Annotated in this window: 27 protein-coding genes and 1 pseudogene; 19 read left to right on the top strand and 9 right to left on the bottom strand. The window is 72.1% G+C overall.

Features of this window, described 5'->3' with window-relative positions; all coding sequences use genetic code 11:
- Positions 1 to 697 precede the first annotated feature (697 nt).
- From VKA29_RS31285 to VKA29_RS31275, 4 genes and pseudogenes are all read left to right on the top strand, one after another.
- Positions 698 to 1,294 carry a hypothetical protein gene (locus VKA29_RS31285; RefSeq protein WP_324789376.1) on the top strand — a complete coding sequence of 199 codons (597 nt, stop codon included), beginning with the start codon at positions 698 to 700 and terminating at the stop codon, positions 1,292 to 1,294.
- A 188-nt stretch (positions 1,295 to 1,482) separates the two neighbouring features.
- A complete protein-coding gene (locus VKA29_RS31280) occupies positions 1,483 to 2,007 on the top strand; it encodes a DUF1877 domain-containing protein (protein WP_324789375.1) in 525 nt (174 codons plus the stop codon).
- Between the two features lie 131 nt (positions 2,008 to 2,138).
- Positions 2,139 to 2,318 (top strand): annotated as a pseudogene (locus VKA29_RS37080) (hypothetical protein); the annotation flags it as partial.
- A gap of 68 nt (positions 2,319 to 2,386) precedes the next feature.
- Positions 2,387 to 2,614, top strand: coding sequence for a hypothetical protein (locus VKA29_RS31275; protein ID WP_324789374.1), 228 nt, complete (start codon positions 2,387 to 2,389; stop codon positions 2,612 to 2,614).
- Between the two features lie 259 nt (positions 2,615 to 2,873).
- Here the strand turns inward: VKA29_RS31275 and VKA29_RS31270 are convergent, their stop codons facing one another.
- Together VKA29_RS31270 and VKA29_RS31265 are read right to left on the bottom strand one after the other, a co-directional pair.
- Positions 2,874 to 3,350 carry an SRPBCC family protein gene (locus VKA29_RS31270; protein ID WP_324789373.1) on the bottom strand — a complete coding sequence of 159 codons (477 nt, stop codon included), beginning with the start codon at positions 3,348 to 3,350 and terminating at the stop codon, positions 2,874 to 2,876.
- Between the two features lie 61 nt (positions 3,351 to 3,411).
- A complete protein-coding gene (locus tag VKA29_RS31265) occupies positions 3,412 to 4,845 on the bottom strand; it encodes an aldehyde dehydrogenase family protein (RefSeq protein ID WP_324789372.1) in 1,434 nt (477 codons plus the stop codon).
- A 94-nt stretch (positions 4,846 to 4,939) separates the two neighbouring features.
- Between VKA29_RS31265 and VKA29_RS31260 the strand changes: the two genes are divergently transcribed.
- Together VKA29_RS31260 and VKA29_RS31255 are read left to right on the top strand one after the other, a co-directional pair.
- Entirely contained in the window at positions 4,940 to 5,590 is a 651-nt protein-coding gene (locus VKA29_RS31260) for a TetR/AcrR family transcriptional regulator (protein ID WP_324789371.1), read from the top strand.
- 256 nt (positions 5,591 to 5,846) lie between these two features.
- The gene (locus tag VKA29_RS31255; RefSeq protein ID WP_324789370.1) at positions 5,847 to 6,251 is read left to right on the top strand and encodes a gas vesicle structural protein GvpA; all 405 of its coding nucleotides are present in this window, start codon (positions 5,847 to 5,849) and stop codon (positions 6,249 to 6,251) included.
- A gap of 815 nt (positions 6,252 to 7,066) precedes the next feature.
- On the opposite strand, the gene VKA29_RS31250 is transcribed toward VKA29_RS31255, so the two are convergent.
- Positions 7,067 to 8,140 (bottom strand): MupA/Atu3671 family FMN-dependent luciferase-like monooxygenase, encoded by a 1,074-nt coding sequence (locus tag VKA29_RS31250; RefSeq protein ID WP_324789369.1) that lies wholly within the window; start codon positions 8,138 to 8,140, stop codon positions 7,067 to 7,069.
- 838 nt (positions 8,141 to 8,978) lie between these two features.
- Between VKA29_RS31250 and VKA29_RS31245 the strand changes: the two genes are divergently transcribed.
- The 9 genes from VKA29_RS31245 (at position 8,979) to VKA29_RS31205 (ending at position 34,072) form a co-directional block, all read left to right on the top strand.
- Positions 8,979 to 10,226, top strand: a complete 1,248-nt coding sequence (locus tag VKA29_RS31245; protein ID WP_324789368.1) for a Zn-dependent hydrolase — start codon at positions 8,979 to 8,981, stop codon at positions 10,224 to 10,226.
- 98 nt (positions 10,227 to 10,324) lie between these two features.
- Positions 10,325 to 10,537, top strand: a complete 213-nt coding sequence (locus tag VKA29_RS31240) for an MbtH family protein (protein ID WP_324789367.1) — start codon at positions 10,325 to 10,327, stop codon at positions 10,535 to 10,537.
- 43 nt (positions 10,538 to 10,580) lie between these two features.
- A complete protein-coding gene (locus VKA29_RS31235; RefSeq protein WP_324789366.1) occupies positions 10,581 to 11,606 on the top strand; it encodes a pyridoxal-phosphate dependent enzyme in 1,026 nt (341 codons plus the stop codon).
- Positions 11,607 to 11,653: 47 nt separating this feature from the next.
- Positions 11,654 to 22,462, top strand: coding sequence for a non-ribosomal peptide synthetase (locus tag VKA29_RS31230; protein WP_324789365.1), 10,809 nt, complete (start codon positions 11,654 to 11,656; stop codon positions 22,460 to 22,462).
- Positions 22,462 to 29,544 (top strand): non-ribosomal peptide synthetase, encoded by a 7,083-nt coding sequence (locus VKA29_RS31225; RefSeq protein WP_324789364.1) that lies wholly within the window; start codon positions 22,462 to 22,464, stop codon positions 29,542 to 29,544. Before VKA29_RS31230 ends, VKA29_RS31225 begins: the two co-directional genes overlap by 1 nt.
- Positions 29,537 to 30,925, top strand: a complete 1,389-nt coding sequence (locus VKA29_RS31220) for an MFS transporter (protein WP_324789382.1) — start codon at positions 29,537 to 29,539, stop codon at positions 30,923 to 30,925. Before VKA29_RS31225 ends, VKA29_RS31220 begins: the two co-directional genes overlap by 8 nt.
- A gap of 49 nt (positions 30,926 to 30,974) precedes the next feature.
- Positions 30,975 to 31,238 (top strand): phosphopantetheine-binding protein, encoded by a 264-nt coding sequence (locus tag VKA29_RS31215; protein ID WP_324789363.1) that lies wholly within the window; start codon positions 30,975 to 30,977, stop codon positions 31,236 to 31,238.
- Between the two features lie 54 nt (positions 31,239 to 31,292).
- The gene (locus tag VKA29_RS31210; RefSeq protein ID WP_324789362.1) at positions 31,293 to 32,591 is read left to right on the top strand and encodes an ATP-grasp domain-containing protein; all 1,299 of its coding nucleotides are present in this window, start codon (positions 31,293 to 31,295) and stop codon (positions 32,589 to 32,591) included.
- Positions 32,588 to 34,072: an amino acid adenylation domain-containing protein gene (locus tag VKA29_RS31205; protein ID WP_324789361.1), complete on the top strand. Its 1,485-nt coding sequence runs from the start codon at positions 32,588 to 32,590 to the stop codon at positions 34,070 to 34,072. Before VKA29_RS31210 ends, VKA29_RS31205 begins: the two co-directional genes overlap by 4 nt.
- Positions 34,073 to 34,493: 421 nt before the next feature.
- Here VKA29_RS31205 and VKA29_RS31200 read toward each other — a convergent pair whose 3' ends face one another.
- Positions 34,494 to 35,066, bottom strand: a complete 573-nt coding sequence (locus VKA29_RS31200) for a peptidoglycan-binding domain-containing protein (protein WP_324789360.1) — start codon at positions 35,064 to 35,066, stop codon at positions 34,494 to 34,496.
- 821 nt (positions 35,067 to 35,887) lie between these two features.
- Between VKA29_RS31200 and VKA29_RS31195 the strand changes: the two genes are divergently transcribed.
- Positions 35,888 to 38,212 carry a chitinase C-terminal domain-containing protein gene (locus VKA29_RS31195; RefSeq protein ID WP_324789359.1) on the top strand — a complete coding sequence of 775 codons (2,325 nt, stop codon included), beginning with the start codon at positions 35,888 to 35,890 and terminating at the stop codon, positions 38,210 to 38,212.
- A gap of 334 nt (positions 38,213 to 38,546) precedes the next feature.
- Here the strand turns inward: VKA29_RS31195 and VKA29_RS31190 are convergent, their stop codons facing one another.
- The gene (locus VKA29_RS31190) at positions 38,547 to 40,154 is read right to left on the bottom strand and encodes an MFS transporter (RefSeq protein ID WP_324789358.1); all 1,608 of its coding nucleotides are present in this window, start codon (positions 40,152 to 40,154) and stop codon (positions 38,547 to 38,549) included.
- 33 nt (positions 40,155 to 40,187) lie between these two features.
- Here VKA29_RS31190 and VKA29_RS31185 point away from each other — a divergent pair, with 33 nt between their 5' ends.
- A complete protein-coding gene (locus VKA29_RS31185) occupies positions 40,188 to 40,829 on the top strand; it encodes a TetR family transcriptional regulator (protein WP_324789381.1) in 642 nt (213 codons plus the stop codon).
- A gap of 39 nt (positions 40,830 to 40,868) precedes the next feature.
- Here the strand turns inward: VKA29_RS31185 and VKA29_RS31180 are convergent, their stop codons facing one another.
- From VKA29_RS31180 to VKA29_RS31170, 3 genes are read right to left on the bottom strand one after another with little or no spacing between them, the layout of a single operon-like run.
- Entirely contained in the window at positions 40,869 to 42,728 is a 1,860-nt protein-coding gene (locus VKA29_RS31180) for a CocE/NonD family hydrolase (protein ID WP_324789357.1), read from the bottom strand.
- Complete coding sequence (locus VKA29_RS31175; RefSeq protein ID WP_324789356.1) at positions 42,718 to 43,164, bottom strand: ester cyclase; 447 nt, start codon at positions 43,162 to 43,164, stop codon at positions 42,718 to 42,720. Before VKA29_RS31175 ends, VKA29_RS31180 begins: the two co-directional genes overlap by 11 nt.
- Before the next feature lie 16 nt (positions 43,165 to 43,180).
- Entirely contained in the window at positions 43,181 to 44,551 is a 1,371-nt protein-coding gene (locus VKA29_RS31170; RefSeq protein ID WP_324789380.1) for a flavin-containing monooxygenase, read from the bottom strand.
- Between the two features lie 450 nt (positions 44,552 to 45,001).
- On the opposite strand from VKA29_RS31170, the gene VKA29_RS31165 reads away from it, so the two are divergent.
- A complete protein-coding gene (locus tag VKA29_RS31165; RefSeq protein WP_324789355.1) occupies positions 45,002 to 45,661 on the top strand; it encodes a hypothetical protein in 660 nt (219 codons plus the stop codon).
- A gap of 175 nt (positions 45,662 to 45,836) precedes the next feature.
- On the opposite strand, the gene VKA29_RS31160 is transcribed toward VKA29_RS31165, so the two are convergent.
- Positions 45,837 to 46,112 carry a hypothetical protein gene (locus VKA29_RS31160; protein WP_324789354.1) on the bottom strand — a complete coding sequence of 92 codons (276 nt, stop codon included), beginning with the start codon at positions 46,110 to 46,112 and terminating at the stop codon, positions 45,837 to 45,839.
- A gap of 46 nt (positions 46,113 to 46,158) precedes the next feature.
- On the opposite strand from VKA29_RS31160, the gene VKA29_RS31155 reads away from it, so the two are divergent.
- Positions 46,159 to 46,479: hypothetical protein (locus VKA29_RS31155; protein WP_420718606.1), on the top strand; the 321-nt coding region annotated here is incomplete at its 3' end.

Genomic DNA, 46,479 nt, shown 5'->3' with positions numbered 1-46,479 from the left:
ACGATCCCGTTGAGCACCGTGCGGTCGTCCAACCGTTTCCTGCCCCGCAGCGACTCGGGCAGCAGCGGCCGGACGAACTCCCACTCGGCATCCGACAGTTCATGGCGACGTATCACCCGACCATGATCCCCGACCAAAGATCATTTGACGACAGACCCTAGCCCAGCCTTCGCCGACCCCCGGATCCCCTCTTTCCCGGTACCGCCCGGCGCGAGCATGTCCGGGGTCAGGTGGCCGGCCAGGTCGTGGGCGTAGTCGCTCTCGCCCCTTGGAGGCTGGGCCGAAGACCGCTGTGATCAGGCCGCTGGTACCTGTTTCGCACAGGGTCATGAGCATCAGCCGGGGGTAGTCGGTCGGGCCGTAGCGGCGTTCGGTGCGGCCCGACCCAGGACCGGTCGCGCTCGTGGTCGGGGACGGTCAGGCTTCCGTCGAACGCATCCGGGACAGGAGCGGCTGCGCGACGTGGGGGTACGGGCCGGAACAAATGCCGGGCGTCTGCCACGTCGTGCGGTGCCGGACAATCGGCATCCGGATGATGTTCACGGGCCCGTGACGCTGCGGCCCACCCCGGCAGGCGCTCGGCCGGGCGGGAGGGGCGGTCATCCGATGACGGGCTTCGACGGCCCCGGCTACCGGCTCGCCGCCATCGGACGTGAGCAGGGCGACGCAGCCTGACGACGTGGTCGACAATCGCCCCATGGATGTCACCGAGCTGCTCCAATCGGCTTCCCTCCTGGTCCCGGAAGAGGCCGCCACCGAAAACGACATCACGGTGCGAGACGTCTGGGACCATCTTGCCCATGACGAATGGCAGATCGCTCTGAGCCTGCTGGAGGAGCTCGGGGACGGATCTCCACTGCCCTTGACGTTCTGGGAGCAGCTTGCCGAGGCGGCTGAGGAGCTCCGCCTCGAACGGAGTGCCGCTTGGTGCCACTGGCGGTGTTCTGAGATCCGAAACGGAATGGTCCGGGCGGACCTGACGCTCCGTCCGGCCTCGGAAGCGCGACGCAGGACACCAATCGCCGGTCACGGTGTTCTGCGGCCCATGTGGGACATCGGGAACCTCTCACCCACCGGGGGTGCTGCGGTGAGCATTGCCGGGCTCTGGGTCGAGGACATGCCCTTTCTGGAGCCCGGCGGCCGCGCCACTGTCCGCCTCGTTCCCCTCACCCCTTCTCACTGGAAGCACGTCGGAACCGGCCGACGAATCAGCATGCACGAGAACCGGACCGTGGCCGGTACCGCAGTCGTGCTGGAGATTCAGCTCCCTGCTACCGCCGTGCCCACGAGATGACGCCGGCTGTCCCATGCCTCTCACCGGTGCAGAAATCTCCGTCCTTCGTGGAGCGCCCACGGGAGTACGCCGACACCAGCCATCAGCTGATCATGAACCGGCTCAGCTGTCGCCCGAACAAGCGGCCCAGGACTACGCCGACAAGACCAAGTGGGAAAACTGGTGGACGTCGTCGGGATACTGCCGTCATGGCCGTCACTCAGCAACTCGCCCGCGTCCCGGCGGAGTATCTCGCCTCCTGCCGCCAGTCAGCCGACGCATCGAAGGATGGAGATCCTCGCTGGGATCCCCCGTTGGCGGATGTCCTGGACCTGGACTGGGCGCCGTTCCTGCTCGAACGGGTCTGCCGGCTGGGAGGTCTCGATGACGTCCATCGGTGTGCTCTCCGGCAGGCTCTCGACGGCGACACTGCCATCGACCTCGCCTTCCTCAACATCCATCCGCATGCCATCGGCCCCTTCGGGCCGGCCCCCACGGCCCTCTCGGCGGCTCAAGTGGCTCGCACTGCGGAACTGCTCGGGCAGATCGACTTCCCGGCCCTTCTGGCCGCCCTGCCGCCGGACGAAGCAGAGGCCGTCTCCTTGGTCGGCAACGGCGCCGACAGAATCGTCGGTGGCCCGAAGAAGTACGTACTGAGGCACTTCACCGCCCTGCGCGGGTTCTACCGTGCCGCGTCCCAGCGCCAGCTTCTCGTCGTGCTCTGGTGGGACTGACACGGACCGCCTGCCGTCGGCTCGCGTGAGCAATTGGGCAATTGGGCAATCGCAGACCGGGGCCTGCAGCGCCGCCGGTGCCTGCGGTGTCCCGGTCGACGACCGGTCGTCGGGACTGACTCGGCAAGGTCCGCGCCGAGCAGACCATGAGGGGCCTCGACGCCTCCCGTCACCGCCGCGTCCAGGGTTCGGGTCACCCGCAGAGGGAGCGACTGCTGGAGCTGTTCCCGTCGCTGCGTGGTGAGTCGGCACGTTGCCGCGGGGCAGAGACAGAAATTGTGATCCACCTGGGAACCAGTGGTCGAGCATGAGCATCTGGTCAGTAGACGGGAGTACCAGGACGTCCCGCTCATCTGGCCTTGGAGGAAGGGGATCGGCTGTGGCACGCAAGCCGGTTCGGGCAGCCATCGGAGACGTCTGGATCACCTGCCAGGTCTGCGGCGGCGATCTGTTCCGAGAACGACAAGTGCTGTTGAACAGCGCCGGGCTCGAGTTCATGAAGGTAGCGTGGGCCGACGAGGCGGCGACGGGGCTGATCTGCTGGCAGTGCGGGTACGTGCACCTCTTCGTGAACAAGGACATCAAGCTCTACCGCCGCGACAAATGAGCCGGACGTGCCTGCCGGACCCGGCGACCGGGCGCTGATCATGCAGCGAGTTGCTGCGCGCATACGTCTGGTATCCCAGGATGCGCAAGCCGTGGGTTCTGGCTCAGCTTCTGCGACGCGGGCACGCTGAGCAATCGATCGGGGTGACAGTCCCGGCTCGTCAGGCTCTCCGGGCCACGAGTGGACCGGTGTTGGCGATCGAGTTGGCGGAAGCCGTCCCGCGTGTCGATCCAGCGGCTCCGCGAGTTTCTGTTCGCCCTCAGGTCTCGACCGCGCGCTTGATCGCCGCGAGGGTCCGCTCCATGCCGGTTTCGAGTTCGTCGGCGTGCGCCACCTCGCCGCCCAGGGCGAAGCGGGCGAAGAGCCGGCCGAGCGGGGTCAGCCTGGCGGGGACGGGACGGCGGTGGACGAGCCGGGTGCCGTCGGAGACGCGTTCGAGTTCGAAGGTCCACCGGACCCCGCTGGTCCTGGTGTCCCAGGACAGGCACCTGCCCGGCGCCACCTCCACGACGACGTTGCGCGTCGGCCAGATCACGGCCTTGCGGCGGTTGACCCCCAAGTACCACTGCCCGGCCCGCAGCCCGCCCGGCTTCAGCGGCAGCATCGCCTGGAGTTCGGGGCTGCGCCGGGGCCAGAGGCGGACGTCCGCCAGCGCCCGCCACACCGCCTCCGGCGACGCGGCGATCCGGATTTCGGCGCGCAGTTCCCGGTCGGCTGTCGGCTCGTCGGATGTCATCCTGCTCTCCCGCTTCGTGCTTGTCCTGTCGGGTTTCTTCGTGTGGATCCGCCCGGACGGTTCATCCGCGGCGCATGAGTCGCTGGACGATGCGCGGCCCGTACCCGCCGAAGGGCGGCTGGGCCAGGCGCAGGGTGTCCGGCCGCAGCGGCATGCGGAGCACGGGTTTCTCGTGGGAGAAACTGCGCCACGAATACGTGCCGTGATAGGCGCCCATGCCACTGGAGCCGACGCCGCCGAAGGGCAGCCCGGCCGCGGCGACGTGGACGAGGGCGGCGTTGTGGACGACGGCGCCCGAGGAGGTGTTCCGCTCGAACAGGCGCCGGGTGCGCGGTGAGGAGGAGAAGACGTAGAGCGCGAGCGGCTTGTCCCAGCCGTTGATCACCGTGACGGCCTCTTCCGCGGAGGCGACCGGGACGATCGGGAGGATGGGGCCGAAGATCTCCTCGCGCAGCACGGACACGGCCGCGTCGGGGCCGATGAGGGGGCGGCCGGCGGTGCCCGGCAGGGTGACCACCGTCGGCGCGAGGTAGCGGTCGCCGCGGTCGTGCGTTCCGCCGACGCGGACGTCCAGGCCGTCCAGGTAGCCCACGAGCCGGTCGAACTGGCGCTCGTCGACGATGCGGCCGTAGTCGGGGCTGGTGCGGGGGTCGGCGCCCCACATCTCCTCGATCGCGGTCCCGAGCGCGTCCACGAGCGCCGGGACCCGGTCCGGGGTGGTCATCACGTAGTCCGGGGCCACGCAGGTCTGCCCCGCGTTGGTGAACTTCGCCCATGCCAGGCGGCGGGCCGCGGTCCTGAGGCCGGCGTCGTCGTCGAACCAGACGGGCGACTTGCCGCCCAGCTCCAGCGTCACGGGCGTCAGGTGCTCGGCGGCGGCGCGCATGACGATGCGTCCGACCGTGCCGCTGCCGGTGAACACGATGTGGTCGAAGCGCCGTGCCAGCAGCTCGGTGGTCTCCGGTACGCCGCCCTCCACGACGCCCACCGCGCCGTCCGGGAAGTACCGCGGCACCAGCCGGGCGACCAGCGCCGAGGTTGCGGGCGCGAGCTCGCTGGGCTTCAGCACGGCCGTGTTCCCCGCGGCCAGCACGCCGACCAGCGGGTTCAGCAGAAGCTGCACCGGGTAGTTCCACGGCGCGATCACGAGCACGACACCGAGCGGCTCGGGCACCAGCTGCGCCCGGCCGGGCAGCAGCGCCGTCGGCACCGGACCCCGTTTGGGCCGCGCCCAGCGGCGCAGGTGCCGCAGGGCATGGTTGATCTCGCCGACGACGACGCCGGTCTCGGTCAGCCGGGCTTCGTCGGGACTCTTGCGGAGGTCGGCCGCCAGAGCCTGCTCGAAGGCGGACTCGTTCTCGGTGATCAATCTGCGCAGCGCGTGCAGGCGGCGAGTGCGGGCGGCCGCCGAGGAGGTCGCCCCGGAGTCGAAGAGGCTCCGGGCGGCCGCGACGGTCTCGGGAATCGGCCTGCGCGTCAGGGTGGAAGCGGTCACGGCAGCACAGTAGCCCATTTTCGAAACGGAAGCTTTTCGTTTCGGACTATAGGGGTCCTGCGAAGAGTACGGAGGAACGCGAGAGAATCCAGGCATGACTGGTACGACCGAGGACGCCACCACGCCGCGAAGGGGTCGGCGCAACGACCCGCGCTTGGACACGGCATTGATCAACGCTGCCGTCGAAGTCCTCAACGAGACGGGCTACGCCGCCTTCACCACCACGGCGGTCGCCCGGCGGGCCGGGGCGTCGACCGCCTCCCTCTACCGCCGTTGGCCCTCCAAACAGGCCCTCGCCGGAGCGGTCGCGCGGCACATCGCACTCAACGAACTCAGCGGCATCGACACCGGCTCCCTGGAGGGAGACGTACGCGAACTCCTTGCCCGCAAGCAGCGCATCCTCGACTCCGGCGCCGGTCCGGCCCTGCTCTCCCTCATGGGCCAGGCGGCCCACGACCCGGCCCTGCGCCGGATCCTCCACGAGGACGTCTACCTGGCCGCCCGCGAACGCCTGGAGGCGCTGATCGCCCTGGCCGCCCGCCGTGGCGAGCTCGATGCGGACATCGACAGCGGCCGGATCAGCGTCCTCGCCCTCGTCCTCGTCGGCACCGCCCTCGCCCGCTCGGTCTTCCTGCCGGTGCACGAGGCCACCACCGAACCGGCCGGCGACACCTCCGCCGATCTCGCCGAAACGGAACTACAGCTGCTGCTGGGTGCCCTGCGCGGGAGCGGCGACAACCCGTGAGGGCACAGCTCGCGCAGAGCCACGGCTCGACGAGACGCATGCCCGGTGTCCGCATCCGTGTCCCACGGGCGGCTTCGTCGAAAGCCGTGTTTGGCCTCGTCGGTGGGGGCTACCCCTCACGCGGAACCTCGACCGCAGCCGCCGAGGCCACGGTGACCAGCGGGAACACCGCGCAGCGCCCCCGTTCGGAACTGGACTGCGGGCGTGGCGGGGCAACGCGCGTGCGGAATACACATACGGCAAGGGGCTGGTCGTGATGACCATGACGACACAGCAGGGCGGCGGCGGAGGTTCCAGTGGCCTCTACGACGTACTGGAGCTCATTCTCGACCGGGGGCTGGTGATCGACGCGTTCGTGCGCGTCTCCCTGGTAGGCATCGAGATACTCAAGATCGACATACGGATCGTGGTGGCCAGCGTCGACACGTATCTGCGCTTCGCCGAGGCGTGCAACCGCCTCGACCTGGAGGCAGGCCCGCGCAAGCCGGCCGGCCTGACCGAACTCACCGGGAAGCTCACCGAATCCGGCGCCCGCGGCAAGACCAAGGGAGCGCTGTCCGGAGCCGCCGAGACGATCTCCGAGGCCTTCCAGCAAGCCCGTGACGAGGGGCGTCAGAGGCAGGGGGCGCGGCCCGCGCGCCGGAGGCAGGGAGAGCTCTGAGTACCCGCCTCGGCGGATTCACGGCGCCGCCGGACCAGGGCGCCGGCCGGGGCCCGTCGATTTGCCCTGGTGCCGCTCACCGCCCCGGCGACGGCGCCTCTCGGGCCGGCCTGTGCCCGGGGCCGCGCCGACGGCTCGCCGCCCGGGACACGGCAGCACCGTCCGGCACGCCGCCGTCCCGGAACGCCGCATGACCGCCCGCGTCGGGCAGCGCCCTGCAACTGGGCCCGCAGGGTATGCGTCGAAGACGCGGGAGCCGAGCAGACGGCGGGCGTGCACCAGGACCCTCGCGGCGGCGGTGACCACGTAGCGGGTGCGCGGCCCGGCGCCGACGGCGGCCCGGCGGCTGGCCTCGGCGACGCCCTCGGGCGGCGCCGAGAGGTGGGCCGACCGGCAGGAGCGGGCCATCTGCTGGTCGACGGCCGCATGGAGGGCGGCGTTGGTTGTCGCCGGCGAGATCGAAGCCTCGAAGGAGCCGCCGCCCCGACAGGCCGGTGCCTGGAGCCGCCACCGTCGCTGGGGGCGCGGCCGAATCGGCAGTCCAGCCTGAGCAGTGGTGGTCCCGTTGCGGTAGCTGAGGCGGTCGGGCATGGAACGAAGATGTGCTCGGCGGCCTGTACAGGGAGGTGTTCGTCGCGGTGTGGCCACCGCGGAGGCGCTGAGCGGGGCGGACCTCGGCCCACTCCACGTCCCTCATGTCGTCCGGGACAGCGCCGCGCCCGCCGTCCCGGGCAGCCGGACCGAACCTGTGCGGATGACAGCCGCACCCAGGAGGGACCGCGGTGGACGCATTCGGTCTGCCACGACGCACTCAGTCACTCGACCGGGCCTTGGGCGGTCAGCCCGGCCAGGGTGACCAGCGGGTCGATCCCTTCGACGATCTGGCGCCCCGTCAGCCCGAAGTCGATCAGGCAGGCCACCTCGTCCACGCCCGCCCGCTCCAGCCGTTCCACCATCGGCAGGCAGCCGGCGGGTGAGCCGATCAGCGAGCCGTGGCGCAAATAGCGCTCGTAGGTCATGTCGAGCAGCTCTTCCAGGACGTCAGCGGGGATCTCCTCCTCGGGCATGCGCAAGCCGCCGCTGATGGTGCCGCCGCCGACCGCCGACTTGCGTTCCAGGACGACGGCCGAGCGCAGGTACTCGCGGAACGGGACACGTGCCCGCCGTTCGGCCTCGTCGGCGTCGTCGTGCAGGTGGGTGTGGAGCATCAGCGAGACGATGCCGTCCTCCGGACGGTGCCCGTTGTCGGCCCGGGCGCGGCGGTAGGAGGCGATCTTCTCCGCCAGCTGGTCGATGTCCTGGCCGATCAGGTGGCTGAGCAGGTGAGCGCCGGCCGCACCGGCGTTGACGAAGGTCTGCGGATTCCCCGAGGAGGTGACCCACACCGGCAACTGCTCCTGCACCGGACGCGGATACAGCCTGACCGCGGTCATGCGTCCGCTGCCGTTGACCAGTTTGACCGAATCGCCCGCCCACAACCTCCTCACGGTGTCGATCTGTTCACGCATCACCTCGTGCCGGGACTCGTAGCGGTCGGGGTACAGGACGAAGTCGTTGGTGTTCCAACCGGAGCCGAACGACACCGCCACCCGCCCGCCGGACAGGTTGTCGACGGCCGACCACTCCTCCGCGATCCGCACGGTCTGGTGCAACGGCGAGATGAGGCTGCCGGCCCGCAACTGGATCCGCCGGGTGACCGTGGCGAGCGCGGCGCTGGTGAGGGCCGGATTGGGGAAGACCCCGCCGAACTCGTCGAAGTGGCGCTCCGGAGTCCACACGGCGGCCAGGCCGCCCTCGTCCGCCCGCTTCGCCGCCTCGACCATGGTGCGGTAGGTCTCCTGTGCGCCGCCCGCGGACGACGCGGCAAAGAACATTATGCCGAAGCGCATGTGCTTGACTCCCTCGGAGAACGGGCTGAAAGGCCGTGCTCGAACGACGTGCTCGCGTGCGCTCTCGAAGATGCGACGTTCCCGTGCGGTGTTCCCGACTTGCCGTTCGCGGGAGCCGACGGTTCTTCCACAGAAATGCGGAACCGGTAGAAGGGAATCAGGGGCACCGAGCGGCAGAACGCTAGTCACCCCTCCCTAACCGTGTCAATAAGTCGTCCTGCCGTTCCTTGATGGCCGAGGAATTGGGACTGCGGGGCGGGCCCTGGGACGGCAGGTCACGGGAGTCGAACCTTTCGGACGGATTCCGCCTCCGGAGCGGCCGGGGTACCCCATGTGAGGGACACGAGCAGATCAGCGCCCTGGTTGTCGCAGGTCGCGGACGTTGCCCGGTCGAAGGGTGACAGTGCGCCTGAGCACGGCCGGACGGTGGAGAAGCTGAGGTGAATGGGCCTGCCGGGGTCGCCTGGGGTGGCGCAAGAGAATTGGCCGGTTATGGCTGTGGCTGATCTCGGCCGGATGGGCCACCCTGGGTTGGTGTCGCCGAGCGTGTCCGGCTTGGCCACGAATCGCCTAAGTCGCTCCGGCGGAGAGGTCACACATACCTCCGGGTAATGCACAGCGGCAGCACACGAGGTGCTGTATCACGGTTCCGCCAGTGGATATGCAATGCCCGTCGGCAACACGGTCGCTCTTCCTGGGAATCCGACCGGCCGTTTCCGTCGAAAACCAGCTGCTCGCGCCATGGTTTGCCATTCACCGGAGCTTCGAAGTGGATCCCTCTGTCGAGGCACGTCCGTCGTTGAGGTTGGGAGAACAGACTTTGCGACCGTCGAACGCGATGCCAGCCGGCCTGGCCGGGCACGCCGGCCTGCGGGCCGACGGCGTCAGGATGCTGGCGACGCTGCACGGGCTGGACGACTGCGGGGCGGATCCCCGCGGAGGTGTCACCCGGCTCGGCTTCACACCCGAGGAGGACGCCGCCCGGGACTACCTGCGCCGGGTCGCGGCCGAGTACGGGCTGACCAGCGAGATCGACCAGGCCGGCAACCTCGTCATCCGGCGCGCCCACGTGAGTGACCGCCCTGCCCTCGTCATGGGCTCGCACCTCGACACGGTCCCGCGTGGCGGCACCCTCGACGGCACCTACGGCGTGATCGCCGCACTCGAGGTGCTGCGGGTGCTGACCGAACACCAGGTGCCCCTCGCCTACGAACCGATGGTCGTCGCGTTCGCCAATGAGGAAGGCGCCCACGTCCCGGTCCCTTTCTGGGGTTCGCTGGCGGTCGCCGGACGGCTGCCCGACCCGACGGGCGTCGTCGACCGGAACGGAGTGCCGCTGAGTGAGGCGCTGGCCCGGGCCGGCGGCAGCATCGACGCCGTCGACCGGGCCGCCTGGGCACCCGGCTCCGTCGCCGCCTATCTGGAGATCCACATAGAGCAGGGCCCCGTGCTCGAGGCAGCCGGCGTGCCGATCGGCGTGGTCGACGCCATCGTCGGCCGCACGATCGTCGAGTTCGAGGTGACCGGACGCCAGATGCACGCGGGGACGACGCCGATGAACCAGCGCTGGGACGCGCTGGTGGTGGCGGCCCGCCTGGTGCTCGCGATCGAGGCCGTCGCCAAGGACGACAAGCTGTGCGCCGCGGGAACCGTGGGCATCCTCGACGCGCTGCCGGGCCAGACCAACGTCATCCCCGGCCTCGTCAGGATGTCGGCCGAGATCCGCGACGGCGACATGGACCGGCTGCGCAAGGCCGAAGCGGCGATCCTCGCCGAAGCGCAGCGCCTCGCCGGCGTGCACGGTGTCGAGATCGAGTCGCGCGTCACCATGCGTTCCGAGGCGGTGAGCACCGCCGAACCGCTGCGCGAGGCGATCCGGCGCGCCGCGGGACACCTGGGGCTGGCATACCTGCCCATGTACAGCGGAGCCGGCCACGACGCGCAGATCGTGGCCGCCGTCGCGCCCATCGCCGTGATCTTCGTGCCGAGCGTCGGCGGCGTCAGCCACGCCCCCGACGAGTACACGGCCCCCGAGGACCTGGTCACCGGAGCCAACGTACTCCTGCACACGGCCCTTCGCGTGTGACCTTCCCCCTTGTCCGGCGGGCGCATCGTGCTGCCCGCCGCCGCCCGGTCGGCACGTCGTCCGGACCGCATGCCTCTCACCACGAACGGGGTTCCGCCATGCCTGAAACCAGCGCACTTCCCTACCAGGTCGTCGTCAACGAGGAGGAGCAGTACTCCATTTGGCGTGTCGGCAAGCCGGTGCCCGAAGGCTGGCGCGCCGAGGGCACCAGCGGCACGAAAGAGGAGTGCCTGGCGCACATCGACAAGGTGTGGACCGACATGCGCCCGCTGAGTCTGCGCCGCCACATGGAACAGGCGGGACAGGCCTGATGAGCGTCCCGGCCCGGCCGCACCGACCCGGCCGGAGGCACAGATGACCTTCGAGACGACCACCCCGATGCCGGCGGTGCCCTCGACGGCCCCCGGGCCGCTCGGCGCGCCCGCCGACCGGGAGGTGCCGGAAGAGTTCGCCGCCGCCTGCCGGGCGGCGCCCTGGCGGCTGGCCGGGACGGCCCGCGTCACGCCGGTCACCGTCGACACCCGCAGCGGGGTTCGGCTCAAGTGCGAGAACCTCCAGCTCACCGGGTCGTTCAAACTCCGCGGCGCCTTCAACGCGCTGTCCGGCCTCGGCGTGACCGATGTCGTGGTCGGGTCCTCGGGCAACCACGGCATCGCGGTCGCCTGGGCGGCACGACGCCTCGGCGTCACGGCGACCGTGGTGATGACGCGCACCTCCAGCAGCCACAAGCGGGAGGCGGTACGGGCCCTCGGAGCGCGCGTCGTGCTCTGCGACGGCGGCAACGAGGCCCGGCGCGCGCGCGTCGGCGAGATCGCCGAGGAGACCGGCGCCATGGTGGTGTCCTCGTTCGATCATCCGCTGGTCGTCGCCGGACAGGCCTCGGTCGGTTTCGAGATCCTCGACCAGGTTCCGGATGCCACCACCGTCGTGGTGCCGGTCGGCGGCGGCGGGTTGCTCGCCGGCGTCGCGACCGCCGTCGCCCTCAGCGGACGTCCGATCCGGGTCCTCGGAGTCGAACCCGCCGGGGCCGACGACACCGCGCGATCCCTGGCGCTGGGGCGGCGCGTCTCGATAGCGCCCCCGACGACGATCTGCGACGGCGTGCACGCCCAGACGCCGGGTGAGTTCACCTTCCCGCTGTTGCAGCGGTTCGTCGAGGGGATCGTCGTGGTCGACGACGCCGCCGTGCTGCACGCCCTGCGGGACCTGGGCGCGCAGGGCATGACGGTGGAGCCCACCGGAGCGCTGGCGCTGGCCGGCGCCCGCACCCTGCCGTCGTCCGGCGGAGTCGTCGCCGTCGTCAGCGGCGGCAACATCCGCCCGGAGGAATTCCGCCGACTGACCGGGGTCACCCCGGCCCGGCCGGTTCCCACGCCCTGAGCCTCCCGGCCACCGCACTCCCCAAGAATCCCACCGGTGGAGGAAGCATGCCTGCTCAGCAGCGGATCGCACCGCTGTCCTTCGCGCAGCAACGACTCTGGTTCCTCGACCGGCTGGAACCCGGCAGTCCCGAGTACACCGTGGCGCTGGCCTGGCGCCTGACCGGCGACCTGCGCGCCGAGGCGCTGCGGGACGCCCTGGCGACGGTCGTGGCCCGGCACGCCGTGCTGCGCACCCGTTTCGAGGTCACCGACGACGTGCCGCACCAGGTCGTCCTGGACGAGGTCCCGGTCGAGCTGCCGGTCGTCCCCGTGGACGGTTTCCGGACCGCCGAAGCGGCGCTCGGCACGCTGGCGGAGCGGCCGTTCGACCTCGCCACCGCGCCGCTGTGGCGGGCTGTGCTGCTGCGCACGGGCCCGCGGGAACACGTATTCGGGCTGACCGTGCACCACAGTGTCTTCGACGCCGAGTCCGTTCGGAATCTGGTGGCCGAGATCGGTGCCTGCTACGACGCCGCGGTGGCCGGGACCCGGCCCGTGCTGCCGGAACTGACCCGCAGCTATGCCGCCTACGCCGAGGAGCAGCGGGCGGGGCTCGGCGGCGCGATGCTGGAGGCGGACCTCGCGTACTGGCGGGACGTGCTGACCGGTGTACCGCCGCTGGACCTGCCCACCGACCGGCCCCGGCAGGCCGGCGCCGCCGCCGACGGCGCGGCGGTCGAGTTCACCGTGGCGGCCGACGTGACGGCGCGGCTGCGCACCATGGCCCATGCGCGCCGGGCCACGCTGTTCATGGTCCTGACCGCCTGCGTGCAGCTGCTGCTGGGTCGCTGCGCCGGCCAGGACGACGTGGCGATCGGCACCCCGATCGCGCACCGCGACGACCCGGACCTCGAACCGCTGATCGGCTTCTTCGTCAACACCCTCGTGCTGCGTGGCGACCTGTCGGGCGATCCGACGTTCGAGGAGCTGCTGGAGCGGGTCCGCGACCGCGTGCTGGACGCCTGGGACCACGCCGACCTGCCCTTCGAGCGGCTCGTCGAGGAACTGCACCCCGAACGCGATCTCACCCGCAGCCCGCTCTTCCAGGTGATGCTCGTCCTCAACACGGCCGGCGGCGACCCGGTGCTGAGCGGCCTTGACGTCGAGGAGATCCCTGTCGGCATCACCCGCTCGAAGTTCGACCTGACCTTCGCGCTGGTCGACGGCCTGACGCTGGACGGCGAACTGCGCTACAACACCGGGCTGTTCGACGCCGACCGGATGGAACGCATGGCCGGCCACCTGCTCACGCTGCTCGCTGCGGTGGCCGAGCGCCCGCAGGCCCCGCTGTCCGAGCTGCCGCTGCTCACCGACGCCGAGTACCGGCAGACCGTCGAGGAGTGGAACGACACCGGCGCCCCGCGGCCCGCCGGTCCCGCCCTGCACCGGCTCGTCGAAGAGCAGGCGCACGAGGCGCCGGACCGGCCCGCGGTGGTGGACGCGGACGGCACCACCTGGACCTACGGTGAGCTGAACGGGCGGGCCAACCGGCTGGCGCACCGCCTCATCGGGCTGGGGACCGGCCCGGAGGACCTGGTCGCCCTGTGCCTGCCGCGCTCGGCCGACTCCGTGGTCGCCCGGCTGGCCGTGCTGAAGACCGGTGCCGCCTACCTGGCACTCGACACGGCGGCGCCCGCCGACCGGCTGCGCCTGCTCCTCGACGACGCCGGGCCCGTCCTCGTGCTGGCCCGCCGCGACACGGCCGACGTGCTCCCGGGCAGCGCGGGACGTCCGGTGCTGCTGATCGACGCGGCCTCCACCGACACATCGCCGGACGTCGATCCGGACGTTCGGGTGCGCCCGGACGGCGCCGCGTACGTCACGTACACCTCCGGCTCCACCGGCCGGCCCAAGGGCGTCGTCACCACCCACGGCAACGCCGTCTCCCACCTGCAATTCCTGCGCGAGGAGTACGGACTCGGCCCGCGGGACTCGGCACTCGCCCTGGCCGGCGACGGCTTCGACGCCTCGGTCCGGGAGGTCTTCGGCGCCCTCGGCTCCGGCGCCCGCCTGGTCATGGCGGCTCCCGACGCCGCCCGTGACCCGGCAGGGGTCGTCGCCGCCGTAGTCGGAGGGGACGTCACCGTACTGCTCAGCGTGGTGCCGTCGCTGCTGTACGAACTCGCCGACGTCCCGGTGCGGCCGGGCTCACTGGACGGACTGCGGCTGGTGCTGTGCAGCGGTGAACGACTGCGCGCCGACCGGATCGCCCACTGCCCCTGGCTGCACGACCGCGTCGTCAACCAGTTCGGCCCCACCGAGACCACCATGACCACCACCCGCACCCGCGCCCCCCGGCACGACGACTGGACCTATCCCGTCGGCCGCCCCATCACCGGCAGCCGCGTCTACGTCCTCGACCCACACCTCAGCCCCTGCCCCATCGGCGTGCCCGGCGAACTGTTCATCGGCGGCACCGGCATCGCACGCGGCTACCTCGGACAGCCCGCCCTCACCGCCGAACGCTTCCTCCCCGACCCCTTCACCCCCGGACGCCTCTACCGCACCGGCGACATCTGCCGCTGGACCGCGGACGGCCGACTCGAACACCTCGGACGCACCGACCACCAGATCAAGATCCGCGGCATGCGCATCGAACCCGGCGAGATCGAAACCCGGCTGCGCGAGACCGAGGGGGTCTCGGACGCGGTCGTGGTCGCACGGACCGACGCGCAGGGTGACCCGAGCCTGATCGGCTACGCCGTGGCCGAGCGGTCCGCGCTTCCGGCCGTCCGCGCGCGACTGCGGGCCGTGCTGCCCGCCCACCTGGTGCCCGCCGCCATCGTGGCGCTGGACGCGCTGCCGCTGACACCGAACGGCAAGGTGGACCGGCGTGCGCTGCCGGATCCGGGCGCGTCCCGCGCCGGCCTCGCGCCTGAATTCGTCGCCCCGCGCGACGCCGTGGAGCGTGCCGTGGCCGCGGTCTGGTGCGAGGTGCTGGGCCTGGAACTGGTAGGTGTCCACGACGACTTCTTCGATCTGGGCGGCCATTCGCTGCTGGCGACACGGGTGGTGTCCCGCATGGGCCGGGAGACCGGCGCCGAGGTTCCGTTGCGGGCCCTGTTCGAGACGCCGACGATCGCCGCGCTCGCGGCCCGCGTCAAGCGGGCCGGGCAGGGAGCGCGGGTGGCGGCACCGATGGGCCGGGCCGATCGCGGCGGTCCGCTGCCGCTGTCCTTCGCTCAGCAGCGTCTTTGGTTCCTCGACCAGTTGGAGCCCGACGGCACCGAGTACGTCATCCCGGTCGCCTGGCGGCTGACCGGCGCTCTGGACACCGCCGCGCTGCGGTCCGCGCTCGCCTGGGTGGTCGCCCGCCACGAGGTGCTGCGGACCGCGTTCCGCGTCGAGGACGACGAGCCGGTGCAAACGGTCCTCCCGTCCGTTCCCGTGGACCTGCCGGTGCTGCCCTACGACGCCGTGGCGCTGCGGTCCATGGCCGGCGAGCCGTTCGACCTCGGTCGCGCGCCCCTGTGGCGGGCCGCGCTCTTCCGCGAGGACCCGCAGGACCACGTCCTGCTTCTCGTGCTGCACCACTGTGTGGCGGATGCCTGGTCGGTCGGGGTGCTGGTGGATGAGCTCGGCCTCGCCTACCGTGCCGCTCTCACCGGCACCGTCCCGGACCTGCCGGACCTCGCGGTGCAGTACGCCGACTACGCCGCCTGGCAACGCGGCTGGCTGACCGGCGACGTACTGGAAACCCAACTCGCTTATTGGCGCGACACCCTGGCGGACCTGGAACCGCTGGAACTGCCGACCGACCGCCCCCGGACAGCCGTCCGGTCCACAACGGGCGCCGGTGTCGATCTCACGGTGCCACGCAAGGACGTCGACCGGCTCGAAGAACTGGCCCGCCGGCACGGAGTCACCCTGTTCATGGTGGTGCTGGCCTGCTTCCAGGCACTGCTGGCCCGCCACTCGGGACAGGACGACATCGCGGTGGGCACCCCCATCGCCGGACGCAACCGAGCCGAGACCGAACCCCTCATCGGCTTCTTCGTCAACACCCTCGTCCTGCGCACCGACCTCTCCGGCGACCCGACCTTCACCGAACTCCTCACCCGCGTACGCGACGTCACCCTCGACGCCTACGAACACCAGGACCTGCCCTTCGAACGCCTCGTCGAAGAACTCCGCCCCGAACGCGACCTCGCCCGCACCCCCCTCTTCCAGACCATGCTCTCCCTCGACACCACCCAGCAAGCCACCTGGGACCTCCCCCACATCCACACCGAGGACCACCCCCTGTCCGTCAGCACCGCCAAGTTCGACCTCACCGCCGCGTTCACCGACACCCCCGACGGCCTCCACGGCACCCTCCGCTACAGCACCGCCCTCTTCGACACCGACCGCATGCGGCGTTTCAGTGCCCAACTGCGCACCCTGTTCGCCACCGTCACGGCCGAGGACCGGCTGTCGGACCTGCGGCTGCTGCCCGACGCGGAACTCGAACTCGTCACGCGTACCTGGAACGAGACGGCGGTGCCCACCGACGACCGCCCGGTCCACGACCTGGTCGCGGCGCGCGCCGCGATCGCACCCGACGCGGTCGCGGTCACCGACGGCAGCACGACGCTGACGTTCGGCCAGGTCGAGGAACGCGCCTCACGACTGGCCCGCGCCCTGCGCGCCTGCGGCGTCGGCCCCGACGACGTGGTGGGGCTGTGCATGCCGCGCTGCGCCGAGGCGGTGGTGGCGATGCTCGCCGTGCTCAAGGCGAGCGGCGCCTACCTCCCCCTGGATCCCGACCACCCCGCCGACCGCACCGCGTTCATGCTGGAGGAGACCTCGGCCCAGGTGGTGCTGACCCACGGCGCCCGCGGTGCCGCGGTGCCCGGTGACTACCGGGGCCGCGTGATGGACGTCGACGCCGGTCTCTCCCCGCCTCCCGATGCCGGCCGGCCCGACCGCGGCCCGCGGGTGCACCCGGCGGGGCTCGCGTACGTCATCTACACCTCCGGTTCCACCGGCCGGCCCAAGGGCGTGCAGATCACGCACGGCGGTCTCGCCAACTACCTTCGCTGGGCCTGTGCCACGTACGGGCCCGGGGGCGCGGGCGGCGCGGTGCTGCACTCGCCGCTCGTCTTCGACATGTCCGTCACCAGCGTCTTCGTGCCGCTGCTGACCGGGCAGCCGGTGCACGTCCTCCCGCGGGAGGCGGGGCCCGCCGACCTGGTGGGTGCCTGCGAGGGCACCGGGGCCGGGCTCCTCAAACTGACCCCCGCGCACATCACGCTGCTCGGCGGAACCGGCGAAGGCCGCGCCCGGACTTCGCCGACCACACTCGTCCTCGGCGGCGAGGATCTTCCGGTCGCGCTCGCCAACCGCGCGTTCGCCGCCTTCCCGTCGGCCACCCGGCTCGTGAACGAGTACGGCCCGACCGAGACCGTCGTCGGCTGCGCGGCGCACACCCTGCACGGCCCGGCGCCCGACACCGGCGGCGGCGTCCCGATCGGGCGTCCCATAGCCAACACCCGGCTGTACGTGCTCGACCGGGACATGGGCCCCTGCCCGGTCGGAGTGCCCGGCGAGCTGTACGTCGGGGGTGCCGGGCTCGCCCGTGGCTACCTCGGCCGGCCGGGCCTGACCGCGGAGCGGTTCGTGCCCGACCCGTTCGGTGGTGGGCGCCTGTACCGCACCGGCGACGTCTGCCGGTGGACCGCGGGCGGGGAACTGGAGTACCTGGGCCGCGCCGACGACCAGGTCAAGATCCGCGGTTTCCGGATCGAGCCGGGAGAGATCGAGGCCCGCCTCCTCGCCCTGGACCAGGTGCGCGAGGCCGTCGTCCTGGCCCGCGAGGACACCCCCGGCAACCGCCGGCTCCTCGCCTACCTCGTCACCGACGGCGAGGGGCCCGGCGTGCCGAGGCTGCGGGCCTGGCTCGCCGCCGCGATGCCCGCCTACATGATCCCCGCCGCGTTCGTGGTGCTGCCGGAGCTGCCGCTGACCGCCGGCGGCAAGGTGGACCGGTCGGCGTTGCCCGTCCCGGACTCGGCCCGGCCGGAACTGGCCACCGCGTTCGTCGCACCCCGCACACACACCGAGCAGGACATCGCCGCGGTGTGGACGCAGGTCCTCGGCGTGGACCAGGTCGGCGTGCACGACGACTTCTTCGCCCTGGGCGGTCACTCCCTGCTGGCCACCCGGGTGGTGTCCCGGCTGGCCAGGGACCGCGGCGTCCGCGTACCGCTGCGGGCCGTCTTCGAAGCACCCACCGTCGCCGGACTGGCAGCCCGGATCGACGCCGCGCCCGACGCCACCGGACGGCTCCCGGTCATCGGACCGGCGGATCGGTCCGAGCCGCTGCCGCTGTCCTTCGGCCAGCAACGCCTGTGGTTCCTGGACCAGCTCGCCCCCGGAAGCGCCGAGTACGTCGTCCCCATGGCATGGCGCCTGCGCGGGCCCGTGAACGCCGAAGCGCTGCGGTCGGCTCTGGCAGCGGTCGTCGACCGCCACGAAGTGCTGCGCTCAGCGGTGTCCGTGACCGACGGTCAGGCCCGGCTGCGGATCGAGGATTCCGTACCCGTGGACCTGCCGGTCGTCGACGCCGGCGACCGGCTCGACGACATCGTCGGCGAACTGGTCCGCCGCCCCGTCGGTCTCTCCCACCCGCCCCTGTGGCATGCCGCCCTGGTCCGCGTGTCGGCGACCGACCACGTCCTCGTCCTGGTCTTCCACCACTGTGTGGCGGATGCCTGGTCGGTCGGGGTGCTGGTGGATGAGCTCGGCCTCGCCTACCGTGCCGCTCTCACCGGCACCGTCCCGGACCTGCCGGACCTCGCGGTGCAGTACGCCGACTACGCCGCCTGGCAGCGCGGCTGGCTGACCGGCGACGTACTGGAAACCCAACTCGCTTATTGGCGCGACACCCTGGCGGACCTGGAACCGCTGGAACTGCCGACCGACCGCCCCCGGACAGCCGTCCGGTCCACAACGGGCGCCGGTGTCGATCTCACGGTGCCGCGCAAGGACGTCGACCGGCTCGAAGAACTGGCCCGCCGGCACGGAGTCACCCTGTTCATGGTGGTACTGGCCTGCTTCCAGGCACTGCTGGCCCGCCACTCGGGACAGGACGACATCGCGGTGGGCACCCCCATCGCCGGACGCAACCGAGCCGAGACCGAACCCCTCATCGGCTTCTTCGTCAACACCCTCGTCCTGCGCACCGACCTCTCCGGCGACCCGACCTTCACCGAACTCCTCACCCGCGTACGCGACGTCACCCTCGACGCCTACGAACACCAGGACCTGCCCTTCGAACGCCTCGTCGAAGAATTCCGCCCCGAACGCGACCTCGCCCGCACCCCCCTCTTCCAGACCATGCTCTCCCTCGACACCACCCGGCAAGCCACCTGGGACCTCCCCCACATCCACACCGAGGACCACCCCCTGTCCGTCAGCACCGCCAAGTTCGACCTCACCGCCGCGTTCACCGACACCCCCGACGGCCTCCACGGCACCCTCCGCTACAGCACCGCCCTCTTCAACACCGGCCGCATGCGACGTATGGCCGGGCACCTCGTCAATCTGCTGACCTCGGTGGCCGCGTCCCCCGGCAGCCGGCTGTCGGACCTGCCGATGCTGTCCTCGGCCGAACTCGGCCTGGTCACCGGCGCCGCCGGCCGCGCTGCGGTGACCGCCGCGGCGCCGGTCACGACGCTGCACGCCCTGGTCGAACGGCATGCCCGCCGCCGACCGGAGCGTCCGGCCGTCAGCGACACCGACGGCACGACGCTGACGTACGGCGAGCTCAACGCCCGCGCCAACCGCCTCGCCCACCACCTGCGCGCCCTCGGCGTCGGCCCGGACACCCTGGTGGGCGTCTGCCTGCCGCGCGACGCGCGGACCGTGGTCGCGCTGCTCGCCGTGCTCAAGGCGGGCGGCGCCTACCTCCCCCTGGATCCGGACTACCCCGCCGACCGCACCGCGTTCATGGTCCGCGACGCGGGTGCCCGGATCGTGCTCACCGGCGGGGACGCCGCCGGCGGCCTGCCCGGCCTGCTCGTGGACCTCGACCGCGAGCCGGCCGGTGACCTGCCGGACCACGACCCCGCGCCGGTGGCCGGCCCGGACCATCTCGCGTACGTCATCTACACATCCGGCTCGACCGGCCGGCCGAAAGGCGTCCTGACCAGCCACCGCAACGCCGTCCGGCTCTTCGACGTCACGCAGGAGACGTTCGCCTTCGGCGAGGACGACGTGTGGCTGTCCACGCACAGCTACGCCTTCGACTTCTCGGTCTGGGAGATCTGGGGCGCCCTGACCCGCGGCGGGCACGTCGTGGTCGCCTCCCAGAGCGTCGCCCGCGACCCCGAACGGCTCGCGGCGGTCGCCGCGAAGTACGACGTGACCATGCTCAGCCAGACGCCGACCGCCTTCCACCACCTGATGGGTCCGCTGCTCGACGCGGGCGCCGGCGCCCTGCGGCATGTGGTCTTCGGCGGCGAGGCGCTGGACCTGGCCGCTCTGCGCCCGTGGTACGCCGACCCGCGTTCCGCCGGGAGCACGCTCGTCAACATGTACGGCATCACCGAGACCACCGTGCACGTCACGGTGCTCGCCCTGGACGCCGGCACGCGGGGTGACGCGGCCGTCAGTCCCATCGGGGTGCCGCTGGCGGATCTGCGCGCGTACGTCCTGGGTCCCGCGATGGACGTGTGTCCGGTCGGAGTGCCCGGCGAGCTGTACGTCGGGGGTGCCGGGCTCGCCCGTGGCTACCTCGGCCGGCCGGGCCTGACCGCGGAGCGGTTCGTGCCCGACCCGTTCGGCGGTGGGCGCCTGTACCGCACCGGCGACGTCTGCCGGTGGACCGCGGGCGGGGAGCTGGAGTACCTGGGCCGCGCCGACGACCAGGTCAAGATCCGCGGTTTCCGGATCGAGCCGGGAGAGATCGAGGCCCGCCTCCTCGCCCTGGACCAGGTACGCGAGGCCGTCGTCCTGGCCCGCGAGGACACCCCGGGCAACCGCCGGCTCGTCGCCTACCTCGTCACCGACGGCGAGGGGCCCGGCGTGCCGAGGCTGCGGGCCTGGCTGGAGGACACCCTGCCCCCGTACATGGTCCCGGCCGCTTTCGTGGTGCTGCCGGAGCTGCCGCTGACGGCCAGCGGCAAGGTCGATCGCCGGTCGCTGCCCGACCCCGGGGCGGCGCGGCCCGACCTGGGCAGCAGGTACGCGGAACCGCACACCCCGGTCGAACGGGCCATCGCCGCCGCCTGGTGCGAGGTGCTGGGCATCGACCGTGCGGGTCTGCACGACAACTTCTTCGACCTCGGTGGTGACTCGATCCTCAGCATCCAGATCGTCGCCCGTGCCGCGCGGCACGGCATCCGGCTGACCCCCCGTATGGTCTTCGACCATCAGACCATCGCCGAACTCGCGGCCGCCGCGGGGACCGCGCCGGTGCCGCTCGCGGATCAGGGCACGGTGACCGGACGGGCGCCGCTCACCCCGATCCAGCACTGGTTCTTCGCCCGGGACCTGCCGGAGCGCCACCACTACAACCAGTCCGTCCTGGTGAAGGTGCCGTCAGGTCTCGACGAGGCGGCGGCCGGCACGCTGGTACGGGCACTGGTCGCCCACCACGACGCGTTGCGCATGCGTTTCCCGCGGCACGACGGCGCCCTGGTCCAGGAGAACGCGGCGCAGGAGACGGCGCCGCTGCTGTGGGTCGCCGACCTGTCCGGCGACCCCGGCAGGCTGACCGCCGAGGCCGACCGGCTCCAGGCGAGCCTGGACCCGGTGGCGGGCCCGGTGTTCCGGGCGCTGCTGGCCGACCTCGGGGAGCACGGCCGCCGGCTGCTGCTGGTGGCCCACCACCTCGTCGTCGACGGCGTGTCGTGGCGGATTCTGCTGGAGGACCTGGAGACCGGGTACCGGCAGCTGACCGCCGGCCGGCCGGTGCGGCTGCCGGACAAGACGACGCCGTTCCTCCAGTGGGCGCGGCTCCTGGACGCCTATGCCGACTCGCCCGCGGCCACCGCGGAACTGGCGTACTGGCGCAGCGCGGGTACCGGGTCGCCACGCGTGCCGTCGGACACGCCCGGTGGCGCGAACAGCGTCGCCTCGGAGGCCGTCGAGAGCCGCGAGCTGACGCGTGAGCGCACCCGTGCGCTGCTCACCGAGGTGCCCGCCGCCCACCGCGTGCAGATCAACGACGTGCTGCTGAGCGCGCTCGCGCTGACTCTCGCCGACCGCGTCGACGGCGACCGCATGGCGGTCGACGTCGAGGGCCACGGCCGTGAGGACGTGGTGCCCGGCGCCGACATCTCCCGCACGGTCGGTTGGTTCACCGCCCTCCACCCGGTCTTCCTCGGCGTGCGCCGGGGCCGGGGCCTCGATGCGGTGCTGAAGGAGACCAAGCAGACACTGCGCGAGGTGCCGCACGGCGGTGTGGGGCACGGCGTGCTGAAGAACTGCGGCGGCCGGCCAGGCGCCGACCTCGTCGACTCCGCCGGTCAGGTGCTGTTCAACTACCTCGGCCGGTTCGACAACGTACTGTCCGCCGACCGCGCGTTCGCCGCCGCGCCGGAGTCCAAGGGACGCCACCAGGCCGCCTCCGGCACCCGTTCGCACGTGCTCGAACTCAACTCCGAGGTCAGCGACGGCGTCTTCCGTGTCCGCCTGGGCTACTCGCGCGACCTGCACGGCCGGGACTTCGCCCGCCGCTTCGCCGACGACTACCTCGCCCACCTCGAAGCCCTGATCGACCACTGCCTGACGTCCGGCACCACCGCAGCCGTCCCGGCGGACTTCCCGCTGGCCGGCCTCGACCAGGAAACCCTCGACGCGATCCTCACCGAGTACGGAAAGGGTGAATGATGGCCAGGCCGGCACTGGAGAACATCCTCCCGTTGTCCCCGATGCAGGAGGGCATGCTCTTCCACTCCCTGATGGACCCGGACGGCGGGGTGGACTTCGAGCAGCTGCTGTACCGCCTCGACGGGGACCTGGACGTGGCCGCGTTCACCGCGGCCTGGCAGGCGGTGAGCGACCGCCACACCGCCCTGCGGGTCCGCCTGGTGTGGCGCGGTGTGGAACGCCCCCTGCAACTCGTCGAACGCGGCGTCACCGTACCGGTGACCGTCCTGGACTGGTCCGCCGACCCCGAGGCCGGGCGGCAGAAGCGGCTGGAGCGGCTGCTGGAGGAGGACCGCGCCGCCGGTTTCGACCTCTCCCGGGCGCCGCTGCTGCGTATCACCCTGATCCGGACCGGCGCGCGCGCCCACCGGATGGTGCTCAGCTTCCACCACGTGCTGCTCGACGGCTGGAGCGTGCGGCTCGTGCTGCGCGAGGTCATGGCGTGCTACCGCGCCGCACTGCGCGGCGAGCCGCACGGCCTGGAGCCGGCGCCCGACTACGCCGCGTTCATCCGCTGGCTCGGCGCTCAGGACGCGGAGGAGGCCCGACGGTACTGGAAGGCCGAACTCGGCGGCTTCACCACGCCGACGCGCATCGTGGGCGAGCGGCCCACCGGCGAGACCGGGTTCGCCACCGAGGGCATCGCGTTCGACGCGGAGGAGACCCGGCGGCTGCGGGAGACCGCCCGCCGCGAGCGGGTCACCGTCAACACCCTGCTGCTCGGCGCCTGGGGACTGCTGCTGTCGCGCTACAGCGGCAACGCCGATGTGGTGTTCGGCGCGACGACGAGCACCCGCCCGGCCGAGCTGCCCGGTGTCGAGTCCATGGTCGGCCTCATGATCAACACCCTGCCGACGACCGTCCGGGTCCGTCCCTCCGAACGCGTCGGGGACTGGCTGCGCGGGGTGCAGGACAGCCAGCAGCGGGCCCGGCAGTTCGACTACACCCCGCTCGTCGAGGCACAGGCGAGCAGCGGCGTCCCGCAGGGCAGCGTGCTCTTCGACACCCTGCTGGTGTTCGAGAACTACCCGGCCGCCCGCCCGCAGGACACGTCGGCCGACGGCCTGGAGATGACGCCCGAGGGGGCGGTGGAGCGCAACGGTTACCCGCTGAGTGTGGTTGCCGCCGCGCGGGACGTGCTGCGGGTCGAGATCACCTACGACCGGGCGCTGTTCGACGCCGGGCGGATCGCGCGTATGGCGGGTCACCTGCGCACCGCGGTCAACGGTCTGGCCGCCGGCCCGGACGCCGCCGTCGCCGAGGTACCGATCCTGCCGCCCGAGGAGTGGCACACGGTCGTCCACGGCTGGAACGACACGGCCGCGCCCTTCCCCGACGACGCCACCGTGCAGGAACTCTTCGAGCGGTGGGCGGCGAAGCAGCCGGACGCCCCTGCCCTGCACGACGTCGACGGCACGACCTGGACGTACGGCGAGCTCAACGCCCGGGCCAACCGCCTCGCCCACCACCTGCGTGCTCTCGGCGCCGGCCCCGAACGCTGCGTCGGCCTGTGCGCGTCGGCGTCCGTCGAGGCGGTCACGGGCATCCTGGGCATCCTCAAATCAGGTTCCGCCTACGTGCCGCTCGATCCGTCGTATCCGGAGCAGCGGTTGGCGTTCATGCTTCAGGACACCGCAGCCGATCTCGTCGTCGCCGAGGCCGGAGCGGTGTCCGCGCTGCCCGGGGACCACCGCGATCGCGCCATCGTCCTCGACCCGCAGGTCACCGTGGCGGCCGGGCTGCCGGAGACCGACCCGGTGCCCCGCACCGGCGCGGACCATCTCGCGTACGTCATGTACACCTCTGGATCGACCGGGCGGCCCAAGGGCACCCTCATCCCTCATCGGGGACTGGTCAACTACCTGTGGTGGTGCATCGAGGGCTACGGTCTCGGCGGCGCGTCCGGCGCGCCGATGCTGGGTTCCATCGCCGCCGACCTCGGCATGCCCAACTACCTGCTGCCGCTGATCGGCGGCAAGGACGTCACGCTGCTGCCGACCGAGCGCAGCCTGGACTCGCTGCGCGAGCGCCTGCTGCGCCCTGCCGACTTCAGCCTGTTGAAGATCACTCCGGGTCACCTGGACGTGCTGCGGGCCTCCATGAACGACGAGCGTGTGGAGTCGGTGCGCACGTTCGTGGTGGGCGCCGACGAGGTCAAGCCGGAGACTCTGGCGGCCTGGCGCCGTGTCGCGCCGGGGGCCCGCCTCATCAACGAGTACGGCCCGACGGAGACGGTCGTCGGATGCTCGGTCTACGTGGCCGGCGACGATTTCGACCCCTCGGTACCCGTGCCGATCGGGCGGCCGATCGCGAACATCCGGATGTACGTGCTGGACGAAGACATGGCGCCGCTGCCGGCCGGCGTCGTCGGCGAACTGTTCATCGGTGGCGTCGGCGTGGCGCGCGGCTACCTCGGACGGCCCGGCCTGACCGCGGAGCGGTTCGTGCCGGATCCGTTCGTCCCCGGTCGCCTCTACCGCACCGGCGACCTGGCCCGGTTCCGCGCCGACGGCGAACTGGAGTTCCTGGGACGCGCCGACAACCAGGTCAAGATCCGCGGCTACCGCGTCGAACTCGGCGAGGTCGAGGCGCGGTTGCTGTCCTGTGAGGGCGTCACGGAGGCGGTGGTGGCGGCCCGGGAGGACACCCCCGGCGACCGCCGCCTGGTGGCGTACCTGGTCACCGACGGCCGGTCCGTCCCGATCACGCGGGTCCGCGAGTGGCTGCGGGAGACGCTGCCGGAGCACATGGTGCCCGCCGTCTTCGTGACGATGCCGGAGCTTCCGCTGTCGGGCATCGGCAAGGTGGACCGGTCGGCGCTGCCCGCCCCGGACTCGGCCCGGCCGGAGTTGGGCACGGCGTTCGTCGCGCCGCGCACGAAGACGGAACGGGACATCGCCGCTGTCTGGGGCGAGGTTCTCGGGGTGGACAGCGTGGGCGTGCGGGACGACTTCTTCGCGCTGGGCGGCCACTCGCTGCTGGCCACCCGGGTGGTGTCCAGGCTCGCCAGGGACTGCGGTGTGGAGGTGCCGCTGCGGGCGGTCTTCGAGGCGCCCACGGTGGCCGGGCTGGCGGCGTACGTGGACGGCGCGGCGGGCGGCGCGGGTCCGGACACCGCGATCGGGGCGGCGGACCGCGGCGGGCCGCTGCCGTTGTCGTTCGGTCAGCAGCGGCTGTGGTTCATGGACCAGCTCGATCCGGGCAGCGTGGAGTACGTCGTGCCGATGGCGTGGCGGCTGCGCGGACCGGTGGACGTGGCGGCGCTGCGTTCCGCGCTCGCCGCGGTCGTCGCCCGCCACGAAGTGCTGCGCTCGGCAGTGACCGCCGCCGAGGGCCGGGCCTGGCTGCGGATCGACGACTCGGTGCCGGTCGAGCTGCCCGTCGTCGAGGCCGGCGGCCGTCTCGACGAGGTCGTCGCCGAGTTGGCGCGCCGTCCCTTCGACCTGTCCCGGGCGCCGCTGTGGCACGCGGCACTGGTTCGCGAGTCGGCGACCGACCACGTTCTGCTGCTGGCGTTCCACCACAGTGTGGCCGACGCCTGGTCGGCCGGTGTCCTGGTGCGTGAGATCAGCGCGGGCTACCGGGCCGCTCTGGCCGGGACCGCCCTGGAGCTGCCCGCCTTGCCGGTGCAGTACGCGGACTACGCGGCGTGGCAGCGCGGTTGGCTGACCGGTGACGTGCTGGAGTCCCAACTCGCTTATTGGCGCGACATGTTGGGAGGTCTGGAACCGCTGGAGCTGCCGACCGACCGACCGCGGGCCGCTGTTCGGGCCACGCAAGGCGGAAGCGTGGACTTCGCGGTGCCCGCGGAGGTGACCGCCGGTCTGCGCCGGCTGGGTCAAGAACGCCACGTCACGTTGTTCATGGTGGTGCTGGCGTGTTTCCAGGCGCTGCTGGCCCGCCACTCGGGACAGGACGACATCGCGGTGGGCACCCCCATCGCCGGACGCAACCGAGCCGAGACCGAACCCCTCATCGGCTTCTTCGTCAACACCCTCGTCCTGCGCACCGACCTCTCCGGCGACCCGACCTTCACCGAACTCCTCACCCGCGTACGCGACGTCACCCTCGACGCCTACGAACACCAGGACCTGCCCTTCGAACGCCTCGTCGAAGAACTCCGCCCCGAACGCGACCTCGCCCGCACCCCCCTCTTCCAGACCATGCTCTCCCTCGACACCACCCAGCAAGCCACCTGGAACCTCCCCCACATCGACGCCGAGGACCACTCGCTGACGTCCGGCGAGGTGAAGGTGGACCTCACCGCGGCGCTCGCCGACACCGCCGACGGTCTGATCGGCACCTTGCGCTACAGCACGGCGCTCTTCGACGCCGACCGCATGGACCGCATGGCCCAGCATCTGAAGTGCCTCTTCGCGGCCGTCGCCGCCGACCCCGGGGTCCGGCTGTCGCAGATCCCCGTGCTGCCTGACGCCGAGTACCGCCAGGTCGTCCTCGCCCCGAACGCCACCGACCGCCCCCGGCCCACGCGCGCACTGCACGAACTGGTCACCGACGTGGCCGCGCGGCAGCCGGAGGCCGTGGCACTCGTCACGCCGGGCGGCCCCGACGTCAGCTACGGCGTGCTGGACGCCCGGGCCAACCGCCTCGCGCACCGGCTGCGCGCCCTCGGCGTCGGCCCGGAGTCCGTGGTGGGGATCTGCCTGCCGCGTTCCGCTGATGCCGTCACCGCCCAGCTGGCCGTGCTGAAGGCCGGTGGCGCCTTCCTCCCGCTGGACCCCGGCCTTCCCGCCGAACGCCTCGAACTCATGGCCGACGCCACGACGGCCGGTTTCGTCGTCACGTCCCGCCACGCCGCGTCGGCCGTGCCCGCGCGGCACCGCGAGGCCGCCGTGTACCTGGAGAGCGTGGACTGGTCCGCGCTCCCCGACAGCGCCCCGGCCGGGAGAACCGACGCAGACCACGCCGCCTACGTGATGTACACATCCGGCTCCACCGGCCGGCCCAAGGGTGTCGTCACCACACATGCCAACGCCGTCTCCCACCTGGAATTCCTGCGCGAGGAGTACGGACTCGGGCCGGCCGACACCCTCGCCGCCATCGCGGCTCCCGGCTTCGACGCCTCGGTCCGGGAGGTCTTCGGCGCCCTCGGCTCCGGCGCCCGCCTGCTCGTCACCCCGCCCGGCGCCGCGCAGGAGCCGCGGCAGGTCGCGGACCTGCTCGCCGAGTACCGGGTCACCGTGCTGCCCAGCGTGGTGCCGTCGCTGCTGTACGAACTCGCCGACGTCCCGGTGCGGCCGGGCTCACTGGACGGACTGCGGCTGGTGCTGTGCAGCGGTGAACGACTGCGCGCCGACCGGATCGCCCACTGCCCCTGGCTGCACGACCGCGTCGTCAACCAGTTCGGCCCCACCGAGACCACCATGACCACCACCCGCACCCGCGCCCCCCGGCACGACGACTGGACCTATCCCGTCGGCCGCCCCATCACCGGCAGCCGCGTCTACGTCCTCGACCCACACCTCAGCCCCTGCCCCATCGGCGTGCCCGGCGAACTGTTCATCGGCGGCACCGGCGTCGCACGCGGCTACCTCGGACAGCCCGCCCTCACCGCCGAACGCTTCCTCCCCGACCCCTTCACCCCCGGACGCCTCTACCGCACCGGCGACATCTGCCGCTGGACCGCGGACGGCCGACTCGAACACCTCGGACGCACCGACCACCAGATCAAGATCCGCGGCATGCGCATCGAACCCGGCGAGATCGAAACCCGGCTGGTGGGCCACGAGGCGGTCACCGAGGCCGTCGTCGTCGCCCGGGAGGACACCCCTGGGGAGCCGCGCCTGATCGGCTACCTCGTGGCCGCCCCGGGTGGTCGGCCGACCGTCGGCGAGTTGCGCTCCTGGCTGGAGCCGGCCCTGCCGGAGCACATGGTGCCCTCCGCGTTCGTCGTCCTGCCCGCGCTCCCCCGCACCCCCAACGGCAAGGTGGACCGCGCGGCGCTGCCCGCGGTCGGTGCCGAACGGCCCCACCTGGAGGCCGCGTTCATCGCCCCGCGGTCTCCGTGGGAGCAGGTGGTGGCCGCCGTGTGGGCCGACGTCCTCGATGTCGACGGGATCGGCCTGGACGACGACTTCTTCGACCTCGGCGGCCACTCCCTGCTGGCCGCCCACGTCATCGCCCGGATGCGTTCCCGGCACGGCGTCACCCTGCCCCTGCGTTCGCTGTTCGGCGCGCCCACGGTGCGGGAGTTCGCCGGCCTCATCGACCGTCCCGAGCCGGGACGGCAGAGCGCGCACGGTCTGGTCGACCTCACGTCCAGCACGGCGCCGCAGACGCTGTTCTGCGTCCACGAGGGCACCGGCAGCATCACCGGCTACTACGAGATGGCCCGCATGCTCCGCGACGAACTCGCGGTCACCGGTATCGAGTTCGACGAGTCCCTGGTCGACTCCGGCGCCCCCGACCCGCTCGCGGCCATGGCCTCGGCCTATGTGCGGCTGGTCACCGAGCGCCGGCCGAAGGGACCGTATCTGCTGTGCGGCTGGTCGATGGGCGGCGTCATCGCCTACGAGATGGCCGCGCAGCTGCACCGCGCCGGCCACGAGGTCGCCTGGGTCGGGCTCGTCGACTCCGTGGTGGCCGCCCCCGAGACGGCCAACCGGGACCGCGTCGACCGGCTGCTGGAGGAACTCCTGGACATGTCCGGCAGGATCCCCGAGCGGGAATGGGCCGACCGGGCGCCGGGCCTGCTGGCCGGGCACATGCGCCAACTGGACCTGCGCGAGGAGCAGATCGGCCTCGGCAAGGACGCGCTGGAGAAGCGCCTGCGGCGCAACCGCTTCTTCCGCGAGGCCAAACGCACCTACCGGCCGGTCCCCGCCGACGTGCCGCTGCACGTCCTCAGGGCCGAGAACGGCAACTGGGACCGGTCCTGGTTCGACGCCTGGCGTGACTACGCGCCGCGGACCGCGGTCACCGAGGTGCCCGGCACTCACCTCTCCGTCATGGAACGCCCGCACCTGGAGCGGGTCGTCGGCTGGCTGCGCGACACTCTGGAGGCAGGCCGTGACGATGCCTGAGGACCTGGACACGGAAGCCGACTCGGGCGCCGGCTCGCCGGCCTCGCCGGCCTCGCCGGCCCAGCAGGCCCAGCAGGCCGAACAGGCCGAACAGGCCGAACAGGCCGAACAGGCCGAACAGGCCCAGCAGGCCCAGCAGGCCGAGCAGGCCGTGGTGCCGCTGAGCCGCAACCGTGACTTCACCCTGCTGTGGATCAGCCAGCTCGCGTCCGTCCTCGGCAGCCGCATGGCGTACGTCGCCTACCCGCTGCTGGTGCTGTCCCTGACCGGCTCGCCCGTCATGGCCGGCCTCATCGGCACGGTGCGCGCCGCACCGCAGTGGATCCTGGGCCTGCCTGCCGGGCTCATCGCCGACCGGGTCGACCGCAAGCGGCTCATGCTGACCTGCGACCTGGTCTGCCTCATCGCCCTGACCACCCTCGTCGTCGGCCTGGCCACCGACCTGCTGACCTACCCCCAGGTGGTCGTCGTGGCCCTGGTGGAGGGCTCTGCCGCGGTGCTGTTCTCCCCGGCCGAGGTCTCCGCCCTGCGGCACGTCGTCCCCGCGTCACAGGTACGGGCGGCCACCGCGCGCAACGAGAGTCGCGAGTACGGCGCCATGCTCGCCGGACCTTCCCTCGGCGGCGCCCTGTTCGCCGTCTCGCGCTTCCTGCCGTTCCTCGGCGACGCCCTGTCCTACCTCGTCTCCTTCCTCACCGTCTCGGCGATCCGGACACCGTTCCGTTCCGCACCGGCCCGCGAGAAGCGGACAGAGGGCATCGTCCGGGGAATCGGAGTGGGCCTGTCATGGCTGGTGCGCCAGCGGTTCCTGCGCGCCAGCGTCCTGATGGTGGCGGCGAGCAACATGGTCGGCAACGCCATGCCGACGTTGATCATCGTCATCGCGCACGCACACGGCAGCTCGCCGGCTCTCGTCGGCGCCGTGCTCACCCTCTCCGGCGCGGGCGGCCTGATCGGCTCGGTCGTGGCCTCGTGGGCGGCGGACCGGGTGTCGGCGACGACGGTCGTCCTCGGCTTCCCATGGGTGTGGGCGGCACTGCTGCCCCTGCTCTTCCTGCCCGGCGGCGTCGTCGTGATGGGGGTCGTCTTCGGCCTGATGCTGGCTGTCGCGCCGCTGTGGAACTCCGTGATCTCCACGTACCGCATCGTCCTCGTGCCCGACGGACTCCAGGGGCGGGTGGACAGCGCCTGCCGGTTCTTCACCCAGTCCGTCAGCCTGCTCAGCCCCCTGGTGGCCGGCGTGCTGCTGGAGTACGCCGGCACCACCACGACGATCGTGTCGATGCTGGCCTGGATGGTGCTGCTCGGCCTCGTCGGGCTCATCATGCCCGTTCTGCGCAACCCCCCGCCGCTGCCCGGCGAGGACGCCGCCACTGCCTGACCCCGACCGTCACGTCCCCGCCCCCTTGCGGGCCGACCGAGGAGATCCCATGAGCGAACGCCAGCCGGCATCCGGCGGATCCGTCGACGACACCGTCCTGCGCGTGTGGACCGAGGTGCTGAAGGCCGAGCCGGACGGGCCGGCCACCCACTTCTTCGACTTCGGCGGGCACTCGCTGGCCGCGATGCGCGCCGTCACCCGGCTGCGTCGCGAACTGTCCGTCCCCGTCCCCACCCGCCTGATCTTCGACCACCCCGTGCTGTCCGACTTCACCGCGCAGGTGCGCACCCTCGTCGAGACCGCCGCCCAGTAGCCGTCCGTCCCACGCTGCCGACCGGCACTGCAACCCACCGGCGAAGGAGCAGACATGACCACGATTGCCGTGACTTACGACTACGGTTCCGTCAACGTGGCCGAGATCGCGATGGGCCTCGGCCACCTCGGCGACCTCGTCTTCGTCGGCGAGGACTCCCCGCACACCACCCCGCTGATCCCGCTCCTGAAGGACCTGGGCGAAGTCGTCCGCCTCGACCGCGGTTTCGACGAAGCCGCCGACCGGCTGGCCGTTCTCGCCCCGGACGCCATCGTGAGCTACAGCGACGCGATGCTGCCGGTCACCGCCCGGCTCGCCGAACGTCTCGGCCTGCCGTACCACAGTGTCGGGACCGCGTCCCTGCTCACCGACAAGTCCCGCCAGCGGCAGCGGCTGCGCGAGGCCGGAGTGGAGGACGTGCGCAGCGCCGCCCTGACCACGCCCGGCGACTGGGCGGCCGCCGTCGCCGCCGTCGGACTGCCCGCCGTTCTCAAACCCGTCCACGGCCAGGGCAGCCGCGACGCCCACCTGGTCACCGACGCGGACGCCGGACGCGCCCTGTTCACCGCGCTCATCGGCTCCGCGCAGCCGGCCGGGACGCCCGCGTTCGTCCTGGAGGAGTACCTCGTCGGCCGGCCCAGCGACCCCTTCGGCGACTACGTCTCCGTCGAGACCGTCTGCACCCCCTCCGGCCGCGTCCCCCTCGCCGTTTCCGGCAAGCTCCCCCAGCTCACGCCCTTCCGGGAGACCGGCCAGGTGTGGCCGTCGCCGCTGCCGAAGGAGGAGATCCAGCAGATCGAGGACCTGGTCGACCGCGCGCTGGACGCCCTGGGTGTGACCACCGGCATCACCCACACGGAGGTCAAGCTGACCGCCGAAGGCCCCCGTATCGTCGAGGTGAACGGGCGGCTCGGCGGCCGCATCAACGAGATGTGCCGGCGGGCGCTCAGCTTCGACTGCGTGGAACTGTCCGGCCGCCTCGCCCTGGGGCTCACCGCCTGGACGCCGCCGCCGCCCCCGCGCGGCTTCCACTTCCAGTACATCCCCCCGGCCCCCGTCGAGGAGTTCACCCTGGAGGAGGTGCACGGCATCGATGCGGTCCGGGCGTTGCCCGGTGTGGTCGCCTACCGTCCCACGGTCGAGCCCGGGGAGCACTGGCCGACCAGCGTGATGACCCGCCCCCTCGACACCGTCACCGGAGCCGGCGGCAGTTTCGAGGAGGTCTTCGCGACCATGGAACGCGCCCGCCGCCTGCTGAGCTACACCTTCACCTTCGCCGACGGCACCCGCACGCTCACCGCGGCCGAACTGGAACACCTGCCCGTCGCCGTCCCCGGCGGGGGGACACGGTGACCGGCCTCATCCACCACGCCGTCGCCAGGCAGGCCGCGCTGCGTCCCGGCGCCACCGCTGTGATCCACGGCTCCGCCCGTATCGGTTACGGATCTCTGGACGCCGCCGCCCGCGCCCACGCGGCCCGGCTCGCCCAGCTCGGCGTCGGGCCCGGGCACATCGTCCCCGTGGTGCTGCCGCGGGGCATCCGGCTGCTGACCGCGCTGCTCGCGGTGCTGCACACCGGCGCCGCGTACTGCGCCCTCGACCACCGCTGGCCGCCGGCTCACCTGGCCTCCCTGGCCGGCCGGCTGGGCGCGCCGCTCGTCGTGACCGACGAACCCGCAGGCTGGCCGGTCCCGGCCTGGACGCTGCCGGACGATCCAGGTCCGGTCCCGGACGCGGCGCCGGCCGCCGCCCCGCCGGGAGCGGGCGACGCTCCGGCGACGGTGTTCTTCACGTCCGGCACCACCGGACGGCCCAAGGCGGTGGTCTCCCCGCACCGCGCCGCACTGCGGCTCTTCGGCGCCCCGACGTTCGCGGACTTCGGCCCCGGCCACGCCATGCCGCAGGCGGCGCCGGTGCCGTGGGACGCGTTCACGCTGGAGGTGTGGGGGATGCTCACCACCGGCGGCACCTGCGTCGTCCCCGAGGACGACCACCTGCTGCCCGACGACCTGCGGGACCTCGCCGAACGGTGCGGCGTGGACCAACTGTGGCTCACCTCCTCGCTGTTCAACCTGTTCGTCGATGAGGATCCCGACGCCTTCGGCGGGCTGCGCCGAGTGATCACCGGCGGCGAGCGGCTGTCGCCCGAGCATGTGGCGCGCTTCCTCGACCGGCATCCCGACATCGCGCTCGTCAACGGCTACGGCCCGGTGGAGAGTTGCGTGTTCGCCACCACCCACACCGTCTCCCGCGTCGACTGCGCGCTGCCGGACGGGATCCCGCTCGGCCGGCCGGTCCGCGGCACCGGAGTCCTGGTGCTGGACGGTGACGAGCCGGTGCCGCCCGGCACGATCGGCGAGATCTGCCTGACCGGCGCCGGGCTCGCCCTGGGCTATTTCGGCGAGGATCCGGCCTCGGCGAACTTCACCACCCACCGGCAGGACGGCCGGTCCGTCCCGCTGTACCGTACCGGCGACCTGGGCGTCCTCGACCCGGACGGCGTGCTGCACTACCGGGGCCGGGCCGATCGCCAGGTGAAGATCGCCGGCCACCGCGTGGAGCCCGCCGAGATCGAGGCCACGACGCGTGGGCTGCCCGGCGTCCGGGACTGCGCCGTGCTGCCGTTGACCGGCGACGACGGCGGATTCGACCGGCTCGCCCTCTTCTACACCGCCCGACCCGGCGCCGCTCCGCCCGAGGCCGTGCGCACCGCCCTCGCCGCCCGTCTCCCCCGCCACCTCGTCCCGGCGGTGATCACACCGCTGCCTTCCCTGCCGCGCACCCCGCAGGGCAAGCTCGACCGTCGCGCGCTGCTGTCCGCGACAGGTGGCTGACAGAACCGGCGCGGGGCCGCGTCCGCCCACCGCCCGACTCGATGGCGCGCGACGTGCGGGCCGCCGGGCCGCCGGGCCGCCGGGCCGCCGGGCCGCCGGGCTGCCGGCCTGCCGGGCTGCCGGGCTGCCGGGCTGCCGGGCTGCCGGAACACGACTGCCCGCACGGCCGCACGGCCCGCCGCCGGCGGGCACGACGGCGTGTCTCATCACAGCCGTCACGACGCGCGCCTGACCGAAGGGCGACCGACCGGGAGCGGCCGGGTGTCCCGCCCGTCGAGGAACCAGGCAGGCGAGGCAACTCATGCCGACCCGCGGCAGGATCCGCCGCGGCTTCTGCCGCTCCTGGTCGGTCGGTCTGCGCACACCGGGGGCGCGTCCCCGGCCGTCCGACGGACTGGGCGGGTGTGCGGGGTGGGCGAGGTCAGCTGCAGCTCCGGTAGTTGTAACCGGCCTTCCGCCAAGCGCCGTCACCGTCGATGAAGTGGTAGTTCCCGCTGGCGTCGCGCTTCATGGTGAAGTTTCGGCCTGTCCAGGTGTGAGTACGGGCGTTCCAGCCGGAGTACTTGAGCGTCATGTCCGCGGCAGTCGCGTCGCCCCCCGACACGTAGCTGATCGTGGCGATGGCGGCCAGGCTCCAGGTGTCCCTTCCGGCGCTGCCGTCGACCCCCACGCCGGAGTCCGACTGCCAATTCGCGGTCGCAGTCTTGGTCCGGCTTCCGAAGATGCCGTCGATGTCCGCGCTGGACGAGAGGTAGCCGTCCGCCCACAGCACCTTCTGCCACAGACAGGTAGCGTTGGAGGACGCATTCGTGTTGATGTCCACGACGCCTTCGTTGTCCCAGTCGTCGCTCCAGCCTGCGGCACCATAGACGTAGTCAAGGCCGCTGTAGGTCCCGCTCGCGGCAGCCGGCGAGGTGCTCACGGCAAGGGTGGCAGCGGCCAGTGCGCCGATCGTGCCGGCAGCCAGTTTGATCCGCTTGGGACGGAAATTCATGAAACCTCCTTGTTTTGGGCTCGTTCCCGCAACCGTCACGGCCGACGAACCGCGGGCCACCAGCCTGTACTGATCAAGCCCGCCACCGCGACGTTCCGTGCCACGATTCGAGCAGGTTCGACGCAACGGCTGCGGGCCGGCAGGACCGGGCAGCGGGAGGGCATGACCGAACGAGAAGCGCCCGGCGTCGACCGACCCACCTTCGGCGGCCTCGCCGCCACCCGCGCCCGCACCCGCACCCGCACCCGCGCTGAGCAGCAAGCCGTCAGCTGAACCCGGCGCGGGCCCCCGGGCCCGCCCGACCTCGCCCGACCAACCGCCCGCATCGGCGAAGCCACCGAGTAGCCGCGACCGGCGCTTCGGGTGCTCCAGGTGGCCGCACTTTCACCCCCGGCTGCGCGGCGCGCTCGGTCTGCGCGATCTCAAGGGCCAACTGGAAGGAAATGCCGCAGAAGTGCTCCCGGTGGGTCTTCTGCGCGCCGGGGACGGCTTCGCGGGCGCCACAGTCTTGGCGGGGGTCAAGCGACTTGAGAGGCGCAACCCCGCACCCCGCGAGGACCTTGCCGATCGACGCCCGGGCGGCCGCCCGGCCCCAAGTCGGGTCCCGGCCGCGCGACGGGATGGCGGCAACCCCCTGAGCAGCGCGGCAAGAAGCGGGGCAGGCGGAAGCCGAGCCTCCGCTCGGCCTCGCCCGGAGCCTCCGCGGAAACCGGGGGCCACAGCCGCTCACTCTCGGCCGCACCGAGATTGGTCCATACCTATTGACGCTTTGGTCTAGTCCTTTTAAGGTCCGTGCCAACTTCCGTTGAGAGGAACCCGCTGTGCCATCCCCCTCACGCTCCTGGGCGAGATCAGGACTCCTCGCCTCCGCCGCCGCGGTCGCGGGCATGCTGTTCGCGGCCCTGCCCGCCACCGTCTCGCACGCCGCCGGCCAGGAATCCTGCCGTCCCGACGGCCTGTACAGCACACCAGGTGTCGACGTTCCGTACTGCTCGGTCTACGACTCGGCCGGGCGGGAGAAGATGGGTGCCGACCACCAGCGCCGGGTGATCGGCTACTTCACCGGCTGGCGCACCGGCAAGGACGGGAAGCCCGCCTACCTCGCGTCCGACATCCCGTGGGACAAGGTCACCCACGTCAACTACGCGTTCGCGCACGTCGACAAGAGCAACAAGATCTCCGTCGGCACGGACGGCGCCACCAACCCGGCGACGGGGATGACGTGGCCTGGCGTGGCCGGCGCGGAGATGGACCCGGCTCTGCCCTACAAGGGCCACTTCAACCTGCTCAGCAAGTTCAAGAAGCAGCACCCGGACGTCAAGACGCTGATCTCGGTGGGCGGTTGGGCCGAGACCGGCGGCTACTTCGACGACAGCGGAAACCGTGTCGACTCCGGCGGCTTCTACTCGATGGCCACCAACGCCGACGGCTCGGTCAACCAGGCCGGCATCGAGACCTTCGCCGACTCGGCGGTCGGCTTCATCCGGTCGTACGGGTTCAACGGCGTCGACATCGACTACGAGTACCCGACGACGATGAAGGACGCCGGCAACCCGCTCGACTGGCCCATCGCCAACGCCCGCCGGGCCGGGCTGGTCAAGGGGTACGCGGCGCTGATGAAGACGCTGCGCGAGAAGCTGGACCGCGCGGGCGCGGCCGACGGCAGGCACTACCTGCTGACGGTGGCGGCGCCCTCCTCCGGCTATCTGCTGCGCGGCATGGAGACCTTCCAGGTCCAGAAGTACCTGGACTACGTCAACATCATGTCGTACGACCTGCACGGCGCCTGGAACGAGTACGTCGGCCCGAACGCCTCCCTGTTCGACGACGGCAAGGACGCCGAGCTGGCCGCCGCGAACGTCTACGGCACCGCCCAGTACGGAGGCATCGGCTACCTCAACACCGACTGGGCCTACCACTACTTCCGCGGTTCCATGCCGGCCGGCCGGATCAACATCGGCCTGCCGTACTACACCCGCGGCCACAAGAACGTGCAGGGCGGCACCGACGGTCTGTGGGGCAGGGCTCCGGCGTCCTCCTGTCCGGCGGGCTCCGGCCTGACCAAGTGCGGTGACGGCGCCGTCGGCATCGACAACCTCTGGCACGACCTCGACACCAACGGCAAGGAGTCCCCCGCGGGCTCCAACCCCATGTGGCACGCGAAGAACCTCGAGAAGGGGATCGTCGGCGACTACGTCACCGACTACGGTTTCCCGGCGGACACCAAGCTGACCGGGGCCTACGCCCGCAAGTACGACCCGACGCTGGTCGCCCCCTGGCTGTGGAACGCCGAGAAGAAGGTCTTCCTCTCCACCGAGGACGAGCAGTCCGTCGCCGCCAAGGCCGACTACGTGGCGCAGCGCGGCATCGGCGGCACGATGGTCTGGGAGCTGGCCGGGGACTACGCCTGGAACGCCGCCAAGGGCCAGTACGAGATGGGCGACACGCTCACCACCCTGATGTACGACAAGTTCAAGTCGGCCACGCCGTACGGCGCGAAGAAGTCGAACGCGGACCTGCCGGCGGAGGCCGTGGACGTGGACGTGGAGTTCACGGACTTCAAGCTCGGGGACTCCAACTACCCGATCACTCCCAAGCTGCGGATCACCAACCGCACGAAGACCTCGCTGCCGGGCGGCACGGAGTTCCAGTTCGACTACGCGACCGCCGCTCCGGGCAATGCCTCGGACCAGTCCGGCTTCGGCACCAAGGTCATCAGCAGCGACCACACGGGCAACAACGTGGGCGGTCTGAAGGGCGACTTCCACCGGGTGTCGCTGAAGCTGCCGGCATGGCAGTCGCTGGCGCCCGGGGCCACCGTCGACCTGTCGTTCAACTACTACCTGCCGGTGTCGACGCCCTCGAACTGGACAGTGACGATCGGCGGCAAGAAGTACGCCCTCGCCGCGGACCTGGCGCGCGGGACGACCGTCGTCGAGCCGGGCACCGGCCCGACACCGACGGACCCATCCACGACTCCGCCCGGCACCTGCACGGACCCGGCGTGGGCCGCCGCGACCGCGTACGGCGGGGGCAGCGTGGTCTCGCACAAGGGACACGTCTGGAAGGCGCAGTGGTGGACGCAGGGCGAGGAGCCCGGCACCACCGGCGAGTGGGGAGCGTGGCGGGACCAGGGAGCCTGCTGACCCCGCACAGAGCGGCCCGGCGGCGGTGACGACGGCCCTTGCCCGCCGCCGGGCCTCACCAAACACCGGTGAGTCCGAGGCCGGTCCGCCCGGAGCGGCCCCGTCGGCGGGGCGGATGTGACCGCCGGCGGGACCGTGAGGGTGGCCCGCAGGCCGGGCAGTGCGGCCACGGTCCGCGCTGCCCGGCCTGCGGTCGAGACGTGGGCCTCGGGCAACGGCATCTGCCTGAGGACGAGGTCCGGTGACACGACGTCAGTGTGGTCCGCGGGGCTGCGTGCCGGCAGGTCACGAGAACTCCTGCCCGCTGGGGTCGTCGGGTTCCCTCCGCGTACGGTCAGGCCGCGTCCGCCTGCTCCGGTCCGCTGTGCGGCACCGGTTCGGCAGGGGCGGGGCACGGCGTCCCGCTGCTCGCGGTGCGGCGTCGGCGCAGCAGCACCCCTACGGCGATGGCCGTGACGACCGCGGTGACGGCGCCGCCGTGCAAGGAGGCCCGCAGCCCGGTGACGAACGCGTCCTGGGCCTGGTGCATGACTTCCGGCCCGGCCGCGGCGGCGCCTGCCAGTGAGGACTTCGCCGCTTCGGCGGCCTGGGGCGCGACCCCGGTCAGGTGGAGGTTGTCGCGGTACCCGGCGGTCAGGATGCTGCCGAGCACCGCGATGCCCAGCGCGCCGCCGAGTTCACGGGCCAGGTCGTTGACGGCGGATCCGACGTTCTGCAGGCCCTGCGGAACGGCGCTGGTGATGGAGGTGGTGGCCGGGGGCATCGCCAGCCCCAGGCCGGCACCGAGCGGGATCAGCCCGGCGGCGATGTGCCAGTAGGAGCTGCCGCCGTCGAGGTGTGCCAGGACGCCCAGACCGGCGGCGAGCGCGAGCAGCCCGGCCACCCAGGGACCGCGGTCGCCGAACCGCTGGGTGAGGCCGGGGCTGAGCCGGGAGGCGGGGACCATCCCGATCGGCATCGCCAGCAGGGAGAGAGCGGCCATCAGCGCGCTGTCGCCGCGGACCAGTTGCAGGTACTGCATCACCACGAAGATGAACCCGAACAAGGCGAAGAACTGAAGCGTGATCGACAACGAACCGGCCGCGAAGCGGCGATCGGTGAACAGCCGCGGATCGAGCAACGGGTGCCGGCTGCGCAGCTCGAAGAGGACGAAGCCCACCAGGACCGACAGCCCGACTGCGATGCCGCCGAGCGTGACGGGGTCGCTCCAGCCGTTGACCGGGGCTTCGATCACCGCGTAGACGAGTGCCGCGATCCCGGCCGCCGCCAGGATCGCGCCGACCGCATCCAGCGGCGCCGGGCGGGAATCGGCCGACTCCGGCACGAAAGCCAGCGTGCCGACCAGGGCGACCACGGCCAGCAGCACATTGAACCGGAACACCGACTGCCACGACCACCACTCCAGCAACGTGCCCGAGGCCAGCAGGCCCAGCACCCCACTGGCCCCGGCAACGGCCGACCAGATGCTCACCGCCCGTGCCCGCTGCTCGCGGGGAAAGCTGCTCGTGATGGTGGACAGGGTCGCCGGCATGATCAGAGCGGCTCCCGCCCCCAGCACCGCGCGCAGCGCGATCAGCTGATCCGGGCTGGTGGTGAACTCCGCGAGAGCCGACCCCGCCCCGAAGACGATCAGTCCGGCGACCAGCGCCCGGCGCCTGCCGAACCGGTCACCGAGCGCCCCGGCGGGCAGCAGCAGGGAAGCGAAGACCAGGCTGTAGGCGTCGACGATCCACGACTGCTGGGTCTGGGTCGCGTGCGTCTGGCGCGCGATGTCGGGCAGAGCCACGTTCAGTGAGGCCATCGCGGCCATCACGGTGGCCAGCGCGAGGCAGGTGATGAACAGCACGACGCCCTGGCGCAGGGGGCGGCCAGGAGTCTGAACGGCGGACGGTGACGGGGTGAGCACGGAGAAGCCCTTCGGATCGGGGACGAACCCGTACACGCTGACCCGGACGGCGCTACAATCTCAACAGTGATGAATTCTTCCGGCTCCCGGGGGCGCAGGCCCGGAAAGCCCGATACCCGCGCCCAGATCCTCGACGTCGCCCGCCGACGCTTCCTGGAAGGCGGATACCAGGCCGTCACCCTGCGCTCCATCGCCGCCGAGGCAGGCGTGGACCTCGCCCTGGTCAGCTACTACTTCGGCTCGAAGAAGGGCCTGCTCAGCGCGGCACTCGCCCTGATCGTCAATCCCTCCGACATCCTCGACCGCGCCGCCCGGGGCGACCTGGCCGCTTTCCCCCGACGCGCCCTGCACGACCTGCTCTCGCTGTGGGAAGACGCCGAAACCGGCGCGCCCCTGCGCGCCCTCGTGGCAGGGGCCGCGCACGACGCGGCCTTCGCCGACCTGGTCAGGGAGATGGCGGAGAAGGAACTGATCGACAAGATCGCAGCCCGGATCGGCGGCAGGGACGCCGGCAAACGCGCCGCGGCGTTCTGCGCCCAGATCGCCGGCCTGATCGTGACCCGCTACGTCCTCCGCCTCGAACCGATCGCGTCCATGGCGCCTGATGAAATAGTCCGGATCTACAGCCCCCCGTTGCGCCTCGCCCTCAGAGCGGCGCCGCAGAGCCGGTACTCCACGCATCGGGAGGCTGCCGGCGGCCGGACTGCTTGACCGTGCACTCGACGCGCCTGGCGGCAGGCGCTTGCCGACCTACGGCCCGAGGGGTCGGCTGCCGGGTGGAAGCACGCTGAGCCGGATCGCGGAGGGCCGCCGCGGGTCGTGGTGGATCTCCTGGTCCGCCGCCGACAGACGGACGGCGCTAGCCGTCGGCTCGCCGCTGCCGGGGTTGCGGGCGAACCGGGGGTGGGCCCCGCTGGAGACCTGGAGCCGGATGCGGTGGCCGGCCCGGAACCGGCAGGCGGTCGGTGCCAGGTCGAGGGCGAGCGCGAGCACTCCGTCCGCATCGATCCGGCCGACGGCCGAGGATCCGGGCCGCACACGGATCAGCCCGTCGGTGATGTCCACCGACCGGCCGTCCGGGTGCACGTCGCAGAGCCGGGCGAAGAAGTCGGTGTGCGCGAGGCCGGAGCGTACGTACAACTCGGCCGAGACCTCGCCGACGGCCTCCAGGTCTGTCTCCAACGGGTCGGTCGTGAAGGTCAGTACGTCCGGACGGGCCTCCAGCGCGCGGTTGTCCCGCGGCCCGGCACCGGCGCCCGTCCACGCGCCGCCGACGGCCGGGGTGGGGTCGGCCGGCTCGTAGCGGTAGCGGTCGGGGCCGCTCGGCGGCGGCGGGGCGGGGTCGAGGCGGCCGCCCGGATGCAGGTACCAGCTTCGGGAGAGCGCCTGCGGCGGCGGCCAGTCGCCGAAGCCGCGCCACTCCTCGGCGCCGAGCAGGAAGAGGCGCACCGGGTCCGGCTCCGCGGTCCCGCCGCCGGCCCCGCGGCCGGATCCGGATACGGGGCCTCGGCCGGGCACGAGCTCTCGGCCGGGCAGGACCCCGCGGCCGGAGAGGACCCCGCGGCCCGGGCGGGCCCCGTGGCCGGAGCGGGCCCCGTGGCCCGGGCGGAGTGCGTGGCCGGTGACAGGCTGGTGCTCGGGGAAGACTCCGGCGAGCCAGTCCAGGGAGTCCGCCATGAAGGCCGGCCACCAGCGGCCGACCGCCGTGTGCGTCCACGGTCCGATGGTCAGCCGGGGCGCCGCGCCGCCGGCCCGCAGCAGCGCGTACTGCCGGAGCGTCTGCGGCAGGAAGGGGTCGTACCAGTTGCCCTGCAGCAGCACGGGAACACCGGCGCCCCGTACGAGCCCGGCGCTGTGGTCGGAGGCGGACCAGTACGGATCGTCTTCGGCCTCGTGCGCCAGCCAGGCGTCGAGGTGCGGGTCGTCGCGGCCCAGCGCCCGCGCGAGCGCCGGGCCGAGCGGCAGTTCCCGGTAGCCGATCCGCCGCAGCCTCCGCTTCTCCCGCAGGTGGCGCACGGTGTCCCGGACCGGTCCGCGCTTCGGGTGGCCGAGCATCGACGCCCAGCCGGCCATCGTGTCCAGGGCGAACGCGCCGCCCGGCCAGGCGACCCGCGCGTACTCGTGCGGCCCCATCTGGACCACCATGCCGCGCAGTTGGGGTGGCGGGTCGTCCAGCAGAGCCCACTGCACGTAGCCCAGGTAGCTGGCCCCGACGGTGGCGAACCCGCCCGAGAACCAGTCCTGTCTGCTCATCCAGGCGGCGGTATCCCAGCCGTCGGCGGCCTCCTGGACCCACGGGTCGAGCGTTCCGCCCGAGCCGAAGGTTCCCCGGCAGCGCTGCACCAGCACCTGGTATCCGCGCTCGGCGTACAGCCGGCCGTAGAGCAGGCCGATGGGCAGGTCCCAGCCGTACAGGTTGCGCACCAGCAGGGTCGGCGGGCGGCCGCCGCCGGCCGGCGCGTAGTGGTCGGCGAGCAGGTCGACGCCGTCCCGCATCGGCACCCGTATGCCCCTGGTGACCCGGACGTCCCGGGTGACGGCCGACGGCAGCCGCATCAGCCGGCTCGCCAGGCGCGCGGCGAACGCGCCGCCCGGCCGTTCAGCCCGCACGGAGCAGTCCCAGAGCGGCGAGCAGTTGGAGGTTCTCGGCGGCGCTCCACCATTCGGCGACCCGGCCCTGGTGGATCCGCAGGATGTCGATGCCCCGGTTGGTGACCGGAGTGCCGGGCGCGGCGGCGGCCTCGGGCAGCCCCCCGCGGTAGGTGCCGGCGAACCGCCAGCCGCCGGTGACGTAGGCCCCTTCGGCGACCGGGCCCACCTCGGTGGTGTAGGTCAGGTCCGCGATGCCCTGGACACCGCCGATCAGGGCGAGGGCGCTGTCGCGGTCGCTGATCAGGCCCGGGTCGATGCTGTCCGACAGCTTCGGCGAGTGGACGGTGAGCCGCTCGGCGAGCAGTTCCTCGCCGAGGGAGAGGTCGCCGTTCCACAGGGCGATCCACTTCTCCCAGATGCGGTGCGCTTCGGCCGGGGCGGGGTCGATCGTCATGGAGACTCCTGGGTGTTCAGCGGGATCCGACCGGGCCCGGCCGGCGGACGGGGCCGGGGACGGCGCCGGTGGTGTCGTGGTTGCGGTGGACGGGGAGCGGACCGCCGGCGGCGAGGTGGCGGCGGCGGTCGCGCAGCAGTTGGCGCAGGTAGCGGTAGACGTCCACTTCGACGGTGAGCCGGGGCGTCGCGGAGTAGCGCCGGCGCACCCGCCGCTCGTCGGCGGCGATCTCGGCCAGCATCGCCTCCCGGCCGGGCAGCCGGGTACGTCCCTCGATCAGATCGGCGGTCCATTCGGCCTGCGCCTCGGCGACGGGGGTGATGGCGCTCAGCGTCTTGGCGAAGCCGAGGAAGAACAGCCCCTCGTGGTCCGGCATCACGATCCGGCGGAAGAGCCGCATCGGACCGACCATCACCGGAGTCAGTTCCTCGGGCAGGAAGGGGAAGCTGAACGTGAAACCGGTGCACCAGACGATCGCGTCGAACTCCTCGACCGAGCCGTCGGTGAACCGCACCCGATTACCGCCGTCGAAGCGCTCGATGCCCGGCCGCACCGCGATCCGTCCGGCCTTGACCGCCGGCAGGTACCCCTCGCAGGTGGCGGGGTGGGTGCGCAGTGCGAGGTGACCCGGGGCCGCCAGGCCGTACCGGCTGATCCTGCCCTGCGTCACCCAGAGCATCGCGGTCAGCACCAGGCTCTGCACCAAGGGCGGCACGAACGTGGCGAGGGGAAGGTTGACCTTGTCGGCGGGCTTGCCGAAGAGGCGCTTGGGGGTGATCCAGAAGCCGCGCCGCGCACTGGAGACCACCCGGTCGGCCACGGCGGACAGTTCGGTGGCGAGGTCGCAGGCGGTGTTGCCGGATCCGACGACCAGCACCCGCCGGCCACGCAGCGCGTCGGCGCTCTTGTAGTCCTTGCTGTGCAGTTGGGTGCCGGTGAACTCGCCCTGGTACGCGGGCTTCGGCCACTTCGGGTCCCAGTGGAAGCCGTTGGCGACCAGGACGTGGGTGTAGCGGTGCACCTGCCCGTCGTCCAGCGTGACCAGGTACCCGGCGGCGTCCTTGACCACACCGGTCACCGAGGTCCGGAAGCGGATGTACGGGCGCAGGCCGAAGTGCTCGGTGTAGCGGCTGAGGTAGTCGAGCATCTGCGGATGCCCGGGGAAGAGCGGATAGTCCTCGGGCATCGGGAACTTGGGGAACCCGCTCATGTCCCGCGAGCTGTTCAGCTCGATGGAGTCGTAGACGGCGGAGGTGCCGCTGTCGTTGCAGAAACGCCACTGGCCCCCGATGTCGGAGCCTTTCTCGTACACGTCGAACGGGATACCCCGTTCGCTGAGGACCTGCGCGGCCGCGAGCCCGCAGACCCCGGCCCCGATGACACACACCCGCACGGACACCCGACCGCCCCCTCGCGAACACCACTGGCACGGAAAGTGTTCAGGAGTTGGCTAAAGACAGCCTTGCGTCCGGCCGCCCCAGCACTGGCCGCGCCCGCCGACCGGCCGGGCCAGGACCCCACCCACCGGGCAGCGTCCGCCGCCTTCCGGAACTCCGGGCGCGCGCCCCTTCGGCGCGTACCGCACGCCCCCTGCACGCCCGACTGCGCCACCACCCGCTACGGCAGCCGCGCGCACGCCGCCCACCGTCCCACCGTCCGGGCTGCTCCTCCTGGCCGAAGAGGTGCAGCCGCTCGGGGCATGGTCCGGAGCGGCGGCCGGCCGCGCGGCGAGCAGCCCCGGCAGTCCGGGAGCGGTTCACCCGCGGGGGGACTTCCGGTCCCCACAGTCATCACTTAGCGTGTGCATTGGAATACTCACAGTGACGAAAGGGAAGTCGTGTTCAGCACCGTCAAGCAGCGCCTGGCCGTCGGCGCCACGGCAGCAGTCCTGGCCACCGCCGCCACCTCGTTCTCCGCCCCGGCGGCCGGCGCCGCGGGCACCGACCTGACCTACGGCAGCAACATCCTGCTGCAGAACCAGTACGCGGGTGACGGCGGCTACCTCGACACCAACGGCGTGTCCGACCAGCCCGGCGCCACGTACAACGTCGACACCAACCAGACGCCGAACAGCCGAGGCCCGGCGACATCGGCGTGGAAGGTCGTCTCCGCCACCGGCAAGGCGAACGGCACCCGCGTCACCAGCGGCGACGTCATCTACCTCATCAACCAGTACGGCGGCGGCACCTACCTCGACACCAACGGCGTCTCCACCAAGAGCGGCGCCAAGTACAAGGTGTCGGCCACGAGGACCAAGGACCGCGGCCCCGGCACCGCGAAGTGGCACATCTTCGGCAAGACGTCCTCGCCCGCCGACGGCCACATCCGCACCGACGACATCGTGCACCTGCTCAACGACTACCGGTCCGCCGACGGCGGCTTCCTCGACACCAACGGCGTCGCCAACCAGTCCGGCGCGAAGTACGACGTCGTCACCAGCCACTACACCGACCGCGGCACCGGCACCGGCTCCTGGAAGGTACTGCCTTCCAACTGACCCGCCCCGGGCCCGCCGCCCATGCGTGCAGCAGGCGCATGGGCGGCAACCCTCGCTCCGGGATGCGAGGCCCGGTACGGGGCTGGAGGTACGGCTCCCCTGCGAGGTGGCTGCGCTCCGGCGGAAGACGGTTCCCGTGGTCGCGGTACGGTCAGGCGCGCGGTGGTTGCCCGCGCTATCGCGTGACTGCCGCGGTGACGTCGTAGCGGCCTTGGCCCGGCGCGCATCGCATGGCCTCGCCGCACGCAGCGCGTCGGGCGGTGACGTGGGCGGTGCCGGGGCCGAGGACGGTGAACCGGGCGGAGGAGATTCCACAGCCGCGGCCGGGCGGACAGGTGCCGGTGGTTGTGGTTCCGCCGCCGGCGGGGGCGAGGACCCGCGGGTTCGAACTGGTGGGGGTGGACCAGTAGGCGCTGTGCAGGCGCACCACGACGAGCGTGCCGACGGTCACCCGGACCGTCCTTCCGCGCTGCCGTTCGTCGAGGACGACCGGCTGGGTGGCGGATCCGGACGGCCCGGCCGACGCGGAAGACGCGGAAGACGGCGGCGGAACGGGAGACGGCGACCCGGCGGAGCCGGACGAACAGCCGCCCAGGGTGCCTGCCAGGGTTGCTGCGGCCAGCGCGGCGATCCCGGCACGCATCACGCGCCGGGCGGGGCACGAGCGGATCGTCGACGGGAACACGGGTCCTCCTCCGGTGGATGCCGCCCCGCGCGGGCGCCTCTACGGGGGTGGGGGCGAGCCACCGGCCGCTCGCGTCGTACACCGCCAGGAACGGGTCGGCCGCCTGCGCGTTGAGCGGCTGCCCCATCAGCAT

Source organism: Streptomyces sp. H51 (assembly GCF_035656535.1).
In the GTDB taxonomy this organism is placed as follows: Bacteria; Actinomycetota; Actinomycetes; order Streptomycetales; family Streptomycetaceae; genus Streptomyces.
This window is presented reverse-complemented; position numbering and strand designations above follow the sequence as displayed.

Coding starts and splice junctions, on each gene's coding strand:
- VKA29_RS31285 (WP_324789376.1), top strand. CDS start 698: ATGGATGTCACCGAGCTGCTCCAATCGGCTTCCCTCCTGGTCCCGGAA.
- VKA29_RS31280 (WP_324789375.1), top strand. CDS start 1,483: ATGGCCGTCACTCAGCAACTCGCCCGCGTCCCGGCGGAGTATCTCGCC.
- VKA29_RS31270 (WP_324789373.1), bottom strand. CDS start 3,350: ATGACATCCGACGAGCCGACAGCCGACCGGGAACTGCGCGCCGAAATC.
- VKA29_RS31260 (WP_324789371.1), top strand. CDS start 4,940: ATGACTGGTACGACCGAGGACGCCACCACGCCGCGAAGGGGTCGGCGC.
- VKA29_RS31255 (WP_324789370.1), top strand. CDS start 5,847: ATGACCATGACGACACAGCAGGGCGGCGGCGGAGGTTCCAGTGGCCTC.
- VKA29_RS31250 (WP_324789369.1), bottom strand. CDS start 8,140: ATGCGCTTCGGCATAATGTTCTTTGCCGCGTCGTCCGCGGGCGGCGCA.
- VKA29_RS31245 (WP_324789368.1), top strand. CDS start 8,979: ATGCCAGCCGGCCTGGCCGGGCACGCCGGCCTGCGGGCCGACGGCGTC.
- VKA29_RS31240 (WP_324789367.1), top strand. CDS start 10,325: ATGCCTGAAACCAGCGCACTTCCCTACCAGGTCGTCGTCAACGAGGAG.
- VKA29_RS31235 (WP_324789366.1), top strand. CDS start 10,581: ATGACCTTCGAGACGACCACCCCGATGCCGGCGGTGCCCTCGACGGCC.
- VKA29_RS31230 (WP_324789365.1), top strand. CDS start 11,654: ATGCCTGCTCAGCAGCGGATCGCACCGCTGTCCTTCGCGCAGCAACGA.
- VKA29_RS31225 (WP_324789364.1), top strand. CDS start 22,462: ATGGCCAGGCCGGCACTGGAGAACATCCTCCCGTTGTCCCCGATGCAG.
- VKA29_RS31220 (WP_324789382.1), top strand. CDS start 29,537: ATGCCTGAGGACCTGGACACGGAAGCCGACTCGGGCGCCGGCTCGCCG.
- VKA29_RS31215 (WP_324789363.1), top strand. CDS start 30,975: ATGAGCGAACGCCAGCCGGCATCCGGCGGATCCGTCGACGACACCGTC.
- VKA29_RS31210 (WP_324789362.1), top strand. CDS start 31,293: ATGACCACGATTGCCGTGACTTACGACTACGGTTCCGTCAACGTGGCC.
- VKA29_RS31200 (WP_324789360.1), bottom strand. CDS start 35,066: ATGAATTTCCGTCCCAAGCGGATCAAACTGGCTGCCGGCACGATCGGC.
- VKA29_RS31185 (WP_324789381.1), top strand. CDS start 40,188: ATGAATTCTTCCGGCTCCCGGGGGCGCAGGCCCGGAAAGCCCGATACC.
- VKA29_RS31175 (WP_324789356.1), bottom strand. CDS start 43,164: ATGACGATCGACCCCGCCCCGGCCGAAGCGCACCGCATCTGGGAGAAG.